At 65.2% G+C, this 52,676-nt stretch carries 65 protein-coding genes and 1 pseudogene (1 of these 66 running past the window's edge); 33 read left to right on the forward strand and 33 right to left on the reverse strand.

Going from position 1 to position 52,676, the window contains the following annotated elements; all coding sequences use genetic code 11:
- Together HAPAU_RS09420 and HAPAU_RS09425 are read left to right on the forward strand one after the other, a co-directional pair.
- Positions 1-648, forward strand: a 648-nt coding sequence (locus HAPAU_RS09420; protein WP_066381993.1) for an NRDE family protein, incomplete at its 5' end; no start/stop codon positions are given.
- Positions 649-693: 45 nt separating this feature from the next.
- Complete coding sequence (locus HAPAU_RS09425; RefSeq protein WP_066381996.1) at positions 694-1,053, forward strand: hypothetical protein; 360 nt, start codon at positions 694-696, stop codon at positions 1,051-1,053.
- 5 nt (positions 1,054-1,058) lie between these two features.
- Here the strand turns inward: HAPAU_RS09425 and HAPAU_RS09430 are convergent, their stop codons facing one another.
- Positions 1,059-1,649 carry an NAD(P)/FAD-dependent oxidoreductase gene (locus HAPAU_RS09430; RefSeq protein WP_066381998.1) on the reverse strand — a complete coding sequence of 197 codons (591 nt, stop codon included), beginning with the start codon at positions 1,647-1,649 and terminating at the stop codon, positions 1,059-1,061.
- A gap of 177 nt (positions 1,650-1,826) precedes the next feature.
- Between HAPAU_RS09430 and HAPAU_RS09435 the strand changes: the two genes are divergently transcribed.
- Positions 1,827-2,711, forward strand: coding sequence for a DMT family transporter (locus HAPAU_RS09435; protein ID WP_066382000.1), 885 nt, complete (start codon positions 1,827-1,829; stop codon positions 2,709-2,711).
- Between the two features lie 56 nt (positions 2,712-2,767).
- On the opposite strand, the pseudogene flaJ reads toward HAPAU_RS09435, so the two are convergent.
- From flaJ to HAPAU_RS09475, 8 genes and pseudogenes are all read right to left on the reverse strand, one after another.
- A pseudogene (gene flaJ, locus HAPAU_RS09440) lies at positions 2,768-4,512 on the reverse strand (archaellar assembly protein FlaJ).
- A complete protein-coding gene (locus HAPAU_RS09445; RefSeq protein ID WP_066382002.1) occupies positions 4,512-6,146 on the reverse strand; it encodes a type II/IV secretion system ATPase subunit in 1,635 nt (544 codons plus the stop codon). The pseudogene flaJ and the gene HAPAU_RS09445 overlap by 1 nt, the downstream one beginning before the upstream one ends.
- 37 nt (positions 6,147-6,183) lie before the next feature.
- Entirely contained in the window at positions 6,184-6,942 is a 759-nt protein-coding gene (locus tag HAPAU_RS09450) for an ATPase domain-containing protein (protein WP_066382003.1), read from the reverse strand.
- Positions 6,939-7,931: a FlaD/FlaE family flagellar protein gene (locus HAPAU_RS09455; RefSeq protein ID WP_066382004.1), complete on the reverse strand. Its 993-nt coding sequence runs from the start codon at positions 7,929-7,931 to the stop codon at positions 6,939-6,941. Before HAPAU_RS09455 ends, HAPAU_RS09450 begins: the two co-directional genes overlap by 4 nt.
- 214 nt (positions 7,932-8,145) lie before the next feature.
- Positions 8,146-8,490: a DUF7500 family protein gene (locus tag HAPAU_RS09460; RefSeq protein ID WP_245634067.1), complete on the reverse strand. Its 345-nt coding sequence runs from the start codon at positions 8,488-8,490 to the stop codon at positions 8,146-8,148.
- A gap of 138 nt (positions 8,491-8,628) precedes the next feature.
- Complete coding sequence (locus HAPAU_RS09465) at positions 8,629-9,000, reverse strand: fla cluster protein flaG (RefSeq protein WP_245634068.1); 372 nt, start codon at positions 8,998-9,000, stop codon at positions 8,629-8,631.
- A complete protein-coding gene (locus HAPAU_RS09470) occupies positions 9,001-9,444 on the reverse strand; it encodes a fla cluster protein flaF (RefSeq protein ID WP_066382005.1) in 444 nt (147 codons plus the stop codon).
- An 84-nt stretch (positions 9,445-9,528) separates the two neighbouring features.
- A complete protein-coding gene (locus tag HAPAU_RS09475) occupies positions 9,529-10,350 on the reverse strand; it encodes an archaellin/type IV pilin N-terminal domain-containing protein (RefSeq protein ID WP_066382010.1) in 822 nt (273 codons plus the stop codon).
- Positions 10,351-10,690: 340 nt separating this feature from the next.
- Here HAPAU_RS09475 and HAPAU_RS09480 point away from each other — a divergent pair, with 340 nt between their 5' ends.
- Positions 10,691-11,029 (forward strand): helix-turn-helix domain-containing protein, encoded by a 339-nt coding sequence (locus tag HAPAU_RS09480; protein ID WP_066382012.1) that lies wholly within the window; start codon positions 10,691-10,693, stop codon positions 11,027-11,029.
- 24 nt (positions 11,030-11,053) lie between these two features.
- Here HAPAU_RS09480 and HAPAU_RS09485 read toward each other — a convergent pair whose 3' ends face one another.
- Together HAPAU_RS09485 and btuC are read right to left on the reverse strand one after the other, a co-directional pair.
- Positions 11,054-12,289, reverse strand: coding sequence for an ATP-binding cassette domain-containing protein (locus HAPAU_RS09485; RefSeq protein ID WP_066382014.1), 1,236 nt, complete (start codon positions 12,287-12,289; stop codon positions 11,054-11,056).
- Positions 12,286-13,371 (reverse strand): vitamin B12 ABC transporter permease BtuC, encoded by a 1,086-nt coding sequence (gene btuC / locus HAPAU_RS09490; protein WP_066382016.1) that lies wholly within the window; start codon positions 13,369-13,371, stop codon positions 12,286-12,288. Before btuC ends, HAPAU_RS09485 begins: the two co-directional genes overlap by 4 nt.
- 58 nt (positions 13,372-13,429) lie before the next feature.
- Here btuC and HAPAU_RS09495 point away from each other — a divergent pair, with 58 nt between their 5' ends.
- The 4 genes from HAPAU_RS09495 to HAPAU_RS09510 are packed head-to-tail and all read left to right on the forward strand — an operon-like array spanning position 13,430 to position 16,084.
- On the forward strand, positions 13,430-14,509 hold the full coding sequence (locus tag HAPAU_RS09495) for a PGF-CTERM-anchored ABC transporter substrate-binding protein (protein ID WP_066382021.1): 1,080 nt from the start codon (positions 13,430-13,432) through the stop codon (positions 14,507-14,509).
- Between the two features lie 39 nt (positions 14,510-14,548).
- The gene (srp19, locus tag HAPAU_RS09500; protein WP_066382023.1) at positions 14,549-14,827 is read left to right on the forward strand and encodes a signal recognition particle subunit SRP19; all 279 of its coding nucleotides are present in this window, start codon (positions 14,549-14,551) and stop codon (positions 14,825-14,827) included.
- 4 nt (positions 14,828-14,831) lie between these two features.
- Entirely contained in the window at positions 14,832-15,059 is a 228-nt protein-coding gene (locus HAPAU_RS09505; RefSeq protein ID WP_066382025.1) for an H/ACA ribonucleoprotein complex subunit GAR1, read from the forward strand.
- 56 nt (positions 15,060-15,115) lie between these two features.
- Positions 15,116-16,084: a presenilin family intramembrane aspartyl protease PSH gene (locus tag HAPAU_RS09510; RefSeq protein WP_066382027.1), complete on the forward strand. Its 969-nt coding sequence runs from the start codon at positions 15,116-15,118 to the stop codon at positions 16,082-16,084.
- Positions 16,085-16,086: 2 nt separating this feature from the next.
- Here the strand turns inward: HAPAU_RS09510 and HAPAU_RS09515 are convergent, their stop codons facing one another.
- The 4 genes from HAPAU_RS09515 to HAPAU_RS09530 all read right to left on the reverse strand — a co-directional run bounded on the left by HAPAU_RS09515 (position 16,087) and on the right by HAPAU_RS09530 (position 19,365).
- Positions 16,087-17,310, reverse strand: coding sequence for an MFS transporter (locus tag HAPAU_RS09515; RefSeq protein WP_066382029.1), 1,224 nt, complete (start codon positions 17,308-17,310; stop codon positions 16,087-16,089).
- A 136-nt stretch (positions 17,311-17,446) separates the two neighbouring features.
- Complete coding sequence (locus HAPAU_RS09520; RefSeq protein ID WP_066382030.1) at positions 17,447-18,442, reverse strand: ornithine cyclodeaminase family protein; 996 nt, start codon at positions 18,440-18,442, stop codon at positions 17,447-17,449.
- A 40-nt stretch (positions 18,443-18,482) separates the two neighbouring features.
- Positions 18,483-18,698 (reverse strand): hypothetical protein, encoded by a 216-nt coding sequence (locus HAPAU_RS09525; protein WP_066382031.1) that lies wholly within the window; start codon positions 18,696-18,698, stop codon positions 18,483-18,485.
- A 226-nt stretch (positions 18,699-18,924) separates the two neighbouring features.
- Positions 18,925-19,365, reverse strand: coding sequence for a DUF3054 domain-containing protein (locus HAPAU_RS09530; RefSeq protein WP_245634069.1), 441 nt, complete (start codon positions 19,363-19,365; stop codon positions 18,925-18,927).
- A 50-nt stretch (positions 19,366-19,415) separates the two neighbouring features.
- Between HAPAU_RS09530 and HAPAU_RS09535 the strand changes: the two genes are divergently transcribed.
- Together HAPAU_RS09535 and HAPAU_RS09540 are read left to right on the forward strand one after the other, a co-directional pair.
- A complete protein-coding gene (locus HAPAU_RS09535) occupies positions 19,416-19,946 on the forward strand; it encodes a GNAT family N-acetyltransferase (RefSeq protein WP_066382040.1) in 531 nt (176 codons plus the stop codon).
- Positions 19,947-19,981: 35 nt separating this feature from the next.
- Positions 19,982-20,443 carry an NUDIX hydrolase gene (locus HAPAU_RS09540; RefSeq protein ID WP_066382042.1) on the forward strand — a complete coding sequence of 154 codons (462 nt, stop codon included), beginning with the start codon at positions 19,982-19,984 and terminating at the stop codon, positions 20,441-20,443.
- Here HAPAU_RS09540 and HAPAU_RS09545 read toward each other — a convergent pair.
- Both HAPAU_RS09545 and HAPAU_RS09550 read right to left on the reverse strand, forming a co-directional pair.
- Positions 20,432-21,487 carry an asparagine synthase C-terminal domain-containing protein gene (locus tag HAPAU_RS09545; protein ID WP_066382044.1) on the reverse strand — a complete coding sequence of 352 codons (1,056 nt, stop codon included), beginning with the start codon at positions 21,485-21,487 and terminating at the stop codon, positions 20,432-20,434. The two genes, HAPAU_RS09540 and HAPAU_RS09545, sit on opposite strands and share 12 nt — an antisense overlap.
- Positions 21,484-22,173: a CehA/McbA family metallohydrolase gene (locus HAPAU_RS09550; RefSeq protein ID WP_066382046.1), complete on the reverse strand. Its 690-nt coding sequence runs from the start codon at positions 22,171-22,173 to the stop codon at positions 21,484-21,486. Before HAPAU_RS09550 ends, HAPAU_RS09545 begins: the two co-directional genes overlap by 4 nt.
- A gap of 103 nt (positions 22,174-22,276) precedes the next feature.
- Between HAPAU_RS09550 and purL the strand changes: the two genes are divergently transcribed.
- Complete coding sequence (purL, locus tag HAPAU_RS09555; RefSeq protein WP_066382048.1) at positions 22,277-24,475, forward strand: phosphoribosylformylglycinamidine synthase subunit PurL; 2,199 nt, start codon at positions 22,277-22,279, stop codon at positions 24,473-24,475.
- Between the two features lie 4 nt (positions 24,476-24,479).
- Here the strand turns inward: purL and dhaM are convergent, their stop codons facing one another.
- The 6 genes from dhaM to HAPAU_RS09585 form a co-directional block, all read right to left on the reverse strand.
- Entirely contained in the window at positions 24,480-24,863 is a 384-nt protein-coding gene (gene dhaM / locus HAPAU_RS09560; protein ID WP_066382050.1) for a dihydroxyacetone kinase phosphoryl donor subunit DhaM, read from the reverse strand.
- Positions 24,863-25,573, reverse strand: a complete 711-nt coding sequence (dhaL, locus tag HAPAU_RS09565) for a dihydroxyacetone kinase subunit DhaL (RefSeq protein ID WP_066382051.1) — start codon at positions 25,571-25,573, stop codon at positions 24,863-24,865. Before dhaL ends, dhaM begins: the two co-directional genes overlap by 1 nt.
- A gap of 99 nt (positions 25,574-25,672) precedes the next feature.
- Complete coding sequence (dhaK, locus tag HAPAU_RS09570; RefSeq protein WP_066382053.1) at positions 25,673-26,680, reverse strand: dihydroxyacetone kinase subunit DhaK; 1,008 nt, start codon at positions 26,678-26,680, stop codon at positions 25,673-25,675.
- Positions 26,681-26,716: 36 nt separating this feature from the next.
- Positions 26,717-27,685, reverse strand: coding sequence for an ornithine cyclodeaminase family protein (locus tag HAPAU_RS09575; protein WP_066382056.1), 969 nt, complete (start codon positions 27,683-27,685; stop codon positions 26,717-26,719).
- 386 nt (positions 27,686-28,071) lie between these two features.
- Positions 28,072-29,217, reverse strand: a complete 1,146-nt coding sequence (locus HAPAU_RS09580; RefSeq protein WP_066382058.1) for a pyridoxal phosphate-dependent aminotransferase — start codon at positions 29,215-29,217, stop codon at positions 28,072-28,074.
- A gap of 81 nt (positions 29,218-29,298) precedes the next feature.
- Positions 29,299-29,787, reverse strand: a complete 489-nt coding sequence (locus HAPAU_RS09585; protein ID WP_066382059.1) for an Lrp/AsnC family transcriptional regulator — start codon at positions 29,785-29,787, stop codon at positions 29,299-29,301.
- Between the two features lie 101 nt (positions 29,788-29,888).
- Between HAPAU_RS09585 and HAPAU_RS09590 the strand changes: the two genes are divergently transcribed.
- The 3 genes from HAPAU_RS09590 (at position 29,889) to HAPAU_RS09600 (ending at position 31,497) form a co-directional block, all read left to right on the forward strand.
- Positions 29,889-30,305, forward strand: a complete 417-nt coding sequence (locus HAPAU_RS09590) for an EamA family transporter (RefSeq protein ID WP_066382060.1) — start codon at positions 29,889-29,891, stop codon at positions 30,303-30,305.
- A gap of 40 nt (positions 30,306-30,345) precedes the next feature.
- On the forward strand, positions 30,346-30,912 hold the full coding sequence (locus HAPAU_RS09595; protein WP_066382061.1) for a thioredoxin family protein: 567 nt from the start codon (positions 30,346-30,348) through the stop codon (positions 30,910-30,912).
- A gap of 129 nt (positions 30,913-31,041) precedes the next feature.
- Complete coding sequence (locus tag HAPAU_RS09600; RefSeq protein WP_084383691.1) at positions 31,042-31,497, forward strand: SRPBCC family protein; 456 nt, start codon at positions 31,042-31,044, stop codon at positions 31,495-31,497.
- A 50-nt stretch (positions 31,498-31,547) separates the two neighbouring features.
- Here the strand turns inward: HAPAU_RS09600 and HAPAU_RS09605 are convergent, their stop codons facing one another.
- Positions 31,548-33,041, reverse strand: coding sequence for a uracil-xanthine permease family protein (locus HAPAU_RS09605; protein ID WP_066382063.1), 1,494 nt, complete (start codon positions 33,039-33,041; stop codon positions 31,548-31,550).
- A gap of 103 nt (positions 33,042-33,144) precedes the next feature.
- On the opposite strand from HAPAU_RS09605, the gene HAPAU_RS21640 reads away from it, so the two are divergent.
- The gene (locus HAPAU_RS21640; protein ID WP_169802640.1) at positions 33,145-33,294 is read left to right on the forward strand and encodes a DUF7557 family protein; all 150 of its coding nucleotides are present in this window, start codon (positions 33,145-33,147) and stop codon (positions 33,292-33,294) included.
- Here the strand turns inward: HAPAU_RS21640 and HAPAU_RS09610 are convergent.
- On the reverse strand, positions 33,291-33,737 hold the full coding sequence (locus HAPAU_RS09610; protein WP_066382065.1) for a DUF5799 family protein: 447 nt from the start codon (positions 33,735-33,737) through the stop codon (positions 33,291-33,293). The genes HAPAU_RS21640 and HAPAU_RS09610 overlap by 4 nt on opposite strands.
- Before the next feature lie 105 nt (positions 33,738-33,842).
- Here HAPAU_RS09610 and HAPAU_RS09615 point away from each other — a divergent pair, with 105 nt between their 5' ends.
- Positions 33,843-34,283: an ester cyclase gene (locus tag HAPAU_RS09615; RefSeq protein ID WP_066382066.1), complete on the forward strand. Its 441-nt coding sequence runs from the start codon at positions 33,843-33,845 to the stop codon at positions 34,281-34,283.
- Positions 34,284-34,316: 33 nt separating this feature from the next.
- On the opposite strand, the gene HAPAU_RS09620 is transcribed toward HAPAU_RS09615, so the two are convergent.
- From HAPAU_RS09620 to HAPAU_RS09630, 3 genes are all read right to left on the reverse strand, one after another.
- Positions 34,317-34,712: an OsmC family protein gene (locus tag HAPAU_RS09620; RefSeq protein WP_066382067.1), complete on the reverse strand. Its 396-nt coding sequence runs from the start codon at positions 34,710-34,712 to the stop codon at positions 34,317-34,319.
- 83 nt (positions 34,713-34,795) lie between these two features.
- Positions 34,796-35,194 (reverse strand): OsmC family protein, encoded by a 399-nt coding sequence (locus tag HAPAU_RS09625; RefSeq protein WP_066382069.1) that lies wholly within the window; start codon positions 35,192-35,194, stop codon positions 34,796-34,798.
- 63 nt (positions 35,195-35,257) lie between these two features.
- Complete coding sequence (locus tag HAPAU_RS09630) at positions 35,258-35,986, reverse strand: metal-dependent hydrolase (protein ID WP_066382070.1); 729 nt, start codon at positions 35,984-35,986, stop codon at positions 35,258-35,260.
- 97 nt (positions 35,987-36,083) lie between these two features.
- On the opposite strand from HAPAU_RS09630, the gene HAPAU_RS09635 reads away from it, so the two are divergent.
- From HAPAU_RS09635 to tpiA, 6 genes are all read left to right on the forward strand, one after another.
- Complete coding sequence (locus tag HAPAU_RS09635; RefSeq protein ID WP_066382072.1) at positions 36,084-36,812, forward strand: fumarylacetoacetate hydrolase family protein; 729 nt, start codon at positions 36,084-36,086, stop codon at positions 36,810-36,812.
- Between the two features lie 87 nt (positions 36,813-36,899).
- Complete coding sequence (hisC, locus tag HAPAU_RS09640; protein WP_066382073.1) at positions 36,900-37,979, forward strand: histidinol-phosphate transaminase; 1,080 nt, start codon at positions 36,900-36,902, stop codon at positions 37,977-37,979.
- Positions 37,976-38,515 (forward strand): adenylate kinase family protein, encoded by a 540-nt coding sequence (locus HAPAU_RS09645; RefSeq protein ID WP_066382074.1) that lies wholly within the window; start codon positions 37,976-37,978, stop codon positions 38,513-38,515. Before hisC ends, HAPAU_RS09645 begins: the two co-directional genes overlap by 4 nt.
- On the forward strand, positions 38,512-39,120 hold the full coding sequence (locus tag HAPAU_RS09650; RefSeq protein ID WP_066382075.1) for a CDP-alcohol phosphatidyltransferase family protein: 609 nt from the start codon (positions 38,512-38,514) through the stop codon (positions 39,118-39,120). Before HAPAU_RS09645 ends, HAPAU_RS09650 begins: the two co-directional genes overlap by 4 nt.
- A gap of 42 nt (positions 39,121-39,162) precedes the next feature.
- The gene (locus tag HAPAU_RS09655) at positions 39,163-39,699 is read left to right on the forward strand and encodes a multiprotein bridging factor aMBF1 (RefSeq protein ID WP_066382077.1); all 537 of its coding nucleotides are present in this window, start codon (positions 39,163-39,165) and stop codon (positions 39,697-39,699) included.
- Positions 39,700-39,738: 39 nt separating this feature from the next.
- A complete protein-coding gene (gene tpiA / locus HAPAU_RS09660) occupies positions 39,739-40,383 on the forward strand; it encodes a triose-phosphate isomerase (RefSeq protein WP_066382078.1) in 645 nt (214 codons plus the stop codon).
- Positions 40,384-40,579: 196 nt separating this feature from the next.
- Here the strand turns inward: tpiA and HAPAU_RS09665 are convergent, their stop codons facing one another.
- From HAPAU_RS09665 to HAPAU_RS09675, 3 genes are all read right to left on the reverse strand, one after another.
- Positions 40,580-40,810 (reverse strand): SelT/SelW/SelH family protein, encoded by a 231-nt coding sequence (locus tag HAPAU_RS09665; RefSeq protein WP_066382080.1) that lies wholly within the window; start codon positions 40,808-40,810, stop codon positions 40,580-40,582.
- Positions 40,811-40,843: 33 nt separating this feature from the next.
- Positions 40,844-42,088, reverse strand: a complete 1,245-nt coding sequence (gene dinB, locus HAPAU_RS09670) for a DNA polymerase IV (protein WP_066382086.1) — start codon at positions 42,086-42,088, stop codon at positions 40,844-40,846.
- A 71-nt stretch (positions 42,089-42,159) separates the two neighbouring features.
- Positions 42,160-43,032 carry a DUF7504 family protein gene (locus HAPAU_RS09675; RefSeq protein WP_066382088.1) on the reverse strand — a complete coding sequence of 291 codons (873 nt, stop codon included), beginning with the start codon at positions 43,030-43,032 and terminating at the stop codon, positions 42,160-42,162.
- 197 nt (positions 43,033-43,229) lie between these two features.
- Here HAPAU_RS09675 and HAPAU_RS09680 point away from each other — a divergent pair, with 197 nt between their 5' ends.
- Genes HAPAU_RS09680 through HAPAU_RS09690 form a run of 3 tightly spaced genes read left to right on the forward strand, consistent with a single transcriptional unit; the run spans position 43,230 to position 46,306 of the window.
- A complete protein-coding gene (locus tag HAPAU_RS09680) occupies positions 43,230-44,390 on the forward strand; it encodes a mechanosensitive ion channel family protein (protein ID WP_066382090.1) in 1,161 nt (386 codons plus the stop codon).
- 39 nt (positions 44,391-44,429) lie between these two features.
- Positions 44,430-45,758 carry an NRAMP family divalent metal transporter gene (locus HAPAU_RS09685; protein WP_211263564.1) on the forward strand — a complete coding sequence of 443 codons (1,329 nt, stop codon included), beginning with the start codon at positions 44,430-44,432 and terminating at the stop codon, positions 45,756-45,758.
- Entirely contained in the window at positions 45,755-46,306 is a 552-nt protein-coding gene (locus tag HAPAU_RS09690; protein WP_066382092.1) for a hypothetical protein, read from the forward strand. Before HAPAU_RS09685 ends, HAPAU_RS09690 begins: the two co-directional genes overlap by 4 nt.
- Positions 46,307-46,626: 320 nt before the next feature.
- Here HAPAU_RS09690 and HAPAU_RS09695 read toward each other — a convergent pair whose 3' ends face one another.
- Entirely contained in the window at positions 46,627-47,940 is a 1,314-nt protein-coding gene (locus tag HAPAU_RS09695; protein ID WP_066382093.1) for an FAD-dependent oxidoreductase, read from the reverse strand.
- Between the two features lie 113 nt (positions 47,941-48,053).
- On the opposite strand from HAPAU_RS09695, the gene HAPAU_RS09700 reads away from it, so the two are divergent.
- From HAPAU_RS09700 to HAPAU_RS09725, 7 genes are all read left to right on the forward strand, one after another.
- Positions 48,054-48,338, forward strand: a complete 285-nt coding sequence (locus HAPAU_RS09700) for a DUF357 domain-containing protein (RefSeq protein WP_066382094.1) — start codon at positions 48,054-48,056, stop codon at positions 48,336-48,338.
- Complete coding sequence (locus HAPAU_RS20910; protein WP_157078445.1) at positions 48,338-48,592, forward strand: hypothetical protein; 255 nt, start codon at positions 48,338-48,340, stop codon at positions 48,590-48,592. Before HAPAU_RS09700 ends, HAPAU_RS20910 begins: the two co-directional genes overlap by 1 nt.
- A 99-nt stretch (positions 48,593-48,691) precedes the next feature.
- Positions 48,692-48,967, forward strand: a complete 276-nt coding sequence (locus tag HAPAU_RS09705; protein ID WP_066382095.1) for a winged helix-turn-helix domain-containing protein — start codon at positions 48,692-48,694, stop codon at positions 48,965-48,967.
- 158 nt (positions 48,968-49,125) lie between these two features.
- The gene (locus HAPAU_RS09710) at positions 49,126-49,425 is read left to right on the forward strand and encodes a hypothetical protein (protein ID WP_066383150.1); all 300 of its coding nucleotides are present in this window, start codon (positions 49,126-49,128) and stop codon (positions 49,423-49,425) included.
- 222 nt (positions 49,426-49,647) lie between these two features.
- On the forward strand, positions 49,648-50,382 hold the full coding sequence (locus tag HAPAU_RS09715; protein WP_066382100.1) for a ferritin-like domain-containing protein: 735 nt from the start codon (positions 49,648-49,650) through the stop codon (positions 50,380-50,382).
- A gap of 173 nt (positions 50,383-50,555) precedes the next feature.
- Positions 50,556-51,554, forward strand: a complete 999-nt coding sequence (locus HAPAU_RS09720; protein WP_157078446.1) for a transcription initiation factor IIB — start codon at positions 50,556-50,558, stop codon at positions 51,552-51,554.
- A 135-nt stretch (positions 51,555-51,689) separates the two neighbouring features.
- Positions 51,690-51,923 (forward strand): UPF0058 family protein, encoded by a 234-nt coding sequence (locus HAPAU_RS09725; RefSeq protein WP_066382102.1) that lies wholly within the window; start codon positions 51,690-51,692, stop codon positions 51,921-51,923.
- 105 nt (positions 51,924-52,028) lie between these two features.
- On the opposite strand, the gene HAPAU_RS09730 is transcribed toward HAPAU_RS09725, so the two are convergent.
- Entirely contained in the window at positions 52,029-52,472 is a 444-nt protein-coding gene (locus HAPAU_RS09730; RefSeq protein WP_066383157.1) for a DUF555 domain-containing protein, read from the reverse strand.
- Positions 52,473-52,557: 85 nt separating this feature from the next.
- Between HAPAU_RS09730 and HAPAU_RS09735 the strand changes: the two genes are divergently transcribed.
- Positions 52,558-52,676 carry the start of a DNA-3-methyladenine glycosylase family protein gene (locus HAPAU_RS09735; RefSeq protein WP_066382103.1) on the forward strand. 775 nt of this gene lie beyond the right edge of the window, so the window shows 119 of its 894 coding nt (coding positions 1-119); its start codon is at positions 52,558-52,560; its stop codon lies beyond the right edge, outside the window.

Consider the following 52,676-nt stretch of genomic DNA (forward strand, 5'->3'; position numbering starts at 1 on the left):
CCCGGAATCTACAGCGAGAACCCCCGAATCGTCGCCCCGTGGGACGAGGAGGCCGGGGGCACGTGGATCGGCTACAACGAGTTCGGTGTGACGGCGGTGATCACGAACCGCTGGCTCGACAGCGAACTGGCCGCCGAGCGCTCGCGTGGCCTGCTCGTCGGCGACGCCCTCGAACGCGAGTCGGCCGAGGACGCCGCCCGGTTCGTCGAGCGCTCAGTGAGGAAATCCGAGTACGACGGGTTCAACCTCGCGTTGATCGACGGAAACGCCGCGATCCTGTTGGAGTGGAACGGCTCCCTTCGCGTGCGGAACCTCGATCCCGGCGTTCACGTCGTCGTCAACGTCGGCGCGGATGACGATTTCGAGATCCCCACCGAACGGGCGGCATTCGGCGAGCAACAGGCAGAAAGCGCCCGCCGGGCACGCGAGGTGCTCCAACCGGAACCCGGTGAGAGTGCGGACGAGTGGCACGAGCGGGCGGCCGCCACGCTTCGGGATCACGAGTACGGCTTTTGCGTGCATGCGGACGAATACGGCACGCGCTCGTCGTCGCTGCTTCGAACGGACGCGGATGGCGTCGAGTACCGGTTTGCCGACGGCCCACCGTGTGAAACCGACCACGAGCGCGTGACGCTGGGGTCTGGCTGAAATAGCAGGCACCGTGTTTATGCCGATTCACATTAGATAGCTGTCATGCTGCTCGATACCGTGATCGTGTTCCTGATCAGTTTGCTGGTCGGGAGTCTAGGGATCTACGTCGGCGTCAGCCTCGCTACTAACGAAGCCATCGGGTTCGGGGGCGCGGCCCTCACCGCATTGTTGGGCGCACTCGCGTGGGGAGTCGTGAGTTTCTTCCTCGGATGGCTCCCGCTCGTCGGCGCACTACTGGCGCTGCTCGCGTGGATCGGTGTGATCAACCTGCGTCACTCGGGCGGTTGGGGGACGGCGGCCCTGATCGGCCTCGTCGCGTGGCTCGTCGCCGGGGCCGTCCTCTACGCGCTCGCAACGGCCGGACTCGTCGCGGCGTCCGCGGTCGGAATCCCGGGCGTCTGAGCGCTTTATTCGCCGTCGTCGACCATCGCGCCGAAGGTCTCCTCGGCGTCGGCTGGGACATCGAAGTCGTGGTAGTGTTCGCCCTTCTCCTTCGAGAGGATATCGAGCGCGGCGGCTGCGCCGTCGCCCGCCGAGATGACTGCCTGCCACTCCTCGGTTCGCCCCATCGCACCGGTCGCGTACGCGTCCTCGACGCTCGTTTCCATGCTCACGTCCACGTCGACGACGCCCTCGTCGGTGAACGCACAGTCGAGGTCCTCGGCGAGGTCCCGATTCGCCCCGGTCGCGAGGATTAGGTAGTCGGCCTCGTACTCGCCGTCGTCGGTGGCGATCGAGAACCCGTCGTTCGAGGTCTCGACGCCGGTGACTTCCTCGCCCTGCTTCCTGTCCGCCCCGAAGTCGTCGACCTGCTGGCGTGCGGTCGCCATAAACGCGCTGCCGTCGACCGAGCCGATCCCGAGGTAGTTGAACAGGTGGGCTTTGTGCATCCACGTCCCGTCGGCGTCGAATACGATGGTACTCAGCCCGTTTTTCGCGGTGAACAGCGCCGCGCTCAGTCCCGCCGGTCCGCCGCCGACGATCGCTACGTCTGCCATATGGCACTAGATGTAATCGAATTGAATAACTCTAGTCTATCCGGATGATTTCACCGATGCTGTCGGAGTCCCGTCGACGGAATGCCCGTCTCCGACTGAAGGGGCTCCACGCTCGAACGCGCGACCGATTGAGATGGACAACGGGCAGTATAAGCGCCCGCCGGTCGATTCCCCGCCGTGTCCCGGGTCTCGCCGCCGCTCGCGCTGGCGTTCTCGATCCTCGCGCTCAGTACGAGCGCGATCCTCGTGCGTTGGAGTACGGCCCCAAGCGTCGTCGTCGCCTTCTACCGCGTTCTGTTTACCCTCCTGTTGCTCGCTCCGGTCGCCCTGTTTCGCTACCGTGCCCATTTCCGCGCGCTCTCAGTGCGGGACGGCGCGGTCGCGGCCGTTACGGGCGTCGCGCTCGCGATCCACTTCGCGGCGTGGTTCGAGAGCCTGAACTGGACGAGCGTCGCCGCGAGCGTCACGCTGGTCCAAACCCAGCCGATCTTCGTCGCACTCGGAGCGTTCTTCCTGCTCAACGAACGGGTTACCGTCCGTACAGTCGGAGGGATCGTCCTCGCGCTCGTCGGCGCAGCGGTGATGTCCGTAAGCGACCTCCTTTTTGGTTCCGCGTTCGCGGGCACCGCCCTCTACGGCAACGCGCTCGCCCTCGTCGGCGGCGTGATGGCCGCCTGCTACGTACTCGCTGGGCGGTCGCTCCGTCAACGGATCGCCCTGCTTCCCTACGTCACCGTCGTCTACGGCGCTTGCACCCTCACGTTGTTCGTGATCGCGCTCGCGAGCGGCGGGGCTCTCACGGGTTATCCGGCCCGCGAGTGGGCCCTCTTCGCGGCGATGGCGATCGGACCGGGCGTGTTCGGTCACACGGTCGTCAACTGGGCGCTCGCACACGTCGAATCGAGCGTCGTCAGCGTCTCGCTTCTCGGCGAGCCGGTCGGCGCAACGCTGCTCGCACTCGTTTTGCTCGCCGAGGTGCCCGGCACGGCGACCGTTCTCGGAGGAACGACCGTTCTCGTCGGCATCTTTCTCACGGCACGCGCCCAGCGACTCGACACCTGAAATTCCGGCCAGTCGCCCGACTTCGGGCCGATTGGTGAGGGTGGTGAAACCACCGATCAGACGTTCAAGAACAGGTCGACGAGTCGCGTGGTCACGACGACGGTGATACAGCCGAGCCACGTCAGTAACATGAAGTGAATGAACGAGTTCGCCTTGTTGCCGCCGTCAACGGTCCGGATCATGATCGCTGACAGTAGCGCGTTGAAGAGGATGACGACCAGCAGCAGGTAACGAATGAGGGCGATGTTGTAGACTTCGGTGTAGATGAGCTGACCCAGTCCGAGCTGATGGGTCGCTGCCATATCGATGTCCATTTCCGAGAGGATCGCGACGACCTCGAGGCCGATGAAGAAGGCGAATGCGGAGGCGGCGGTGATCCCGTAGAGCAGTCCGACGAGCGTCGTCGCCGCCTGCCGGCGCTGTTCGCGCAGTTGGTTGACCTCGCTCATGTTCGTGCTGATCAGTTCGCCGAGCCGACGGGGACTGCCGCCCATCTCCCGGCCGACGAGGTACATCTCGCTGAACTTCTGGATGAGATACGAGCGCGAATCGGTCGCGAAGTAGCGCCACGCCAGCGCGGGGTCGAGTCGCATGTTGAGCCGTTTGTACAGGTCGTCGATCTCGTCGGTGAGCGGCCCGAAGTCCTTGGTCCGGAGCGTCGAGAGCACGTCCGAGGTCGTGCTGCGTTTCGCGCTCTCGCTGGCCCCGAGCGCGCGGATGAAGCTGGGGAATTCCCCGTCGCGGCCCGTAATCAGCTGCTCTTCGTGTCGCAGAACGAGTCCAGGGAGCAACAGCGGTGTCAGCGGGAGCGCGAGATACAGCGGCTCGGGAAGCGAATCGCGCAGAAAGAGGGTTTGAAGGCCGATCGGGCCGACGCCGAACAGACCGAGCGCGGCGAGGACGATCAACAGGACCGACAGCGCGCCGCCGGCGACGAAGCTCACGAGGATGCGGGCCTCGCCGTTCGGGCGGAGTTTCTCGGGGTGATACCAGATCGGGTCGTGGGGCGACATCGTTCGGATGACGAAGTAGAACCCCAGTTGGACGAACATGAACATCATCAGCACGGCCGCGACGGTATAAGTCGGATTCGTCCCCGTCAGGATCGGGAGGACGATCGCGAACACCAGCGCGAACGTCATCGAGAGGATCATCGACATGTAGAGGTCCTTCATCACCTCGATGTTGCCGAGCGTGCTCTCGTAGACGGTGGTGTACTGGCTGATCATCACGTCCTGTTCGGAGATGAGGAAATCCGAGAGGGCCTGTCCGGCACCCAGCGTGTACGCGAGGCGATCGAGAAAGTCCGCAAGCGCGTCGCTCGGAACGACCGCCGCCCGGCGACGGCAGGCGTCGTCGAGGCTCTGGTTCCACATATCGACGATCTGGACGATTCGCCCCATCTCGCGGGCGAGTTCGCCGTATTCGTCCTCGCGGGAGAGGATCCGAAACACCTCTATCCGGTCGATGTTGGTCGTCGAGAGGATCGTCATGTGGGTGATCAGCAGGTGGAACTGATTTTCGATCTCGATCTTTCGCCGGCTCGCGAGCAGTTTCGGGTAGACGAGGGCCGCCCCGAGTGCGAGTAGGCCCAACAGCGGGATCGGGAGACGGACGAACAACGGATACGGGAGGAACAGCCCTGCCAGAAGCGAACAGAGGAACAGGACTCCGGCGGGGAGCAGGACGGTCACCGATAGCGTGCGACCGGCATCTCCATGTAGCGATAGGATCGGACGGTGTCGCTCATCGTCGTCGAGAGCGTCTCGATGAGCCCGTCGTGCCAGTCACTCGCCGCCATTAGCGCCTCGACCGGTGGATGTCGAAGGGGAGTCCATCGACCCCGTCGCGCTGGAACGTGGCGATCGTCTCGTTTACGTCGTGATACCCGGTGATCCCCTCCTCGATCATCCGCTCGAGGATCTCGGCGCGGAACTCCAGATCGGTGTAGATCTCGCGGGTGTCGGCGTATCCCAGTAGGGTGGCGATCTGCTCTTCGAGCACGTAGGAGTTGTTCATCCCCTGAAAGACGATCTCGTCTTCGACGGGGTCCCAGTAGAACACCTGTCGGGTGACGACGCCGTCCATCTCCTTCGAGTAGCCCTCGATCTCCTGAACGCTCGTCACACGCCGAAGAACGTCATCGCCCTGTTTGACACGGTTCTGGAAGATGGCCACGTCGGCGTTGTCCATGAAGGTCTGCGGGATGTTGATCGGATCACCGGTGAAACGCTGGACCATCGAGACGATGTCGCTGGCGTGGAAGGTCAGCATCACCGGGTGACCGGTTTGAGCGGCCTGAAACGCCATGCGTCCCTCCTCGCCACGGACCTCGCCGACGACGATGTAATCCGGCCGCGATCGCAGTGCGGCGGCGACCAGATCGAACATGTCGACGTCCTCGCTGTCGCCGCCGCCCTCCCGAGTCAGGAGCTGTTGCCACGTGTCGTGCGGTGGCACCACCTCGGCGGTGTCTTCGGCGGTGTAGATCTTCGAATCACGGGGAATGAAGGACATGATGGCGTTGAGCGTCGTCGTCTTCCCGCTTGCGGTCTCGCCGACGACGAAGACGGTCTGTTCGTTCTCGAGACAGAGCCACAGGTAGGCGGCGAGTTCGGGCGAGAGCGTTCCCCACTCGGTGATCTGGGCCACCGACAGCGGGATCTCCTCGCCCTGTCGAATGGTGAGACTCGGTCCTTTGATGCTCACGTCGTCGGAGTAGATGAGGTTGAGTCGCGAGCCGTCGGGCAGGGTGGAGTCGACGATCGGATCGGCATCGCTAACCGGGTCGCCGATACGCTCGCCGAGGTTCCGAATCCACTGTTGGAACTGCTCGGGACGACCGAAATCGACGGTCGTCTTCAACATCCCGTAGACCCCGTGGTCGACGTAACACTCGTGTGGGCCGATGACGTGGATGTCCTCGTTTGCGGGGTCCCGGAGGACGGCTTCGAGGGGGCCAAGCCCGACGATGTCGCGGGTGAGTCGATAACGGAGGGTCTCATAGGTCTCGGGGGTGACCTGATAGCGCCCCGTCGAGAGCCGCCGGGAGATGGCGTCCTTCCAATCCGGTGGCTCGTCGTCGGTGTACGTCGTCGCCGCGAGCAACTCCTCGATCCGGTCGCCGTATTCGCCTTCGTTTTCGGGGGCGGCGTGGTCGACGCTTCTTCGCAGTAGCTCGCTTTTGATGTCCTCGTAGAGGTCGAGGTCCGCCTCCGAAAGCGTGGGCTCGACGACGTGGTAGACCGTCTCCTGACCGACGTCGCCGTAGATGTGACAGTAGATCGGACCACCGACGGAATACAGGACGTTCGGGTAGTGTGTCTCGTACTCGCCGTCGGCCCCCTCGATGAGGAGGGGGAATTCGCCGCTGGCCTGCTTCGTTCTCAGCAGGTAATCGCGCAGATGGGGCTGGTCGGCGACGAGTTCGCGCAGCGCCTTCGACGGTTTGACGGTTCCCTGTTCGGTCGTCTCAGGCGACGCTACGGCTCTCGATCACGATGCCGGTGCCCGAGCGCACGGAGTAGCCGATCGTGTCCCCGACTTGCTCGCCCATTCCCGCAAAGCGTTTGACCGATATCTGTCGGCGCACGTCGTTACCGACCTCGATCATCTGGAGCTGCAAGAACACGTCCGCGATCGATCTGAAGGGACCGATCGCCTCCTCGTCGACCGTCGAGGGATCGACGGTGAGGACGATGGTCTTGCCCCGCGAGGTCAGGCTCCGGAAGAACGAAATGATCTCGAGGGCGGCCTGGCGTTCGTCGTTCTGTCTGATGAGTGCCTCGAACGTGGGGTCGTTCCTCAGGATCGCGTCGAACGTATCGAGGACGATCACGTCCCGCTCCCACATGGTTTCGGCCTCCATCAGCCGGGTGAGCAGTTCGCGGCGTTTCCCGTCGGAATTCCCGCCCGAAAACGTCTGCCCGGTATCGAAGTCGGCGTGTAAGAACAACAGCCGCTCGTCGAGCAGGTGCGAGACCATGTCGTACGAAAGCGAGTGCATCTGTTCGACGAACCCGCCGACGGTGAGTTCGGTCGAGAGGAGTGTAACGGTCCGATCGGTCTCACAGAGCCCGTAGCTGAAACGCTGGGAGAGCGCGCTCTTTCCGGCACCGTAATCGCCCTCTATGAGGACGATACTGCCCCGCGGAAGGCCGCCACCGAGCTCCGTGTTGAGACGGTCGTGATCGTCCAACCCGAGCGAGAGGAGGTTCGTGTGTGTACTCATTGTTCTGCCCGCCGCGAGCCGTCGGTCCATCCCTCGAGGACGACGGGTGCCGCCGTGCTGCTCGCCAGTTGGCAGATATACCGGAGACTCTGGGTGTGATCCGCGACCGAAAGCCCCTGTTGGTCCCCCTCGTCCGCTTCGAATCCGGCGATGAACGCCCGGAGCTGGTCGCCCGCGTCCTCGTCGATCCACCTGATCGATTCGTAGTACTCGATCGCCGTCTCGGCCTGTTCGATTCCGCCCGTCTCGACGAGATACTCGAGCCACTCGAGAATGAGGAGATCAGCGACGTAGCCGTCCGCCGGCCCTCGGAGATAGGGCTTCTCGGCGTCGGGAACCTCACTCAGCGTCCGCTCCGTGTGCCGCTGGTCGCTTTCGGCCGCCCGCGGTCCTTCGACCGGGACGATGGCGGAGCCGTCCACCGAGGAATCCGACTCCTCGGCGGTTACTTCCTCGGATTCGTACTCGGCTTTGAGGTCGTCGAAATCGGTCGATCCCGCGTCGTCTCCGGACTCTTCGGGATCGTCGTCGAACGCGGCGGCCTCGTCCGTAGTTTCGTCACCGTCGAACAGCCCGAGCGAGCCGTTGGAGGCGCCGCCACCCGCCCCGTCCTCGTCGTCGGTGAACGGATTGACCCCGCGAGTCACCATCTCGTAGACGTTCAACAGCTTGCGGACGTTCTCTTCGATCTCCTCGTTCTCGCTTCGGATCGTGTTGACCGTCGAGGTGATGCTCTCGAGTTCCGTCTCGACGTCATCGACCCGCTGTTCGAGCTCCTCCGTAGCGTATTCGTCGTCATCACCGGCCATCGAGAGTTCGCCCAACTCCTCTTCGCTACCGCGCCCGTTGCCCGTTTCGCCGAACCCCTCATCGAACGGGTCCTCGGTTGTGCTTCCGCCGTCGGTGGCTGGCTGGTCGCCTCTCGACTCGGTTCGGTGTCGCCTCGCAGACGATCGAACAAGCTCATTCCGACCGCCCCGACTGAACACCGAGTGTCATACCTACCGTTTCAACGATCATACCATTAAAAATATGTAGTTACTATTTAATGTTTCGGCTACAATATTAGTTCTGAGATTGGGGAGAGTCGAGACTATCGAGGAGCTCGGCAATCGAATCCGCCGGAGAGAGGTCGTACCGATCGAGCACGGTTTCGACGGTCGGGCGTGGGCCGATCGCGAGATCCGATTCGGCGACGAGGATCTAGAGGACCCGAGCCGGATCGAGGTCGTCGTCGACCCGTGTCGCATACCACCGAAGGAGGTCCGAGAAGACCACGACGACGTCGTTTGACTGGATCCGGTAGTTCGAGACGTGGCCGTCGATACGCGCCTCGATATCGATGTCGTAACTCGCCGCTGTCGGATCAGGTGAGGGATCGTTGTCGGTCCCCGCCGAACGGCGTGACTGCGTCTCGGGCGGGCTAGCGTCCGTCGAGACGACGTAGCGTCCCGACTCGATCTCTGCGGCGTACTCGCTGTTCGTGATGTCGAGATCCGACGGCGATAGGACACCCTCGTCCTGTGGATCCGGTTGTTCCCCCGGCATGCGGGGACTATTGTCAGGAAGAAATAAATACCTATTGGCCGGAAGGTTCGTGGTAGAAGTCGAACGTCGCTCGGGTGCCGTGGGCGATAACTGTCACCCTGTGGTCGCCGGCACCGAGTTCATTGTCGAGGGTAACGGTCACCTCCGCGACCGCTCCCGGGGACCAGCGCGTCCCCCCCCCGAGACGACGGCGGTCTCCGTCTCGGTCTGGTAGTTCCCGTCGAGTAACACGTCCAGATCCGAGCCGTCGGTGGCGAGCGTGTTTCGGCCAGTGTTTTTCACGAGCAGCGTGATCGTGGTGTCGTTCCCACTGTCGTTGTAGATCGCCCCGCTCGCCGGATCGCTGATCACGACGAGATCGGTGTCGACTTGCCGGGTCAGCTCCTGGCTCTGTTTGTCGACGGAGCTACTCACCTGTTCGACGCCCGTGATCAGCGTCCCGGCGACGCTCGCCGCGACGAGCAGGCTCGCGACGAAGATGATAAGATGGGAGATCGAGACCGATCCCATCTATGATTCCTCCGTGAGCGTGGCCGATCCGACGACGCCGTTTTGGGTGATTATTTTCACTCTGTCTCCGTTCGATTCGATTTCGTATTCGAGTCGGTCGCCCGGGATCCAGAGGTTCGTCCCCTCCCGTAACTCGTCGTTCGTCCCGGTTCGTATCGTCGGGGTTTCGTTTCTGTACTCGCCGTCGACGAGTAGATCCGTGCGGTCGATCGCCAACGTGGTCGAATCGGTGTTCGTGACGGTGACGGTGACCGTCTCGTTGTCCCGTTGGACGTCGTTGATCTCGATGGCCGTGTTCTGTTGATCGAGCAGGTGATCAGCGCGCTCGTCCTGTGCGGTCGTGATCCGGTCGAAGCTGTCGGTCGCGACCGTGAAAGCCGCACTGAACGCTATCAGACAGCCGATGAGGATGACCACCGTGGATCCGCTGACGCTGAAGCCCATTTGAGTGTGTGTTCCGTGTACTGAAAGCCGACACCGCATCGCACCGCCGACCGGTCGACAGGTTGGTTAGTGAGCGATACCCGATTACAGCGCGACGACGTTCCCGGCACTCGTGAGCGAGTCGGGGACCTGAACCGTCACGGTGTGCTGTGCGCCCGATGCCGTCGTGATCGTCAGCTCGACGTCGTCGCCGGCACCGAGTGCAGCGATGTTGAACTTGTTACCACCCAACGCGGTGTGGTCAAGCGTGATCCGATAGCGGTCGCTGTTGTCGGTCATGACGTTATCGCCGCCGCTCTCGGAGGAGATGGCGCTGATCGTGTAGCCGGTATCGCCATCCGGTCCGGCGGTGTCGGTAATGGTCGCACCATCAGTAGCCACAGTAGCAGTTGTCGAACTGTCTGCCACAGTAACATCGACATCACCGTCCGTACTAGTGGCCACATATTCACCGTTGGACAGCTCGAAGGTCGCCACGCCATTCTCGTCCGTTGTAGCGGTGACACCGATCGGATCGACGGTGACCTCCGTACCGGCAGTGCTACCGGATGTAATCTCGACAGTGTACGTCTCGGCGGCACCGATGTTCTCGGCACCACTGGGGCCGAGATACTGGATGTCTAGTTCAGTGAGGTCGATATCGCCCGCACCGGGCGCTCGCTGGACGGTCAGCGAGGTCTTTTCGACCTGATCGTTGTTGACCGAACCGACTTCGCTGAGCACCTGCAAGTTGTCCGAGACCTGTTGGGTGCTCTCGATACCCGTATCCTCTGCTTGCGTCTGGAGGAAGCCGGCCGTGTTGATCAGCACGCCCGCTGCAATGGCTGCAACGAGGACCATCGCGATGAACACGATGAGGGTGCCGATACCGACCTGACCCCTGTCTTCTGTCTGTGTTTCGAACATTGTTGTGTTGGTGGTTCTGCCACGCTGGCGAACCGTATAACATATCGTATTATTTATATTTATAAAATTATCTTTTTAGTCATCAAATATGATGACCGTACCACCGATATTCTCTCTACCCGAACTAACAGTAGTGAGACGGCCGAGAAACATCGAACCACTGTGAACACGTGGGGATTTTGAGGGGTACTAATCGCGTGATACGATATCTCCTATCGTAGTCCGTGACCCGAAGTAGAGAATCATCAACACGGATCGGTCATATAGCCGTTCGCCGAACAGCGGTTCCCTGATCAGTCGCCATCTTTATTATTATTCTATTTCTCATAATATTCAATAAATGTCCCCCGAATCGGTCCTCCTCGTCCTCGGCAACGAGTACAACGCGGCGATCCTCGGCGCCACAGATGAGGCCCGCTCCGCACAGGCGCTCAGCGACGAACTCGACATCCCGATCGCGACCTGCTATCGACGGATCGAGGAGTTAGAGGAGGCAAACCTCCTCGAACTCGAAGGGCGGGTTCTTTCCGATGACCGTCGCCGGGTGAGCGTCTACCGACGTGCTGTCGACCGGGTCGTCGTGGACTTCGAGAACGGGGACTATGAGGTGACGGTCGACGACCGCGGTGACGTGACGAACACACTGGACGAGGTCTGGCGGTCGCTTTCGAGTCCCTGATCGCCCACCAGTGGACCCCCTCGATTACGGGTTGGAATCAATCGCCCGAGCCACGGCGCTCAATACCGCACTCCCGGCGACGACGGCTCCCTGCTCACGAAGCGAGCGATAGACGGCCGCCGCGTCCCCGCCCGCGTAGTTTCGCTCCTCGAAGGGGCGGTCCTCGACGACGACCAGCGCGTCGCTTTCGGCGGCACACTCGAGGTTCGCGAGGTTGCCCGAGCCGACTTCGATATCCCCCGCTACGGTTACGTCGGCCGCGAGGACCCGTTCCGTGATTCGCTGTCGCGTTTCGGCGTCGATCGGCGCGAACGGTTCGACGGTGACGGTATCGAGGCCGAGCAGCCGAGCGGTTTCGAGGTCCGAATCGCCGGTCCCGAGCGCGCCGACCGACACCTCGTATCCCGCTGCCGAGAGCACGTAGAGGACTCGGGAAACGGTCCCACCCCCACCGATGACGTGGACCCGCCCCTCGCGGTCGCCGCCGCGTTCGGGAAGGGCGGTGACGTAGACCGCCCCCGTCACGGGGTGGCGGCTGACGACCGCCCGGGTGTCGAACGCCCTTCCGAGGTTCGACTCGGTGAGCACACGTTCTGGAGCGCCGCTGTCGAGAATTCGGCCCCCCGAGAGCAAGAGGAGGTCGTCACAGTAATGGGCCGCGAGGTTCAGGTCGTGGATCGCCGCGATCACGGTCTTTCCCTCGTCGACGAGGTCGGCCACGAGTTCGAGCGTCCGGATCTGGTGGTTGATGTCGAGGCTCGCGGTCGGTTCGTCGAGCAGCAGTATGGGGGTGTCCTGTGCGAGCGCCCGCGCGAGGACGACTCGCTGGCGCTCGCCGCCGCTTACGGCACCGATCGATCGATCCGCGAACACCTCCGTTTCGGTACGGGAGAGCGCCCGCTCGACGGCTTCCTCGCCCGCTTCGTCCGCGTTCGATCGGAATCGGGACCGATAGGGGGTTCTACCCATCGCGACCACCTCGCGAACGTCGAAGTCAAAGGAGAGGCTCGTGTCCTGGGGGACGGTCGCGACCCGCCTGCTCGCCGCACGCGAGGACAGATCACGAACCGACTCGCCGTCGAGCAGCACGGTTCCGGCGTCGGGTTTCAACACCGCGCCGACGGTACGCAACAGGGTGGATTTCCCGGCGCCGTTCGGACCGACCAGCCCGACGAACCGCCCCTCGTCGACGTGGGCGCTCACCGCGTCGAGGACGGCCATGCCGCCCAGTCGAACGTCCACGTCTCGGATGTCGATCACAGCGCGTGCACCTCCCGCGTGCGAAGCAGGTAGAGGAAAAAGGGGGCACCGAGGGCAGCAGTCACAATACCGACCGGTACCTCGGCGGGCCCCGCTCGCGCCACGGTGTCGGTCGCGACCAGAAACATCGCACCCGCGAGCGCCGAGGTCGGCAGCAGGATCCGGTGATCGGGGCCGACGAGAAGTCGCATCATGTGGGGGACGATCAGCCCGACGAAGCCGATCACACCCGAGACCGCGACCCCGGCGGCGGTGATGACGCTCGCGGCCGCGAGCAGCAGGCGTTTGGTTCGTTCGACCTCGATCCCTAAACTCTGGGCGTCCTCCTCGCCGAGTAAGAGAACGTTGAGGTCGCTCGCGTAGAACACGAGCAGGGCGAAGATGGGGATCACCACCGGCAACGAGAGTCGCACGTCCGTCCACGTACTCGCGTGGAGGTGACCCATCAGCCAGTAGACGACCTGCTCTAAACTCTCGCCGGCGCTCAACTGGAGATACGAGATCATCGCGCCCAGAAAGGTCTGGATGGCGACGCCGGCTAAGAGAAGGGTCGCGACCGGAGTTCGCCCGCCCTCGCTCGCGATCAGGTAGACCGCGAAGGCGGTGACGATCGCACAAACGAAGGCCATCGGGCGAAGCCCGACCGACAGGGGAAGCACGATCGAGGCGACCGCGCCGAGTGCGGCCCCCGAGGAAACGCCGATGATCGAGGGGTCGGCCATCGGGTTCCTGAAAAAGCCCTGCATCACGGTGCCGGCCGCGGCGAGCGCGAACCCGACCGTCGCCGCGAGGATCACTCTGGGCAGGCGGATCCGCATGACGATCGTCTCGTGGGTTTCCGGCACCCGAAAGTCGAAGACTGCTACCCACTCGATTCGGGGGAGCGGGATCGAGAACGGGCCAACCCCTGTAGAAATCGCCGGGCTGATCCCGACCGGGAGCGCCACCGCGTTCAGCAGTACCTTCGCCACCACGACGGGATCGACCCGAACGGGACCGAGCGCCGCGCTGAGGAGGACCACACAGACGAGGAGACAACAGAGCCCCACGGACCACACCCCCGTTTCGAGACGCCGATTCACGATAGCAACTGGATTTGCTTTAGGTAAATACTTATTGAATAAGTGCGCAGTCGGTCGCATGCGAAACGTGTTTTCCGTCGCCGTGGCGCTGTTGGTGCTCACGTCAACGTTGGGGATGGGTGCAGTCGGCACGCACGGCGGCGTCGCGGCCGCACAGCCCGCGTGTGAGTTCCCGGTCAGCGTCACGGACGCGACGGGCAAGGAGATCACCGTCGAGGAGGAACCGGAGCGGATCGTCGCGATGCAGCCAAGCGACGCCCAGATCCTCTGGGAGATCGGTGCCCGGGAGAAGGTCGTCGGGATGCCGGTCGGACAGTACACCGACTATCTGGAGGGCCACGACGAGCCGGCGGACATCACCGCCGACGACGGGATCACCGTCAGCACCGAGCGCGTGATCGACCTCGAACCCGATCTGGTGTTGGCCTCGGCCGTCGCCGAGGAAGAACAGGTCCAACAGCTCCGAGAAGCCGGTCTGACCGTCTATCAGGTCGGGAGCGCCACCTCGATCGAGGACGTAACCGAGAACACCGAGACGGTCGGTCGGCTCACCGGCGAGTGTGCGGGCGCGGCCGAGACCGTCGACTGGATGAACGAGGAACTCGCGACGACCGAGACGGCCGTCGAGGGCGAGGACTCGCCCACCGTGCTGTACGCGATGGGTGACGGCTTTACCGCCGGGCAGGGTACCTTCATCGAGGACGTGATCCGGACGGCGGGCGGCGAGAACCTCGGTTCGAGCGCGGGCGTCGAGTTCTACGGCCAGATCAACGAGGAGGTCGTGATCGCGGAGGACCCCGACTGGATCGTCTACCCCGACACCTTCGAGGAGCCGCCCGTGAGCGAGCAGGTGATCGAGAGCACGACCGCCGGACAGGAAGGCCAGATCGTACAGGTCGACGCCGACCGACTGAACCAGCCCGGCCCACAGGTGATCTACGCGATCCAGAACCTCGCCGAGACGTTCCACCCCGACGCGTACGCGGCCGCTCAGGGCGACGCACCAGCACAGGAAGACGAGGGTGACGACCAGCCGGCCGATGCCACCGACGCCGGCGAAGACCAACCCGGCTTCGGTATCGTCGCCGCGCTGGCTGCCATCGTCGCCGCCGGCCTCCTCTTCTTCCGGCGGCGATAGGTCGCAAGGCGTTTTACCTCCCGGGAAGCGAGAGGTGGTATGGTCGAAAACGTGATCTGGCCCGCCTATCTCGACGCGGAGGTGTCCCGTTCGAAGGGACGCCGGGTCCCACGGGACCTCGCGGTTCCCGAACCGACGGTCGACGAGATCGCCGCCGCCGCCGGGCAGGTGGGCTACGACGCCGTCATCGAGCGCGATCGGACCTATCCCCGCGAGTACGAGCCGCGTGGGCGGGTCCTGATCAAGGACGCCGACGACGCCTCGAAGAACGACCTCGTGCAGGCGCTCGCCGCCTACGTAACGGCCCTGCGGGAATGAGCCAATGAAACGCGTCGGCGAGGTCGTCAGGACGGCACAGGGATTGGCGATCGTCCGGTGTCCCGAGGGGAGTACGCCGGAGATCGGCACCGTCGTGATCGATGAGGACCTCTCGGAAGTCGGCCGGGTCGTCGACGTCTTCGGGCCCGTTTCCAGACCGTACGTCGCGGTCACGCCCGACGATCGGGCGACGCTGCCGAAACTGCTTGGCGGGAAGCTCTACGCCCGGTAACTCCCGGCAGAGCGACGAACGGAAACCCCAAAGGTCCGCGCGCGAAACCGGGAGGTATGAAGCAGCGTCGTCGCGTGTCGATCGCCGTCGCCGGAACGGTCGCGCTCTTTCTTACGATCCAGCTCGGCGCGCTCGCGCTGGTCGAGCCGTTCCAGTCGGCGGGCCTGCAGGCCGTCGAGAACCCCGAGGACCCGACCAATTCGTTCCTGTACATCGGTGCGATCCTCGTCGCCACGGGGCTGATGCTCGCGGCGTTCAAGTTCGATCTCGAATGGCTGATCCGCGGGATGGTCGTCCTCGCGAGCGTCCTCCTCTCGTGGTACGTCCTCGTGGTCGTCGTCCCGCCGGTGCTGTCGGTCGGTGGACTCAACGTTCCGGCCGCCCTCGGCGCGCTCGCTATCGGCGTGGGACTGATCGCCTATCCCGAGTGGTACGTCATCGACGCTGCCGGCGTGGTGATGGGCGCGGGCGCGGCGGGGCTGTTCGGCATCACCTTCGGGATCCTCCCCGCGCTCGTCCTCCTGGCGGTGCTCGCGGTCTACGACGCCATCAGTGTCTACGGTACGAAACACATGCTCTCGCTCGCCGACAGCGTCATGGACATCAAGGTGCCCGTCCTCCTGATCGTGCCCGTCTCACCGGGCTACTCGTTTCTCGACGACGGTGCGGACGGCGACCACAGCGAGCGTGAGGGGGGCGAGGGAACCGACGAACCGGCCGCCGAAAACGGGGACCGGGACGCCTTTTTCATCGGGCTGGGCGACGCCGTGATCCCGACGATCCTGATCGCCAGCGCCGCGTTTTTCGTTTCGACACCCTCACTCGCCGTTCCGGGGCTCGCTCTCACGGTCCCCGCGCTCGGTGGGATGATCGGCATGCTCATCGGGCTTCTCGTCCTGTTGTGGGCGGTGCTTCAGGGGCGCGCTCACGCCGGACTTCCCCTCTTGAACAGTGGGGCCATCGCGGGCTATCTGGTGGGTGCGCTCGCGAGCGGGCTGACGCTCACACAGGCGATCGGGCTGTAGCGTCACGCGCTGAGACGACCCGCGACGGCGATCGCGACGGCGCCGGCCAGCGCGAGGAGGCCGGCAGCGACGAACGCCGGGGAGTAGGTCCCGATAGCGTCGTGGCCCGCGCCGGCGACGTACGGCGAGACGAGCCCCGAGATGCCGAGCGAGACCGACACCAGCCCGAAGACGGCGTTGATGTTCGACCGGCCGAACAGGTCGGCGGTGAGCGGCGCGAGCAGCGCGCCGTTGCCCCCGTAGGCGAGGCCGTAGACGAACGCGAAGGCGAGAAGCGTCGCCGCGGTGTCGAGGGCGGGTAACGTGATCGTCGCGGCCCCCATGGTCGCCGAGCAGACGACGAACGTCGACACCCGACCGACCCGGTCGGCGGCGTGGCCGATCGTCACCCGACCCACGACGCTCGCCCCGCCGATGAGCGCCACGGCGGTGGCGCCGACCGTCCGCGAGAGGCCGAGGTCGACGATGTGAACGACGAGGTGCGAGAGGACGACGTAGAGCGTCGTGTAGATCAGCAACCAGCCGAGGAACTGCGCGAGGAAGGCGGGAGAACGGGCGATCGTTCGCACATCGGTGAGCCGTTCGTGGAGGCCGACGCGCTGACTCGCTTGAAACCCGTCGGCGAACTCGCGGTCGGGGACCTGCTCGGGCGCGGGTTCGTCGCGGACGGCGGCGATGGCGACCACCAGCAACGCCACCGCACAGGCGGCGAGTACCAGCAACGCGGACCGCCAGCCCAACCGAACGATGAGCGCGTCCGCGGCGGGCGCGACGACGACCATTCCCATCCCGAGGCCGGCGGATGCGAGGCCACCCGCGAGCCCCTGGCGGCGGTCGAACCACCGGGGGACGGTCGCGTAGGAGACGACGAACAGGACGCTCATCCCGAGCCCGGTGACGACCCCGTAGGTGAGTACGAGGGCGGGGAGCGACCGGGCCTGGCTGGTCCCGGCCAGTCCGATCCCGAGGACGACGGTCCCGACCGCGAGCATCCGGCGGGTCCCGTACCGATCGACTAGCACGCCGATGACGACCGCGCCGAGGTAGAGCATCAACGACTGGACGCCGAACGCGACCGATGTGACGCCCCGCGAGCGGCCGAATTCCTCGAGGATCGGCTCGAAGAACACGCCGAAGGAGTAGGAGAGACCGAAGACGACGAACGAGCCCAGAAAGCAGGCGGCGACGACGACCCAGCCGTAGTAGACCCGTCCCACGTGCGACATCGACACGAACGACGCGTCCCGACCGGGTTAAATCGTCGCATGGGAGCAAGATAGCCGTCGTCGTGGCGAGGCCGGACCCGCTATCTGACGGGGCGTCGCCACTCACGGACCGTGCGTCCGTTTCGGGATGCGCCGTTCAGCCGTCCATCGCGTCGCTGGCCGGTGCGAACTCGATTTCCGTACCGAGCCCCGCCTCACGGGCGCGCTCGTAGAGCATGTGAGCGGCCGCGACCGTCTCGATACCGGTGCCGCCGCTGTCGAAGACGGTGATCTCCTCGTCGCTCTCGCGGCCCGGAACCGCCCCGACGAGGACCTCGCCGAGTTCGCCGTGGACGTGATCCGGTCCGACGGTCCCGTCCTCGATCGCAGCCAGTAGCGAGCCGGCGTCGCGGTCGGCTCGTGCCCCGAGATCGAGGACGTACTTCGCGCGCGAGACGGTCGTCGCGTCGAGTTCGTGTTTCTCGGCGTCGTACCGCCCCATCGCGGTGACGTGGGTGCCCGGCTCCAGCAAGTCGCCGTCGAATACCGGTTCGGAAGCGTTGGTCGCCGTGATCACGATATCGGCACCCGAGACCGCGTCGGTGCTGGATTCGACCGCCTCGACGTCCAGTCCGAGGTCGTTCGCCATCTCCCGTGCGAATTCTTCCCGGTTCTCGCGGGTCGTCGAGTACACCCGAACCGAATCGAGATCACGGACGGTAGCGACCGCCCGAAGTTGTCCGCGGGCCTGCGTGCCGCTACCGATCAGCCCCAGCGTGCTCGCGTCCTCGCGGGCGAGCGCGTCGACGCCGAGCGCACCCGTCGCACCGGTCTTGAACGGGTTCAGGTACGCGCCGTCGAGGACCGCGAGCGGCTCGCCGCTCTCGGCGTCGAAGAGGGGAGTAACGAACCACGCGTCGCGCTCCACGAAGCCCGCGCCGTAGGTGTAGCCGCCCATCGCGCCCGTCTCGGGAAGGATCGCCATGTATCCCGTCAGCATACCCGGCGGATCGCCGTTGACGAGTTTGGTTCGGGGTTCGGCGGGCGCACCCTCGCCGCGCTGGCGGTAGCCCTCGCGGACGGCCGCGACGTAGTCGCTGGGGTCGGCGAGGTCAACGAGGTCGTCGCTCGTGAGAAACAGTGCGTGAGTCATACGCGGTCGTTCGACGGCCGATAAGGAAACGGTTTGCGGTCTATTCGGTCGACGGCTGGGATGGGGCCGGTGCTGTCGTCTGCTCGGGCGCTGTCGGGTCGTTAACGAACAGCGCGTGACCGATCAGCGCGATGGCGATCGATGCGGCCGCCGGGATCGCCAGTGTCAGCTGAAGACCCAGCAGGGTCAGCGTTCCGCCGATGCCGAGCAGTGCGAGTGGAATGAGCCCGAGGATCAAATCGTAATAAGACGTCATAATCTATCACAATCTATGGACTACATCCTTATAACTGTTTTGTCTATCAGTTGTATAGTCTTCCCGTAACTGTGCGATCATCCTCGAATTACTTTGCAGTCCCAACTACATACGTTATGAGTAGCCATCCGAAATAGCAGCGGTAAAACAGCCGTTTGAGACGGGATTCGGACCGGAGGACGGATCGGTCGATAGACCGTTCGATTCGAGGTATACGACGGTTCGCTTACTCGCGTGTCCGGGTGAGTGCGGTCACGAGCAGTCGCCACGGAAGCAGGGTCGCAAGCCCCGTTCCGACGGTGACGAGGACGAAGGCGGGCGGTGCACCCCCGACCAGCCACGGGGTCGCACGCAGTCCGACACCGATCAGCGCGGCGACGATCCACGCGAAACCCACGGCGAGCGCCGTTTCAACAAGCGACTCCCGGATGCGGGCGGTGTAGACACCGAGCAGCGGGGCGACCAGCAGCCAGCCGAGCAGGAAGGGTACCACCGTCTCGGCCGTATAGAGTGGGGTGGCCAGCGGGTCGGTGCCGTGGACGACCAGTCCGGCCGAGAGCTGGGCGGTGATGATCGCCAGATCGACGACGACCAACACGACCGTTACCGCCGAGCGGTCGAACCGTGTGACAGCGGCCATATCGGGGCGTTCTCCCGGCAGTGCCATGTGTCTCCCGGTTCCACATCGCTCAACACGCCCGGGGGCCAACGGGGTGTATGGAACTCGAACTGCTCGGCTGGCCGCCCGACGGGCCGAAACTCGAACTCGATTATCGTCTCTTCAGCTACGCCGGGAAGTTCGTCATGACCAACACCGGCAAGGCCGTGCTCCGCGAGGCCGGTGAGATCCGGGCCGCGGCCGCGTTCAACGAGGACCGGACCGACCCCGAAACGCTGTGGATCCGGTATATCACGACCCACACCGACCACCGGGGCGCGGGACTCGGACCTCGACTGCTGGCGTTCGTCCGAAACCGGGCGCGAAAGCGGGGATACGACACCGTACGGATCGCCGTCAACAATCCCTTCGCCTACGAGGCGTGCTATCGGGCGGGCTTTTCCTACACCGGCCGGGAGACGGGACTCGCGGAACTCGTCCTCGAAGCGCCGGCCGAACGCACGCGAGCGCGCTATCAGGAGGGTCTCGATGCCTTCCGGGAGCGCGACCTCGGCGACCCGGAGCGAGGGTTCCTTGACCGGAAACACGGTGTCCATCCGCCTGACGGATCGGACCAACGGAACGGATAGAAACCGCCAAACCGCCGCGGGATTCGAAGGGAGGTATGGAGACGACACGCCACTTCGTCGCGACCGTCTACGTCGTCAACGACGGTGCGACCCTGTTGCACGAACACGAGAAGTTGGGGCTGTGGCTCCCGCCGGGCGGCCACATCGACCGGGACGAGCTTCCCCACGAGGCCGCAACGCGGGAGGTCCACGAGGAGACGGGCCTCGACGTGGATCTCCTGCAGGAGCACGACGGGGTGAGCTCCCCGACCGTCGAGTCGCTCCCGGAACCCGCCCACCTGCTGCTCGAAGACATCAACGTTTCGGAGGTGGGCGTTGGCCACCAGCATATCGACTTCGTCTACTACGGGCGGGCCGACTCACGTGATCTCGATCCCGCCGAGGGTGAGCAATCGAGCGAGGCGTGGGAGTGGGTCACGTCCGAGGAACTGGACGCGGGACGGTTCGACTCCGATGTAACTGAGCTGAGTCGTGAGGCGATCGCCCTACTCGAGTAGCGACTCGACGTACTGCGTGACGTGGTCGTCCATCCGGCGCTTGTAGCCCGCCTGCCGGGCGAGTCGGTCGAGTTCGCGGGCGATCAGGCTGCCGTACTGAACTGCTTTCTTCTTCCTCTCGGCGACCTCTCGGGGGACGAACTCGCGGGCCGCACGTCTGAAGACCCGTTTTCGTTCGCCCTCGGTCGCCAGCATCGGCCCGTCGAGGCGGAGCGCGGCCCGCACCACCCGATCGTCGAGCAGCGGTGCGATCGGTTCGACCCCGGCGGCCCTGATCGAAAGGATGTCGCGTTCGAGTTGGTCGGGCAGCGAGGCGATCACCTCGCGGGTCGCACCCCGCACGGAATCTGCAGTGACGCGGTGATCTACTCGGACGACCTTCTCGTAGCCCCCGAACAGCTCGTCCGCGCCCTGACCGACCGCGAGTCGGCCGTAGCCGTCCTCTCTGGCTCGCTCGGCGACGAGAAACAGCGACAGCGCAATTCCCACGTCCATCGCGTTCGTACGGCCCGTCGCGCGCGCTACAACGGGTACTGCCCGCTCGATGTCGGCGTGGGTACACTCGATTTCCGTGAGTGGTCGTCCCATGGCGCTCGCGCTCTCGCGGGCCGCGGCGAGGTCGTGGCTCCCCTCGAAGCCGACGACGTACAGCGGGGCATCCGTGCCACTGGCAACGATCGCCGAGTCGACGCCGCCGGAGAAGGCGACCACTAGGTCCGTAGAATCGAGTGCGAGGCTCGCCTCCAGTGCGTCCGTGACCGCCGCGACCGCCTCGCGTTCGGTTTCGAATACCGGCGGGTCGGGCAGCGAAAAGACGCGCTCGTCGTCGACGTGTCCCGCCGGAAACGAAACCGGCTCGTCGAGGTCGGTCGGCGAGAACGCCCAACCCTCGCCCGAACGCTCGACGAACAGCGGGTAGCGTCCGAGGACGTCCCGGACGAGCCTGCCGTCGCGGAGCCGTCCGGCGAAACCGCGGGTTCCAGGGAGCGGATCCCGATCGGCGATCGCTCGCTCGGCGAGCGCGGGATCGGCCCCGTGGATCATCCGAAAAATGAGGCGACACGGCGTTTCACGCGGCGTTTGGCCCCGCCGCCGGCCTGTCGGAAGCTGATCCGCCACGGGGTGCGTTTGCCGGCGACCGAGGTTCGCCCCCCGCGGACACCCTCGAGGATCGCCTCGACGCTTCGCTCGCCACGCGTCCCGACCCGCGTGACGGCCTGTCCCACCATCTCGTTGATGTGGGCGTCGCTGCCGGCGGTCATCGGCAGACCCCGCGAGCGGGCGAACCGCTCGGCTTTGCGGTTGGCTCTACCAGTGAGGAGCCGCGAGTTGTAGATCTCGATGGCGTCCGCCCGTGCGAGTTCGTCCCGGGAGACCTCCGCACCGACGCCGTGGCGTGAGGACTGAAACGGGTGCGGGACGACGGCGATCCCGCCCGCCTCGTGGATCCGCTCGATGGTTTCCCCGTAGGCCAGACCGGGAGGGATCCGTTCGTCGACCCCGATTCCGAGGACGTGGCCGGCGCTACTGGAGATCTCGATTCCGGGGATCCCGATCAGCCCGTACTCGGGGGCGAGTTCGGCGGCTTCGAGGCTCGCGTCGATCTCGTCGTGGTCGGTGATCGCGATGGCGTCGAGGCCGACCGCGCTGGCCTGTTCGAGGAGGAGGTCCACGGGATCCCGCCCGTCGTGCGAGAGGGCGGAGTGGGCGTGGAGTTCGACCGAGAGCACACCCCGCTTTGGAGGAGGGTGTGCAAAAACGCCCCGATCCGGCGATACGCACGATCGTGGATATAGAAAGCGATTTATCGCCCTCGGCTGAACACGGAAGTGAATGAGTCTCTCCGACTCGGATCGCGAGATCATCACCACTGAACTCGGCCGCGAACCCACGCGCGCGGAGGCCGCGCTGTTCGAGAACCTCTGGAGCGAACACTGCGCGTATCGCTCCTCGCGGCCCCTCTTGGGGGCGTTCGAGAGCGAGGGCGAGCACGTCGTGATCGGGCCGGGCGACGACGCCGCGGTCGTCGCGCTTCCTGACCCCGACGGCGCGAACAGCGAGACGTACATCACGCTGGGTATCGAGAGCCACAATCACCCCTCCTACGTCGACCCCTACGACGGGGCAGCCACCGGCGTCGGCGGCATCGTCCGGGACACCCTCTCGATGGGCGCGTATCCGATCGCGCTGACGGACTCGCTGTACTTCGGCGGGTTCGACCGCGAGCATTCCCGATACCTCCTCGATGGAATCGTCGACGGGATCTCCGACTACGGCAACGCCATCGGCGTGCCGACGGTGGGGGGAAGCCTCGCTTTTCACCCCGACTACGAGGGCAACCCCCTCGTAAACGTCGCCTGCGTCGGTCTGCTCTCGCCGGATCGGCTGATCACCGCGAAAGCCCAGCGGGCGGGCAACGAGCTCGTCCTCGTCGGAAACGCGACTGGCCGCGATGGCCTCGGCGGTGCGAGTTTCGCGAGCGAGGACTTAGCGGAGGACGCCGAAACCGAGGACCGCCCCGCGGTGCAGGTCGGCGACCCCTACGCGGAGAAGCTGCTGATCGAGGCCAACGAGGTACTGGTAGAGGAAGGGCTGATCGAGTCCGCGCGCGATCTCGGTGCGGCGGGACTGGGCGGCGCGTCCTCGGAACTCGTCGCGAAGGGCGGGTTCGGTGCCGACATCGATTTGAACAGCGTACACCAGCGCGAACCGAACATGAACCCGATGGAAATCCTGCTCGGCGAGTCCCAGGAACGGATGTGCTACGAGGTGCGTCCCGAGAACGTCGAGCGAGTGCGAGAGATCGCAGAACGTTTCGATCTCGGCTGTTCGGTTATCGGGGAGGTAACCGAGGGGAACTACACCTGCACCTTCGAGAGGAGCGAGGCGCGACACGCCTCGGATGACTCGAGCGGTGAGAAAAGCGAACCGCGAGGACGTGAGACGGTCGTCGACGTCCCTCCAGAGTTCCTCGCCGACGGCGCGCCGATGAACGACCTCGACCACGTCGAACCCAAACCCGAGCCGGCGAACCGCGACCTGCCCGACGTCGGGTTGGAGGCGGCGTTCGAGTCTGTCGTTTCGAGTCCGAACACCGCGAGCAAGGAGTGGGTCTACCGGCAGTACGACCACGAGGTCGGCGTACGCACGGCCGTGAAACCCGGCGACGACGCCGCCGTGCTTGCGATCCGCGAGACGGGCACGGGACTGGCGGTCTCGGCGGGCGCGGATCCCACCTGGACCGCCGCGAACCCCTACGAGGGCGCGCGGGCGGTCGCCGTCGAGAACGCGACCAACCTCGCGGCGAAGGGGGCGAGTCCGCTTGCCGCTGTGGACTGTCTCAACGGCGCCAATCCCGAGAACCCCGAGGTCTACGGCGAGTTCAGGGGGATCGTCTCGGGGCTCGCCGACGCCTGTTCGGATCTCTCGGTCCCGGTCGTCGGCGGGAACGTCTCGCTGTACAACGATTCGGTCGCGGGCCCAATCCCGCCGACCCCGACGCTCGCGATGGTCGCCAGTCGCGAGGGATACGACGCCCCGCCGACCGGGCTCTCGGGCGAGGGCGAGATCGTACTGGTCGGCCGATCCGAGGGACCGCTGGGCGGCTCGGAACTGCTCGCACAGTCCGGTGGCACCGACCGGTTCCCGACGGTCCCCGATCGCTCGGGAGAACTGATCGAGACGCTCGCGGCGGTCGCCGACCGAGAGGAAACCCTCGCGGTCCACGACGCGAGCCACGGCGGGCTGGCCGTGACGCTCGCGGAGATGGTCTCTCGAGGGGCGGGCGCGAGCGTCACCCTCGATGGCGACCCGATCGGGACCCTGTTCAACGAGCGCGCTGGCCGGGCGCTGGTCGAGACGACCGATCCCGACGGGGTAGCCGCGGCCTTCGAGGGTATCGCTCCGACGACGCGACTGGGAAGGGCGACCGACGACGGCACGCTCACGGTCGAGACGGGCGCGGGCACCATCGACTACGAGTTCGAGGCGATTCGGGACCTCCGGGCGGTCCTCGAGCACGAACTCGACTAGCCCCTTAGGTCTTCGAGACGCCGGCGGCGTTCTCGGCGGCCTCCCGGACCGACTCCAGCGTCGCCTTCGAGCCCGCCGCGGTGGCGGCCGCGTTGAGCGCCCCCTCCAGAACGGGCGCGTCGGCGATGACCGCCTCGACGTCGCCCATCTCGATGGCGAGTTCGGCGTTCATCACCGCGCTTCCCAGATCGACGAGGACGACGACCGGGCCGGACTGGCCGGCCTCCTCGATGGCCGCCCGAATCAGGTCGGCGCTCGTGCCGACGCGGCCGTCCTCGGTGCCCCCGGCGGGGACGATGGACGCGTCCTCGCCGCCCATCTCGGCGGCGATCTCACAGATCCCCTCGGCCGCTTTCGAACTGTGGGAGACGACGACCAGTCCGACCATCACTCCGCCCCCTCGCCGGGCGTCTCCTCGGGCGACTGGTCGGCTTCGGCGTCGGTCTCGACGTCGCCCTCACAGTACTCGCTCGCGACGGCGAGCAGTTCCTCCATGATATAGAGGGTGCTCGTCGCGCCGGGATCGGGGTGGCCGACCGAGCGCCAGCCGAGATAGGAGGCCCGACCCTTGTTAGCGCGGATCGGCGTCGTAAAGCGGACCCCGCGCTCGGCGGCGTCGACCGCCTTCGAAAGCGCCGTTACTGGGGAGAGCTCGTCCTCCTCGATCGACTTCTTGTAGGTGTGGACCGCGGGAGTGAGCGCGTCGACCATGGTCTTGTCGCCGATGCGCGCCCCGCCCCTGTCTTTGACCTTCTTGAGGTACGCCTCGGCGAACGCCACCGACGAGTCGGCGGTGATACCCCCTTCCAGCTCCTGGCTCGCGGTCATAATCGACCCGCCGTAGAGCGGGCCCGACGCCCCGCCGACGGCCGAGACCAGCGTCACCCCGACGGTCTTTACGATCTCGGCCGGGTCGTCCTCGCTGTCCTCGACGGCCGCGAGCGCCTTCCCGAAGCCCCGGTCGAGGTTCGCCCCGTGGTCGGCGTCGCCGATCGCCGAGTCCAAGTCGGTGAGATGCCCTTTCTCCTCGGCGATCCGGTCCGTGACCCGTTCGACTGCCGTGAGCACCGCCTCGCGCTGTGTGTCTGTCTCCGCCATTGGCTGTGGAAGGGCGCGCCGGCGAGAAAGCGTTTGTGTCCCGCTCTCGCTCGAGACGAGGTGGACGAACACGGTGTGGACGAACGCCCGTTAGGGCCGTCAGTCGTCCCGGACGGTCAGCGCGGGCGTCTCGACCGGATGGGAGAGCAACTCCTCGAGTTCGTCGTCGAGTTCGAGGAGGGTGATCGAACAGCCGGCCATGTCTAGCGAGGTCATGTAGTCGCCGACCCACGCGTCCCACGTCTCGATGTCGCGCTCGCCAAGGATCTCTTGCAGCCGGCGATTGACGACGAACAGCTCCATCTGCGGGGTCCCGCCCATGCCGTTGACGATGGTGGCGACCCGCGCACCTGCGTCGAGTTCGAGGTCCTCGAGCACCCGCTCGGTCAGGTGCTCCGTCACCGAATCGGCGTCCATGACCTCCGTGCGCTCGATGCCGGGTTCGCCGTGGATGCCGATTCCGAGTTCGATCTCGTCCTCCGGGAGGTCGAACGTGGGTTCTCCCTTCTCGGGGGTCGTACACGAGGTCAGCGCCATCCCCATCGTTCCCACCCGGTCGACGACCTTCTGGGCGACGCGCTCGACCTCCGCGAGGTCCCCGCCCTGGGCGGCCTTCGCGCCCGCGGCCTTGTGGACGAAGATCGTCCCGCAGACGCCTCGGCGCCCCGAGGTATAGAGCGAGTCCTCGACGGCCACGTCGTCGTCGACGACGACGTATGTGACTTCCACGTCCGACTCCATCTCCGCGAGTTCGATCCCGGTCTCGAAGTTCATCACGTCGCCCTCGTAGTTCTTCACGACACAGAGGACGCCCTCGCCGGCGTCACAGGCCTGAATCATCTCACCCAGTTGGTCGGCCGTCGGGGAGGTGAACACCTCGCCCGCGGCCGCGCCGTCGAGCATCCCGTCGCCGATGTAGCCCGCGTGGGTCGGTTCGTGCCCGCTGCCGCCCCCCGAGACGATCCCCACCTTCCCCTCGACGGGTGCGTCCGCGCGGACCAGTACGTTCGTCCCGTCGAGTCGGGCGAGCGCCTCGGGGTACGCCGCGACCATTCCGTCGAGCATCTCGTCGACGACCGCACCCGGTTCGTTGATCAGTTTCTTCATGTCCACACGTACCATACACCGATTCGCGCATAAACGTTAGCGGAGCGAGGCGGTCGTTCCACGGCCGGTTTCTTCCGCCCGTTCGACCAGATGGCCGGCGGTCGCGGCGTCCAAGACGGCGGAACCGACGCTACAGAGGACCACGATCCCCGCCGGGCGCGAAAAGTCGCCCTCGAACACGTCCGAAAGGGGGACGAGGTCCTCGAGGTCGAGCCCACTGTCGCACAGATCGCCCGTGTGGATCGCCTCCTCGGGGACGTCCGCCAGCACCGCCTCGGCCCGCTCGATCGTTTCGGCGTCCAGTTCGCGCATCCCCTCGTCGTAGGCCCCGACCGCGACGACCAGCGCGTCCGATTCTAGTACATTGCCCGGAAACACTGGCTGTTCGCTCGGAGTCGCCGTCAGGACCACGTCGGAACCGGAGACGGCTCCCTCGGGGGTGGCGACGGCCTCGGCGGGGATCCCCCGGTCCGCGAGATCCGCCGCACACCGCTCTTTCGAATCGCTCGGCGAGTAGATCTTGACCAGATCGACCGCACTTCCGGCGGCGATCGCACGACTCCCCCAGCGTGCCTGCGTGCCCGCGCCGATGACGCCCACTGTGAGCGGGTCATCCACCAGATAGCGGGCGGCCAACCCGCCGATACAGCCCGTTCGGGCGCCCGTAACCCGCGTCCCGTCCATGTACGCCTGTGGTGCTCCCGTCCGGGCGTCGGTGACGGCGATCTGGGCGTTCACCGTCGCCACTCCTCGCTTCGGGTTGCCCGGATGGACGCTCGCGAGTTTCGTCGCGTAGCACTCCTCGCCGTGGACGTAGGCGGGCATCGTCAGCCCAGTGCCGAGCGGTTCGTCCGACTCCAGTCCGATACCGAGGGGGAAATGCGGGCGCTCGGGCCGTTCGACCTCGCCACGACCCTGTGCGAGAAACGCCTTCTCGATGACGGGGAGGAGTTCCTCGAGATCGAGCAGCGCGGCGACATCCGTATCCGAGAGGAGCCGAATCATGCTCGGTTCACGGACGGGGATGGAAAATACGCTATCGGTGTCGTCTTAATCCCCCTTGGTATCCCATAGACACCCTTCAGGCGGGTCGATCCCGAAGGGACCGTATCACCCTCCACTGCACCGACTGTGACTGGACCGCGAGCACGGACGACGGATGCGGTCGCGCGGAGGTCTCGCGACTGGCCATCGAACACTACTGTCGTTCCGGTCATACGATCGTCGCGGACGACCACGCCGACTCCCCACAGGGATCGGGCTACTCGCCGTGTCATGGATCGGACCGGTTCGAGCGTCTGATCGTCGAAACGTCGCCGTGAGGCGCACTCGACGCCGGATATCGGCCGGCAACAGCGTGGTCCTCCGGTACGAAACGGACCAACCGTCGGTCAGGCGAGGAACGCTTCCATCCGGTTCATCGCCTCCTTCAACTGGGGAAGGCCGCTAGCGTAGGAGATCCTGAGATGGCCCTCGCCGGCCCCGCCGAAGACCGAACCGGGAACGACCGCCACGCCCTGCTCTTCGAGGAGGCCCTCCGCGAACGTCCCGTCGTTGCCGGGCACCTCGGGGAAGACGTAGAAGGCGCCCTTGGCCTCGAAACAATCCAGTCCCATCTCCGAAAACCGAGACAGAACGAATCGGCGGCGACGGTTGAACGCCCTCACCATCTCCTCGACGTCCTCCTCACAACTCTCGAGGGCTTCGAGGGCGGCGTGCTGGGCGGTCGTCGGCGCCGACAACATAGAGTACTGGTGGATGCGGTTCATCGCCGAGATCCCCTCTGCGGGTCCGAGCGCGTAGCCCAGTCGAAGCCCGGTCATAGCGTAGGCCTTCGAAAAACCGTTGAACACGATCGTACGCTCGCGCATCCCGTCGAGGGTCGCGATCGAGGTGTGCTCGCCCTCGTAGGTCAGATCGGCGTAGATCTCGTCCGAGAGCACCCGGAGGTCGTGTTCCCGGCAGAACTCGGCGACGGGTTCGAGATGTTCCTCGCGCATCACCGCGCCCGTGGGGTTGTTCGGATAACACAGTATCAGCAGGTCGGCCTCGCTCGCGCCCGCGCGCTGGAGGGCGTCGTACGTCAGGCGGAAGTGCTCTTCCTCGCGGGTGCGCACGGGCAGGGGTTCGCCGTCCGCCAGTAGTACGCCCGGCCGGTAGGAGACATAGGAGGGATCGACCATCGCGACCCGGTCGCCGGGGTCGACCAGTGCCCGCAGCGCCACGTCGACGCCCTCGCTGACGCCCGTGGTCACCAGCACCTCCTCGCCGGGGTCGTAGTCGAGGTCGTAGCGGTCCGCACAGTGGTCCGCGATCGCCTCACGGAGTTCGCGCATGCCCCGATTCGCCGTATACGAGGTCTGTCCGCGCTCCAACGAGGCGATGGCGGCGTCGCGGGCGGCCCACGGCGCGGAGAAGTCGGGTTCGCCCACGCCCAACGAGATGACGTCCTCGCGCTCCTCCGCGAGTTCGAAGAACTTCCGGATCCCCGAGGGCGGGACCCGCCCGACGCGCTCGGAGGTCTTCACGAGGACCACCTCGTGAGGTCCTCGTTAGCAGGGAGCAGCGCCACTGCGCCCGTGTTCACGGGAACCACCTCCTCTTTCTCGACGATCGTCTCATGGCGAGACCGACAGACGGTCGTCGTCGTCGTCGCCGTTCATCTCGATGCCGCCCTCCTTGTAGGTCTCCATCACGAAGTGGGTCACCGTCTGGGTCACCTCGGGGACGGGCGCGACCTTCTCGCTGACGAACCGCGAGATCCTCCGCACCGAGCTCGCCTCGACGATCATCAAAAAGTCGTAGTTCCCGCTGACGAGGTGCAGCGAGGAGACCTCGGGGAACTTCGCGAGGCGCTCGGAGACCTCCGCGTAGCCCGTCTCGCGGTCGAGGGTCACGTTGAGTTCGACGGCGGCGCGGGCGTGGTCCTCGTCGACTTCCTCCCAGTCGACGATCGCCTGATAGCCCCGGATCGTCCCCTCTCCTTCGAGGTCGGCGATGGCCGCCTCGACCTCGCTCTCCGAGAGGCCGGTCTGGCGCGCGAGGTCCGCCGTGTCGGTGCGGGCGTTCGCACAGAGGGCCTCGAGCAGTTCGCGTTTCGGCTCCATACAGGGAGAGCCGACCGCGGGGGAATAAGGCTTCCCTCTAGCCGGATATTCGCCCCTGCCAGGATCGCAACGCATACCGAACCGGCACGGATAGCTCCCGTATGAACTACCTGCTGTGGGCGCTCGTAGCCCTGCTCGCCTACACGTTCGTCGCCCCGTTAATGAGCATCGCGACGACGGAGGTGCCGAGTGACGTCGCGGTCATCGTCTCGAATTCCATGCTCGTGGTCGCCGCCGGTGCGGTGGTCGCCTTCTCGAACGAACCCGTCAGGGAGTACCTCACACATCCGGACGCTCCTTACATGTACGCCGCGGGGATCTGTCTGGCCGTGGGAATCCTCGCCTATTATCGGGCGCTCTCGATGGGGCCGGTCAGCGTCGTCGTCCCGGTCTTCGGGATGTTCATCGTCACGAGTTCGCTCGTCGGGTTCGTCACGCTCGACGAACCGATCACCGCGCGGAAAGTCGCCGGGATCGGCTTCGCCGTTCTGGCGGTCTATTTCACCGCCGTCGAGTGAGCGAGTGAACGCTTTTGTCCCCGTCGGCCCCAGAGACGGTATGGCACTTCAAGCGTCCGACAGCGACCTCGAACGCGGCGACCCGGCCCCCGCGTTCGAGCTTCCCGGAACCGACGGCGAGACGTACTCGGTAGACGACTTCGCGGACCGCGACGCCCTCCTCGTGGTCTTCACCTGCAACCACTGTCCGTACGCGAAGGCGAAGATAGAGCCGCTGAACGACATCGCGGCCGAGTACGACGACGTGGCGGTCGTCGGCATCAACCCCAACGACGCCGAGACGTATCCCGAGGACTCCTTCGAGCGAATGACGGAACTCGTCGAGGCGGGCACCGTCGCCTACGACGCCTACCTGCGCGACGAATCCCAGGAGGTCGCGCGCTCCTACGGCGCGGTCTGCACGCCGGATCCGTTCCTGTTTCGAGCGGAGGAAGGGGAGTTCCGACTGGCCTACCACGGCCGGGTGGACGACGCCCACGACCCCGACGCGGAGCCGACCGAACACGACCTTCGGGAGGCCATCGAATCAGTGCTGGGAGGCGAGGCGGTCACCGTCGAGGAGCGCCCATCGAGGGGCTGTTCGATCAAGTGGCGAGAAGCGGCCTGAAGCGCAACGGGGGTCTGGATCCGGTCGCCCGGGACAGCAGCGTTTATGCTCTCAGCGCGCCATATAGTTCGTCGGATCACCGGATTCGAACGCGACGAGCGTGGGATCGGTCATCCACGGAGAACAGTAATGGTCAGAATCGAGAGAGACGTCTGGATCGACGCAGAGCACAAAGCGGTCTTCGAGTACATGGCATCACCGGAGAACCACCTGAACGTGATGCCGAGCCTCCACAGGATCGAGAACGTCGAGGAGCTACCGAGCGGCGGCCACCGAGGGGAGTTCCGGTTCAAAATGGTCGGCATCCCGATCGAGGGACGCTTCGAGGACATCGAGTTCGTCCCGAACGAACGGCGCGTCTACGAGATGAGCGGCGACGTCGAGGGGAGCATGCACTACACCTTCGAGCCGGCGGACGGCGGAACGCACTTTACCTGCGTGATGGACGTGGCGTTTCCGTCGAGAGTGCTCGATAGGGTTCTCAGACCCGTCGTGAGGAAGTACAACGAACGCGAGGTCGAAACGATGCTCGCGAACCTCAAGACGCTCATGGAAACGGAACGGAAGACGCCCCAACCGGCGTGAGGGCGTCGTTTTTCACCGAGTAACGCCGACGGCACGCGGATCGCGTCGGTTCAATCCGCCGTCTGTCGGAAGCGCTCCCACGCGCTCCGGAACTCGCTTTCGTCCTCGGTGCGCTCGTCCCACTCTTCGAGCCCGCGCTCCCGCCGGGTGCCGGGGATCGTGTTGTCCAACACGAGCGCCACCAGCCCGCCGACGGCCATCCCGGTGCCGCCGATGACGAAGACGGTGTCGGCCACGAGCGGCGACCCGAGAACGGGAGCGACCCCGGCGGCGAGTTCGCGGAAGGCCGCCGCGCTCTCGAAGTTCGCCATGTACTGGGGGATCGCGAGGCCGACGAACAGCGAGAAGCCGACGATGAAGACGTTTCGTTGAGAATCGAGGTCGACGTGTTTCAACGTCGAGATCCCCACCGCGACGATCTGACCGAACATCGCGAGGAAGAGGCCGCCGACGATCGGGTCGGGGATGGTCGCGACGAGTTGGCCGAAATACCCCACGAACCCGACCACGAGCATGATCGCCGCCCCGACCTGCACGACGTAGCGGGAAGCCACTCCGGTCAGACCGATCGCGCCGATGTTCTCCGAATAGGAGGTCGAGCCGCCGGTGCCCATGATCCCCGAAAAGACGTTCATGAGCCCCTCCATACCGATCCCGTGGTTGATGCGCTTCTCGCTGGGTGCGCCCGCACCGGTGAGTCGGGCAACGGCCTGATAGTCCCCGAAGCTCTCGATTACCGAGGCGAGCACCCCGGCGATCATGCCGACCACGAGGGCGAACTCGAAGCGGGGCACGCCCCACTGGAAGGGGTAGATCGGCATCAGGGCAGGGGCCGAAGCGACCTGTCCGAGTGCGACGTAGCCCGGCGAGTCGGGCGTGTAAAACCCCGCCATCGAGAGGACGGCGGCGAACACCCACGCGATGGCGATTCCGAGGATAACCGGAAAGAGTTGAAACGCGCGGGCCCGGGTCTTGAGGTACTGTGAAAAGAGGACGATCAGCCCCACTGTGAGCCCCAACAGGAGCCAGTCCTGATTCGCGGCGGTGATCTGTGGGGCGTCGAACAGCGCCAGCCCGATCAGCGCAATGGTGGGGGCGATCACCACGGGGGAAAGGAACCTGCGAAGGCGGCCGATGAGTCCGAGATAGCCGATGGCGATCTGGACGAACGCCGCGACGATGATCGCCCCCTGCAGGTAGCGCAGGTCGGTCTGCCAGCTCGGTTCGCCCGGGATGGTTCCGACGACGGCGATGATCGCCAGCGCGGGTGCGAGCATGGAGAAGGGTGCGCCCTGGACGATGGGATAACGGTTTCCCAGCGTGGTCTGGGCGAGCGTCGCGACCCCGCTGACGACGAAAAAGGTGCCGACGAACCGGGCGGTGACCCCGGCGGGCATCCCCATCGCTCCCGCGAGGATGAGCGGCACAGCGATGTTCGCCCCGACCATCGTGAGGTAGTGCTGAAACCCCAAAAGGATCGATTCGAAAAGCGGTGGTCTGTCCTCGATACCGTACTCGACGAAGCTGGCCCGGTCCTCTCCCATTGTCCAAACTGCCTGTTTTTCGCGGTCGGGGGGTCAAATGCCTGCTGGTTCGGTCCGGGGCGCGTCGCCAACACTTACAACGACGGACGGCGAAGACGCGAGTATGCCACAGATCGACCTCGAGGACGAAACCGTAGACCGACTCGACATGCTCCGCGAGGAGGACGAATCCTACGACGAACTCGTCAACGAGCTCATCAACATCTACGAGGCGGGCGAGATGAGCCTGCACCACGCCGGCGACGAGTTCTAGCTGGCCGCCTCACAGGTCGACGCCCACTTGCCCTGTTCTTCGAGGCGCTGTTGTAACCGGTCGGCATACTCGGCGACGAGCGCTTCGGCCGCCTGCCGGTCCTCGTCGTTCGCGCCGCCACCGCCGAGGCCGAGCGCACCCTTGATGGAATCGAGAACGCCTCCCGAGGAGCCGCCGCCAGACGCTCCGCCCGCGCCGCCCGCGGCCTGCACCTGTGCGTCGATCCGCTCGAGTTCGGGCATGATCTGGGGGAGTTTCTCGGTGTTGGCGACCAGTTGTGCGCGCTCGGGATCGGCCGGATCACGGATCTCGAACTCGGTCGCGGTCATGATCAGGCCCCACTGCTGGCTCGAAAAACGGGATCGGTTGACCCGCTCGGTGAACTCCCGGTCGACGGCCATCCGGTCGCCGACGATCCGGTCGATCCACGGTTGTTCGCTCATGGCAGTCGATTCGGAGAGCGGGAGTATCAGGGTTTCCCACCCGCGGGCCGCGACAGCGTTATCGCCTCGAAAGTGCTAGATAACAACACCCAAGGAGTGGTCACGATGGTACAGCAACTCAACGTGGAAGAACAGAACAAAGGACTCGTTCGGCGCTTCGTTCGGGAGGTCGTCAACGGGGGCGACTACGACGTGGTCGACGAACTCTTCGCGACGGAGTACGTGCGACACGATCCCAGCCTCCCCGAGGAGAAACGCGGCCCCGAGGGGTTCAAAGAGACCGTCGAGATGTGGCGGACGGCCTTCCCCGACGTCGAGATGACGATCGACGCGATAGTCGCGGAGGGGGATCTGGTCGCCTTCCGCGCGACCGAAACCGGTACCCACGAGGGGACGTTCATGGGGATCGAACCCACCGGAAAGCGCGTCGAACTGACCGGAAACGTCATGCACCGACTCGAGGACGGGAAACTCGTCGAGACGTGGGCGTCGTTCGACATGCTCGGGCTGATGGAGCAGCTCGGCGCGATCGAAATGGCCCGCTGATCGACAACCCGTTTTTCAAGAGACGACGACCCGCTAGAACGCGCCGCCCTCGATGCTGGTGTCGGCGTGAAGCTCCTCTTTGAGCGCGTCGTGGACCTTACAGAGTTCGTTCGCCCGGTCGACGACCTGCTGGCCCGTCTCGTCGTCGAGGTCGGCCTCCACCGCGATCTCGAAGCTAACCGCGGTGAGCTTCCCGTCATCGTTCACCTCGCCGGTGACGGTGTTCTCGATCCTCCCGAGGTCGTCGGCCCCCCGTTGTTGGCCGCCGACGCGCAGCGCCGGGACGTAACACGCGGCGTAGTCCGCGAGCAGCGTCTCGACCGTATCCGGCGTCTCCTCGCCCTCGGCGTCGATCGTGAGTTCGAAATCGCGGACCGAGTTGACCGAGCTAAACCCCTCCTCGCTGGTACTGATTACCTCTTTTGCCATTGCGTTCCGGTAGACGCCCGGCTGTGGCGTAAGTGTTCCTCCCGAAAAACCGACCTCGCCTGCCTGACCCCCGGAGCTCCAACTCAGAACGCGTCGGTTTCGACGCTGATATCGGCTTCGAGTTCCTCGCGCAGCGCCGCGTGGACGTGGCAGATCCCCTCCGCGCGCTCCGTGATCTCCTCGGCCTCGTCGTCCGACAGGTCCTTCTCGACGTAGATGTCGAAGCGGATCGCGCTGACGTCGTCCTCGTCGTTCAGATCGGCTTCGGCGTCGATCTGGAGCTTTCCGAGGTCGTCGTGATCGCGCTGCTGGCCGCCGACGCGGAACGCCGGCAGGAAACACGACGCGTAATCGGCGACGAGGACGTCGTTGGGGTTAGGCCCCTCCTCGTCGGTGGCGTCGATGGTGAGCGAGAAGTCGCCGACCTGGTTGTTGGTCACGAAGCCCTGTTCGCTGACGCTGGTGGTCTCGATGTCCGACATGGCACTCGGATTTCTCACGGACGCTCCTAAAGAATGACGAAACTGCGGTCGAAGCGAGCGGTCCTACTCGTTCAGGTCGAACGTCTCGTCGCCCTCCAGAACGTGGGCCTCGGCGTCGCTACCAGTCGCTTTGATCTCGTTTACGAACTCGTCGGTGTCGATCTCGATGGGCGGAAACGTGTCGTAGTGCATCGGGAAGGCGTGATCGACGTTGAGCCAGTCGGCGGCGATTGCGGCCTGCCACGGCCCCATCGTGAAGTGATCGCCGGTGGGGAGCGCGGCGGCGTCGGGTTCGAGATACGGGCCGATGACCTCGCGCATCTCGGTCATCAGACCGGTGTCGCCGGCGTGATAGAAACTCGTGCTCTCCTCGTCTTCGACCTGCGTAGGCTTGGTGTCGCTGATCACGTAGCCTGCGGGCATCCCTACCGAGTACTCGTAGTCGGTGTCGACGCCGTTGGTGTGGTCCGCGCGGTGCATCGTCACGTAGGCGTCGCCACACTCGACGGTGCCCCCGATGTTCATTCCCATCCCGCCGACGGCGTCCTCGAAACCGAGTTCGTCCTTCGCGTACGCGACGAGTTCGGGGTTCGCCACGAGCGTCGTCTCCGAGAACTCGCCGGCGTCGCCGATGTGGTCGGCGTGGCCGTGGGTCAACAGGACGTAGTCAGGCGTTTCGATATCGGTGGGTTCCAGATCGGTCTTCGGATTGTCGAAGAAGGGATCGATTAGCAGGTCGGTATCCCCTACAGAAACGTACCACGTCGAGTGTCCGTGCCAGGTGAGTTCCATACGGGAGACACAACGGCCGACTGGTTCATAAAAGGTGTCGACGCGGCAGTCCTGCCGCCGAACGAACGCTTTTGGGCGCGCGCTCTGAGGCCCACGTATGCACCGCGTTCGATTCCGCGACCCCGCCGGCTCGGTCCGACAGGGCAACTGGGACGACGAGGAGATCACCTTCGCAAACGACAGCTACGACCCCGAGGAAGTCGATATCCTCCCGCCGTGTGAGCCCACGAAGATCGTCTGTATCGGCCGAAACTACGCCGCCCACGCCGAGGAGCGAAACGAGGATCTGCCAGATCGACCCCTCCTCTTTTTGAAACCACCGAACGCCGTCGCGGGTCACGGCGACACTGTGACCCTGCCCGCCGAGCGGTATATCGAACACGAGTCCGAACTCGCGGTCGTCATCGGCGAGCAGTGTCGCCACGTCGAGGAGAGCGAGGCCGAGGACGTCGTCGCGGGCTACACCTGCTTCGACGACCTGTCGAACCGGGACGACCAGGACGAAGAGCAGAACTGGGTCCGCGGGAAGGCCTTCGATAACGCCGCACCGATGGGGCCCGTGCTGGCGACCCCCGATGAGGTGCCCGACGACGCCCGGATCCAGTTGCGTGTCGACGGCGAGACCCGACAGGACTCGACCCTCGAACACCTCATCTTCTCGATCCCCGAGCTGATCGCCGAGATCACCCAGTACATGACTCTCGAACCGGGGGACGTGATCGCGACGGGCACTCCCGAGGGCGTCGGCCCGCTCGAGGACGGTAACACGGTAGAAATCGAGATCGAGGGGATCGGGACGCTCGAACACGACGTGCGCCAGCCGTAGCGTTCCGAACGCCCGCTCCGTCGCCCTCGCTTCGACGGACGAACGCGTGTAACCACGCTTAATATCGACGCCCGATTTTGAGCGACCATGCACCCACGGGATCTCTCCTCGAACACCGCCTACGAGGCCGGGCGGGGGACGGAGGAGGTCGCCCGCGAGTTGGGGCTCGATCCCGACTCGCTCGTGAAACTCGCCTCCAACGAGAACCCCCTCGGACCGTCTCCGGCCGCAGTCGAGGCCATCCGCGCACACGCCGACCGGGTCCACACCTACCCGAAGGCCTCTCACGCCGACCTCATCGCCGAACTCGCCGCCCTCTGGGAGCTCTCTCCGAACCAAGTCTGGCTCGCAAACGGCGGCGACGGCGCGCTCGATTACCTCGCGCGGGCGACCATCGATCCGGGCGACCGCGTTCTGGTTCCCGAGCCGGGGTTCGCCTACTACGGGATGAGCGCCCGGTTCCACCACGGCGAAGTGACGACGTATCCCGTCTCGAAGGCCGAGGACTTCGAGCAGCGCGCCGAAAAGATCCTCGCCGACTACGACGGCGAGCGGATCGTCTACCTCACCAGCCCGCACAACCCCACCGGCTCCGAGATCGCCCTCTCGGAGGTCGAAGAACTGGCTGACCGAACCGAGGAGGGCACCCTGATCGTGGTCGACGAGGCCTACGGGGAGTTCTCCGATCGGCCGAGCGCCGTCTCGCTGGTCGAAGCCCGCGACGACGTGGCCGTCCTGCGGACCTTCTCGAAGGTCTACGGGCTGGCGGGCCTCCGACTGGGCTACGCGCTGGTGCCCGAGTCGTGGGCCGAGGCCTACACGCGGGTCAACACCCCCTTCGCCGCCAGCGAGATCGCCTGCCGGGCCGGACTGGCCGCCCTCGACGATACCGAGCACGTCGAACGCTCGATCGAGGTCGCCCGCGACGCCCGCGAGCGGATATACGAACGCCTCGATGCCCCGACGTGGGAGAGCGCGGGCAACTTCGTGCTCGCCGAAGTCGGCGACGCGAGCGCGGTCGCGAACCGCCTCCAAGAGCGGGGAGTCATAGTCCGGGACTGTACGAGTTTCGGCCTTCCCGAGTGTATCCGAATTTCCTGCGGGACCGAAGCGGAGACCCGACGGGCGATCACCGAGTGCAACGAGGTCCTCCGGGGGGCGACATGAGAGTCGCCGTCACCGGCACCCCCGGAACCGGAAAGACGAGCGCGACCGATCGCCTCGACGAGTCGGTGCTCCACCTCAACGACGCCGTCGAACGCGAGGGGCTGTATACCGAACGTGACGAGGCCCGCGACAGCCTCGTGGTCGATATGGATGCCCTCCGCGAGTTCGTCGGCGACCGGGAGGGAGTCGTCGAATCGCACCTCGCCCACCACCTGCCCGCCGACCGGGTCGTCGTCTTGCGATGTGGGCCCGAGGAACTCGAACGCCGCCTCCGCGAGCGCGAGGAGGGCGAGGCGAAAGCCGAGGAGAACACTGGATCGACGAAGTCGCCCCAAGCCCTCGCTCGCTACGCCCGCGAGAACGCCGAAAGCGAGGCACTCGACCTGATCCTCTCGGAGGCAGTCGCCGAACACGGAGTGGAGAACGTCTACGAGATCGACACCACCGAGCGTTCGCTCGCCGAGGTCGCCCGCGAGATCGAACGCGTGATCGCAGGTGAACGTGGGCCGAGCGCCGGGGAGGTGACGTTCTCGTGACTCTCGATAAGTATCGCCCGCTCGCGGATCGCGCCCTCGAACCGTTCGTCGAGGGTGCCGATAGGGTGGGGCTATCGCCCAACGGCGTGAGCGTCCTCGCGTTCGCGCTCGCGGGCGTCGCGGCCGGGGCCTTCTACCTCGGCGGGACAAGTCCAGGGTGGTATCTCGTCGGCGCGCTGCTCGTCCTGCTGAACGGTGCGCTCGACTTACTGGATGGGGCGCTCGCGCGCCGCCAGAACGTCGCCTCGACGGCGGGCGACCTGCTCGATCACGTCCTCGACAGGTACGCCGACATCCTGATCATCGCCGGACTCGCGGCCGGGATCGGCGAGTACGCGCTAGGTTTCGTCGCCGTTACTGGGGTTCTCATGACCTCGTATCTCGGAACGCAGGCACAGGCCGTCGGCCTCGACCGGGTCTACGGGGGGATGTTGGGCCGTGCGGACCGCCTCGTTCTCGTGGGCGTCGTCGCGATCCTGACCGGGATAGTTCCGGTGACGATCGGCTGGTTCACGCTCGTGGGCTGGCTCCTCGTGCTGTTCGCGGTCGTGGGTCACATCACCGCCCTCCAACGCTTTTACTACTCGATGGGTGCCCTTGGGTGAGCGTGGCGCACCATTTATACACTCCCGCACGCAAGGGCGGGTATGGTTCAGTGTGAGATGTGTGGCACCGAGACGTCCACACCCAAGACGGTCAAGATCGAGGGCGCTGAACTCGATGTCTGTGATTCCTGTGCGGAGTTCGGGACCGAGGTCCGAACCGAGGAGTCCTCCCAGACCTCGACGAAGTACTCGACCTCCTCGTCGTCGGATACCTCGGAGTCGGACAGCAGCGGCTCGGGCTCCGCGGGCGGGTCGGGCGGCGGAAGCCGACGCCGCCGCGACATGTTCGACGAGATGGACGAGGTCGCCGCCGACTACGACCAGCGGATCCGCGAGGCTCGCGAATCGGCCGGTCTGAGCCAGGAGGACCTCGCGGGCGAGCTCAACGAGAAGGCGAGTCTGATCCGCAAACTCGAACGCGGCGACATGCTCCCGAGCGACTCGGTCCAGAAGAAGCTCGAACGCAAACTCGAGATCTCGCTGTCGGAGGGTATCAGCGACGACGACACCGAGTGGGAGGGTGGCTCCTCGACGGGAAGTTACACGCTTGGGGACGTCGTCACCCGCAAGGACTCCTGATCGGGAAGACTCTTTAGCCGCCCCGCCCGAGGGCGAGCCATGTTCGTTCTGGTCAACTGTAAGGCCTACCCGAGTGACCCCGTCGAGATCGCCGAGGCTGCCCACGAAGTCAGCGAGGACTCGGGGACGCGGATCGCCGTCGCGCCCCAGACCGCCCGACTGGAATCGGTCGCCGAAACCGGCGTCGAGACGTGGGCCCAGCACACCGACGGCAACGAGACGGGCAGTCACACCGGCAGCGCGCTCGCCGAAGCGCTCGCGGCGGCGGGCGCGACCGGCACCATGATCAACCACTCGGAGAAGCGCCTGAAGCTCGCCGATATCGACGCCGGCCTCGAAGCCGCCGAGCGCGCCGACCTCGAAACGGTTGTCTGTGCCAACAACCCCGAACAGGTGAAAGCCGTCGCGGCGCTCGGACCGGATAGCGTGGCCGTCGAGCCGCCGGAGCTGATCGGCTCCGGTACTCCTGTGAGTCAGGCCGACCCCGACATCGTCACCGATGCGGTCGCGGCCGCCGAGGCCGTTGACGATTCGGTGGACGTGCTCTGTGGGGCGGGTATCAGCACGGGCGAGGACCTGACTGCTGCCGAGGAGCTGGGTGCCGAAGGCGTGTTGCTCGCAAGCGGCGTCGCGAAGGCCGACGACCCGCGTGCGGCACTGGAGGACTTGGTCGAACCGCTGTAGAACGAAAATTCTCGAATCTATTGCTGGGCGGTGGCCGGCGCGGAGGCGAGCGCCCGACGTGCCGCTCGCCTCCGCGGGACGGGGAAGGGCAGGCGTTCCCGGAAGCGGCACGCGGTCGCATGCCGCGACTCGGCGGAGCCTGGTCGGACATGAAAAGGGCGAGACGGACCTTGGCAGGTCCGTCGAGGGCTTTCGTTTAGAGCCGTGCGCGCACGTCCCGCGTGATCTGGTCCACGTCATACTCGTCCTCGCTCTTCTCGAAGATCACGTCGCCGTCGATCCGGACCTCGAAGATGCCGTGATCACCGGTAATAAGTGAGAGTTCGTCGATCTCTTCGCCGAAATTGGTGAGCAGGGCGTGCTGGACGGCCTCGGCGCGCTCTAAGAACCCGCACGGAACGCAGTATTCGATCTCGACAGTGGTCATAAACGCTAGAAGGAACGCCCGATGGATAAACCCTCACTCGAACTCCGAAAGCGAGGCCTGCCCCGAGGGTTCGGCAGACTCCGTGGTGTCCCCGGCGGGCGATAAAACCGTCGAATCGCCCGTCTCTCCGTTCGCCCCCGCCCACCCGTCGAGACTCGACTGGGGCGCCGAACCGAACTCCAAGTTCGAGACGCGCACGCCGACCTTCCTAACTCGCTCTCCCTCGAACTCCTCTAAGAGGTCCCGGACGACCCGATCGACGAGTGCGGGGTCGTCGACGGGGCCGGGAAGCGAGCGGGCGCGGGTGTTCACGTCGAAGGGGGGCGTGACGAGCTTGATCCCGATGGTGCGATAGAGGGCGTCCTTCCGGGTTGCGCGTTCGGCGACCGCCTCCGCGAGCGTCAACACGCGCTCTTGAACCTCCTCGTAGTCGGCCGTGACCTCGGTGAACGCCGATTCGCGCGAGAGGCTTTTCGGGCGTCCCTTCGGCCTCACCTCCCGGTCGTCCTCGCCGCGGGCCCGATCGTAGAGGTCCGCGCCGCGCTCGCCGAACTCCGAGATCAGTGTGTAGCGCTCGGCACTCGCGAGGTCGCCCGCCGTCTCGATCCCACGTTCGCGGAGGGTGCGAGCCGTGACGGGACCAACTCCGTGCAGGTCCTCGACGGGGACGGGCGCGAGGAAGTCTCGGACCTCGTCGGGGCGAACCACGACCAGTCCGTCGGGTTTCTCGGCGTCGCTCGCGATCTTCGCGGTGCTCATGTTCGGCGCGACCCCGACGCTTGCGACCACGCCTACCGCTTCGAGGATCCGCTCTTTGATCCCGCGGGCGAAGGCCTCGACCTCGTCCCACGTCGTGCGCTCCGTGAGGTCGAGGTACGCCTCGTCGATGCTCACCTCGCGGACGACTGCCGCGTTAGTGTGCAGGATCTCCCTGACGTCCTCGCTTACGGACTCGTAAAACGGGATATCGACCGGTCGGTAGAACCCCGAACGCTCGATGTCGAGGTCTGGGTCGATCGCGGCCTCCCGTTTTCGAGGCAATCGCTCGAGTGCCTCGGAGATCGCCTGTGCGCTCTCGACGCCGAAAGCGCGGGCCTCGTAGCTCGCGGTCGCGACCGCGCCGTTCGTGGTACCCGGCTCGTATCCCATGCCGACGACGAGCGGTTCGTCTTCGAGGGCGGGCTCACGAAGGCGCTCACAGGACGCGTAGAAGCAGTCCATATCGGCGTGGGCGACGATCCGCTCTCTGGTTCCGATCCCCGGAAGCCGCGCTCCCATTGGCCGATATGGGTGGTGATCAGTGTTAAGCGCCGCGGCTCGGGTCACTGTCGAGGCGGAGCACGGGACCGCTATTCGGGGAGATCGTGCTCCGAAACCAGTTCGAGATACGGGACGAGCGCCTCGATCGCGGACCGTCCCGAGACCCGCGTCTCGACGAGGGAGACCAGTCCCGCGTCCTCTAGCTTCGGGAGGTGAGAATGATGCAGCGAGACTTCGACCCGCTCTGCGTCCGCATCCGGTTCGTGGCGGGCAACCCACTCCGAAAGTTCCGTGATCGTCACCCAACCCGTATGTTCGTGGAGGTAGTGGAGGGCGTACCGTCGACGCGGCGCGCGAAGGACGTCGAAGGCCGTGTCGGGAGTGATCGACGGGGATTCCTCGTTGTGTTCCTCGGTAACAGTGTCGAAGATCGGCTCGAGCGTCCGGACAGTCGCCTCGTCGACCGCTGCCGGATCGAGCGAGAACTGACTGACGGCGTCGGCTCCCGAGAGTCGCCGGGTGAGGACATGCAGGAACTGAAACGCCGTTTCGGTCCCGACACTGGCCAACAGGTCCTCGAGGGAGTGAAAACAGACGAGGGTGCTGCCCGCCGTCCAGTCGTCGAGATAGAGGCTGATCGTCGTGCCCAACTCGGCCAGATCGGCCGGGCTTCGGACGGTAGCGGTGACGTCGTATCCCGTTCGTGAGACCGGATCGACGGAACGATGATCGCCGACGGTACTTCCGACGACGATCGTCCCGAAACCGGCGGGGGATTCCTCGATGCGCTCGCGCCACGCCGTACGGAGTGCCCGATGGCTGTCGCCGTAGGCGACGATCAGGACGTTCCACTCCCGAAGCGAGGCGGCCGGATCGAACGCTCGCTCGACGGTTTCGATCGGAGTTCTCGTCGGGGTGATCGACAGGGCGTTTCGCGCTTCGGTTGTGAGTGTCTGTATCATGGAAAGGGCGGTTGTGAACTGAAATCCGTATTACATCTATATTTGACTCTATGTATAATAAAGTTACTGACATGAACGTCCACATACATGTCTATCGGGGAACCGACCCGCCTATCGCGTTGGGTCGCGATCCGTCGCAACTGCTGGGTGAAGGTTAAAACGTATCAATACCGTGAATCAATGTACCGTTACAATAGATGTATGCAGACCTCGTCGCTGTCTGGAGCGTCCTGTGGACACTTCGGCCCGATCCGATTCCTGAAATTCAGCAGACGTATTTCTCGACTATCGGGATACAACTGCTCACAACGGCGGTACTGGTCGTACTGGTCGTCCTCTCGCTCACGTTCGGCCGGCGGTTGGAATCGATCGTCGAAGACCGCTACGACCGCCACATCGGTGAAGCCAGCCGCATCGTCTGGCTGCTGTTCGTCATCGCCGCCGGTATTTACGTGCTCAGCGTCGTCTGGCACGTCACCTACTTCGTTCGGCTGGTCCTCGAAACACTGGTGATCGGTCGCTGGACGGCCATTCAGCAGCTCATTACGGCTTCGATCGTCCTGGTCGCATACCTGTTGATACGCTTCGTCAACCGGTCAATCGACGAGCTACAGGGAACGTCGTCGCTGACGAAACACCAAAGCGAGGTCGCCTACCACGTCGCGGACATCGGGATCGCGCTGGGGGCGATGACGCTCATCCTCACACTCTGGGGGGTCGATCTCACCAACATCTTCATCGGTGCGGGTGCGATCACCGCGATCGTCGGACTGGCCGCCCGCGAAACGCTCGCGGCGGTACTCGCTGGGTTCATCCTGCTGTTTTCTCGCCCCTTTCGGGTCGGCGACTGGATCGAGGTCCAGAACCACTCGGGGATCGTCAAGGACGTGACGATCTTCAACACGAAGATCCAGACTTTCAGCGACGAACACGTGCTGGTGCCAAACGACATCATCACCGAAAGCGACCTCACGAACCTCTCGCGAAACGATCAGCTCCGGGTCGAGGTCGAGGTCGGTATCGACTACGAGACCGACGTTCACCACGCCCGCGAGGTCGTCGTCGAGGCCGTCGAGGACTTGGACTCGATCCGCTCCTCGCCCGACCCGCACGTGATCGCAAAGCGTTTTGCCGACTCCTCGATCCTGCTCGAGGTGCGCGTCTGGATCGGCGAGCCCACGATGCGACGGCGCTGGAACGCGCGGACAGACGCGATCGAGGCGATCAAGGTCGCATTCGACCGCGAAGGGATCACCATCCCGTACCCCCAGCGCGTGCAGTCCGCACGCGGCGAGCGGTTCCCGGTCGAGGACGTGCAGTCGGATCGGCCGACGACTCCGCAGGTCGAAAGCGAGTGATACCACGCGGTTATATACCCGCGGCGAGAAGCGGAGACGATGATCGAGACGGCACGCGAGTACGGGAACCGGCTGGGCCCGACGTGGCTCGCGGGGGCGATCGCGGCGGGCCCGGCGACGATGGCGAGCCTTTTGAGTGCGGGTGCGGGCTACGGGTATACGCTCCTGTGGGTCGTGATCCTCTCGGCGCTCCTGGGGGCGATCGGCCAGTTGCTGGCCGCGCGCCTCGGCCTCTTCACCGAGCAGGGGATCGTCTCGACGGTCGAGACGCACCTCGGTGAGGGCTGGGCGTGGGTGCTCGTGGTCGACGTGGTGCTCGCGGCCGGTCTCGCCCAACTGGTGATCATGAAGACGGTCGCCGACGTGAGTGCGGCCCTCACCGGGATCGATGCTCGCCTCTGGGGCGTCCTCTGGGCGCTCGTGCTCGCGGTCGGGCTGGCCGGCGGCGGCTACCGCATCGCCGAGGTCGGCGCGAAAGCGCTGGTCTCGTTCGTGGTGGTGCTGTTCGTCGCGACCGCCATCGTCGTGCCGATCGACCCCGGAGCCGCCGCGAGCGGGCTGGTTCCGCGGATCCCCGCGGGCCTCGACGGCGCGCTCGTCGCCGCGGGCGTGCTGGGCGGCGCGGTACATATCACCCTGCTCGTGATGCAGAGCTACACCATGCGGGCACGCGACTGGACCCGCGCCGACCAGGATCTCGCCCGGTTCGATGTCGGTTCCTCGATGCTGCTCGCCTTCGGCGGGTACAGCCTCGCCATCTTCCTCGTCGCCGCGAGCGTCCTCCATACCCCCGCGGTCGACGCCGCCGCGATCACCGCGATCGGGGCGGGGCAGGCGCTCGAACCCGCCGTGGGCACGGCCGCGACGTGGCTGTTCTTGCTGGGACTTCTGGGCGCTGCTGTCTCGACGCTTGGGGGCAACACAGTCGTCCCGCCGTACGCGCTGGCCGACAAGCTGGGCTGGGGACAGTCGGTCGCGGACCCGCGATACCGCGCGCTGGTCGTCTGTGTCGCGCTGGCCTCCTCACTCGGGGCGTTTCTCGGTGGCTCCTTTTTCGCGCTTCTGGTGCTCGTCCTCGCGTTCGGGCTGGTCGGTACGCCCTTCGCGATCGTCCTGATCCTCCTGTTGCTCAACGACCCCGCCGTGGTCGAGGAGCCCCTCTCGCTGCCCGCGAACCTCGCCGGGCTGGCGTTGCTCGGCGTGGCGCTCGTCACCACCGGAACGTTCGTCCGCGAGCAGGCCGCGGCGATCGCCGACCCGCTCTCGGCGTTCGTCGTCGCCTTCGCCGCCGGGATCGGCCTCGCGACCGCACTCCTGCTCGTCCGGTTCGTCCGCACCGCACGGCGACCCGCGACCGTCGAGGTATGACCCTCCCCACGAGCGGCCGACTCCTCGTTACCGGCCCCTCGAACGCCGGCAAGACCCGCCTCACCGCGCGGGCGCTCGCAGCCTGGGTCGAGGAACACGGCCCCGAGGGCGTTGCGATCCTCGAGTTCGCCCCCGAGATCGAGCGCGACGGGGTCCTGCTGGGTGGGCGCCTCGACCGATTCACCGACCTTCCCGACCGGGCGTGGACCGGCGTTCTCGATGCCCACGCGCCCAGAGCCAGAGGCACCACCTCCGTGGAGACGCGCGAACTCGCCCGCGAGAACGCCCGCAACGGGATGGAAATCGTCGAAGCGATGCCGCCCTCCCGCGCGGTGTTCGTCAACGACGCGACGATCCCCTTCCAGCACGAGGTGGGCGACCTGACGGCGTTGCTCGCCGCCTGCGAGGACAGCGAGTTCGTCGCCATGAACGCCTTTTCGGGGAGCGAACTGGGAACCGAGGATCCGATCTCGCGTCGCGAGCGGGCGGCAAGGCGGCGGTTGGTAGAGTGGGTCGACACCCACGAGTGCCTCGAAACGCGGGAGTGAGCGCGGTGGCCTCGCTTCGCTGCCGCCGGCCGCGAAGCGAACGGGGAAGGGCAGGCGTCCCGAGAGCGCCGTCCAACCGAACGGCGCGACTCGACGGTACTTGGCGGTCATAGAAAATCATAGATTTTCTGAATCTCGAAGTGCTGTAAGCACTTCGATGACTCGTCGGAAGACCGCGGTCTTCCGAGACCTCGCAGGAACGCAGTTCCCACGGACCTCACGATGGCGGAGCCATCGCTCAGCCCACAAAGGCCGCAAGCGGCCTTTTGTAGGGAAACGAAACGGGCGAACGAGGGTCGCCAGTCCCGAGTGAGCTTTCGTTAGTCGGATTCGGCGGCCGCCGGCTCGGCGGCGGTACTTGCGCTTCGCTCCTCGTCCTCGAGGAACTCGTCGGCGTCGATGGCCGCCTTACAGCCCATCCCGGCGGCCGTGACCGCCTGCTGGTAGTGGTAATCGACCACGTCCCCCGCGCCGAAAATGCCCGGGACGGCGGTTTTCGTCTGGCCGCCGCCCTTCCCGCCACGGGTCTGCAGGTAGCCCTCGGCGTCCATCTCCACGCCTGTGCCCTCGAGGTACTCCGTGTTCGGCGTGTGGCCGATGGCGATGAAGAAGGCCCCCACGTCTAGATCGTACTTCTCCGTTTCGGGGTCGTCGAGTTTCGCCGTCGGATGGCCCTCAGGGTGGCTCACGAGCGAGACTGTCTCGACGCCGGCCTCGGGCGTGCCGTGGATCTCGGTGACTTCGGTGTTCCGGAGGATCTCGACGGTACCCTCCTCGACCTGCTCTTCGATCCGGTCGATCCAGTAGTCCTCGGCGCGGAACTCCTCGCGTCGGTGGACGAGATAGACCTTTTCGGCGAACTTCGTGAGGAAGTTCGCCTCCTCCATGGCGGCATCACCACCGCCGACGACGACCATCTCCTCGCCGCGGAAGAAGGCGCCATCGCAGGTCGCACACGTCGAGACGCCGTAGCCCATCATCTCGTCCTCGCCCGGCACTCCAAGGGTTCGGGCGCTCGCGCCGCTCGCGGCGATGACGGCGTCGGCGGTGTAGACGCTGCCGTCTTTCATGCGCACCTCGTAGGGCCGTCCCGAGTCGTCGACCGACTCGATGACGCCGTTTACCACGTCGGCGCCGAACTGGGTGGCCTGCTCTTTCATGTTGTTGATCAGCTCCGGTCCCGAGATGCCTTCGGGGAAACCGGGGTAGTTGGCCACGTCAGTCGTGAGGGTGAGTTGGCCGCCGGGCTCGGTGCCCTCGATAACGAGCGGTTCGTTGTTCGAGCGGGCGGCATAAATCGCTGCCGTGAGTCCCGCGATCCCGCTGCCGGCGATCACGAGCCGACGGTGTTCGACCTCGTCCTCGCGTTCGATCCCCAGTTTCTCGTCGAGTTCGCCCGTCTCGTCGAGCGCGCTGGTTTCGTCCCAGCCGCCGATCAGTTCGTCGTCGACGAACACCTCGGGGGCGGTCTGGCGACCCTCGGCGCGCTCGACCATCTCCTCGAACAGCGCCTCGTCCTCCGAGACGTTGTACTCCTCGTAGTCGACGCCCTTGGCGTCGAAGAGGTCCTTCGCCATCTCGCAGTACGGACAGTCGGTCTTGGTGTAGATCTCTACCCGTGGCTGGTCGCTCATATCGGGCCGGTACGGGCGCGCGGTACTTATTCTGCGCCATTCCTACAGGTGTGGCCGCTACGTCGGTCGCCCGTAGCCGAAGCCCTTAGGCCCCATCTCGGCCGACAACGGATATGCCCGCGGACTTAGCCGAAAAAACTGACCGATACGAGAAACTGCTTGCGGAGGCACTCGACGCTGCCGAAACCGCCGGCGACGAAGGAACCCCGCTGGCCGAGGCCGCGAGCGAGTGTTTCGAAATGGCTGAGTCGTACCTCGAGGACGGTCGGCACTTCCGAGAGGAGGACGACCTCGTAAACGCGCTCGCGTCCTTTTCGTACGGCCACGGCTGGCTCGATGCCGGGGCGCGAATCGGCGTGCTGTCGGTCCCTCGGGAGGGGCACCTGTTTACCGTCTGATGACAACCATAGACGGGTTTCGGACCGAGTCCGGAAAACGCCGTTTCGCCGTCAATAGAGCTGCGAGCCAGCGCTCGGCTTGGGTGCACGGACCGCCGTGTCGGGAATCGCGCCGAAACGGACCGACACTGACAGTACGGCTCAACGACCGGGTCCGAGCCACTCCCGCTAACGAGAACGCACCCGACAACGCGGTCGAGAACGCCTCGTTCGCGCTCGGAATCACCGGAGACGCGATTCCGGGCGAACGGTGAGCCGATCCTTCGCTCGCGGACACCGACCGAACGACGGGTCCTGTAAACGATCGGGATGAACCGCTATTCTTACATCGGTAACGGGAGATAGTGCCGACAATGGAGGCCGTTCTCTGGTACGTGCTCACCGGAACCCGCGGGGGGCCGAACCGCGTTCGGCTCCTGCGGGCGGTCGACGAACGGCCACGGAACGCGAACCAGCTCGCGGAGGACCTCGACCTCGATTATACGACGATCCGTCACCACCTCGACGTGCTGATGGACAACGGTATGGTCCAGAAAAGCGGCGGCGACTACGGTGCGGTGTACCTGACGACCGATCAGGTCGACCACCACTGGGAGACTGTCGAGACGATCATCGAACAGGTGGAGTAACTATGGACGAATTTGGGAAAGTGTATATCCGAACGCGGCAGAAAGGGGGATCGTAGATGGGTCCCTGGACAGCAGCCATCGCCACGATCATCGGCGCCCACCCGATCCCGCCCTCCCTCGGAGCCACGACGTGGGCACCGCTACAGACCGATCCGGGGATCTGGCCGACGATCGCCCAGGTCTCGGTCGGTGCGAACGTCCTGTTGTTGGCCGTTCTGGGCGGTATCTGGGCGCGCAACTACTGGCAATTCCGCTCGAAACACACCCTCGGTCTGTTGGTCTTCTCGGTGCTTCTGCTCGCGGAGAACGCCCTCGCGCTCTATTATTATATGGTTGATCCGACGCTCGCCACGTGGTTCGCGACGGCCGTCCCCGCCATTGCCTGGCGTGCGATGATGCTGCTTCACGTCCTCGAGACGGTCGCCCTGCTCTTTCTCGTATGGATCACGTGGGATTGACTTCGCTCGTTTTCGTTCCTCCATAGTAGTTCTCTGTCCAATGAGACGAAGGACGAACTATCCGTTCACTAGAACGGTTTGTGCGTGTCCTCCCGTCGAACGATCGACTCCTCCCGGAACTGGGTGGCTTTTCGTAGAGGGTTCGGACGAATTATGGAAAGAGTTCGGGAAATCCTCTTTTAGTGATTTGTCATCGATGCGACCGCGCAAACGCGCACAACCATGCGACAGAACGAACCCACACACGATGGGACGAGCGCGAACGGGACGAACAGCACCTCACGACGGCGCTTCATGGCGGCCTCGGCACTGGTCGGGGCCGGAGCGTTCGGCCTCGGTGGACCGGTCGGATCGGTCGCGGCCGACGAACACGGCGGTGGGATGGGCAACGAAGAGGGGATGAACGGAAACGGCGGGATGAACGGCGAGTTCGAAGACGACGTCGATATCCTGAACTACGCACGCACCCTCGAGTTCCTCGAAGCCGAGTTCTACCGGCAGGGTCTCGACAACCTCGGCTGCTCGGGCCTGCTGGATGCGGAACTGCTCGCGGACTTCGGCCACCCTATCCGTACGCGCGTCTTCGACGACCTCGAAACCATCCGCGATCACGAGGTCACCCACGCGGAGGTGCTCGGGGGGACCATCGAGGACCTCGGCGGCGACCCGATCGAGAAACCCGAGTTCGACTTCGGCACGGCCGTCGAGGACCCCGACGAGTTCCTCGCCACCGCCGCCGTGCTCGAGGACACCGGCGTCGGCGCTTACGCAGGCGCGGCTCCCTCGATCCAGAACGCGAAGTTGATCCCGCCGGCGCTGAGCATTCACTCGGTCGAGGCGCGCCACGCCTCGTTCCTGCGCGTCCTTGGTGGTGACATCGGCTTCTCCGCGGCGTTCGACGAACCCTTGACCCGCGAGGAGGTCCTCAAGCGTGCGAGTCCCTTCATCGTCGAATAGCCCCGTCTGACGCCCGTTCCCCTCCGTTCTTCACGATCGATCACCAAAAGTATATACGAAACATTTAAGTAGCTTTCGGTGTTACGTAGTGTTAGGAAGCAGCGAGGCCTCCGGGATTTCTTTCAAGGGATACTCCCGCCGGAGCGCACTCTCGCGGTCATACGATCATGCCCATGAAAGAACGAACATTCACTGACGAGTCAGTCACCGAAACCGAACGAGAGGAAACCGAAGAGAGCGAGTCGACGCTCACCTGTCCCGAGTGTGGCGGCCGCCTCGAGACGGACACCGAACACGGCGAGACGGTCTGTGCGGACTGTGGTCTCGTCGTCGAGGAGGACGAGATCGATCGCGGGCCAGAGTGGCGCGCCTTTGACTCCTCCGAGCGCGACCAGAAGAGCCGGGTCGGAGCGCCCACGACGACGATGATGCACGACAAGGGCCTCTCGACGAACATCGGCTGGCAGAACAAGGACGCCTACGGAAACACGCTCTCGAATCGCCAGCGCCAGAAGATGCAGCGGCTTCGCACCTGGAACGAGCGCTTCCGCACGCGCAACTCCAAGGAGCGAAACCTCAAGCAGGCGCTCGGCGAGATCGACCGCATGGCCAGCGCGCTCGGCCTCCCGAAGAACGTCCGGGAGACCGCAAGCGTGATCTACCGCCGCGCGCTCGAGGAGGACCTACTGCCCGGACGAAGCATTGAGGGCGTCGCCACCGCGAGCCTGTATGCCGCGGCCCGCCAGGCCGGCACGCCCCGGAGCCTCGACGAGATCGTACAGGTCTCGCGGATCGACCGGATGGAACTCACCCGCACGTATCGCTACGTGGTCCGCGAGCTGGGACTGGAGGTCCAGCCCGCAGATCCCGAGAGCTACGTCCCCCGGTTCGCGTCGGATCTCGACCTCTCGGACGAGGCCGAACACCGCGCACGCGAGCTGCTCTCGAACGCGAAGCAGGCCGGCATCCACAGCGGGAAGTCCCCCGTTGGGCTCGCCGCCGCGGCGGTCTACGCCGCCGCCCTGCTGACCAACGAGAAGGTCACGCAGGCGGAGGTCAGTGAGGTCGCAAACATCAGTGAAGTGACCATCCGCAACCGCTACAAGGAACTACTTCAGGCGGATGACACGAATCCGACGGGCGGCATGGCGAGCGCCGAACCTGCCGACTGATCGGGCCCGCTACCTCGCAGATACGGGATAATTCGAGGGTGTCCCTCTCGCCGTTCGATAGTGTTAGCCGATCTACGTGTGACAACGAAACTCAGGATACTAATATAACCCTGCAACCGTAACCCATGAGTGCTCATGAAAAAGCAGGAGCTCATCCACCTTCACGGCCTGCTGGCAGAGGTTTCGAACCACTACGAGCAAAACGCGGGTACTCCGGATTTCGAGGCGTACGAATCGCTCGGCGTACGGCCCACCTCGATTCACAAATCGAAGACCGACCACAAGGCCGCCGTGTTCGCTATCGCAACCGGAATCACGTCCGACATCACCGAAGAAACGCAGGAAACGGTCGCCGCACAGGCTGACTGAGGTCAGGCGTTCTCCCGACTCACTTCCGATCTACCAGCGCTGTTGCTGTCGTTTCGCAGGTAGATCCTGTACGAATACCAGTTGGGGATCGCCGTCTCAGCGGTATTATTCGAGCAGGTCGTCGAACTCGGGCAGTATCTCTTCGCCGCCGTCGCCCCGCTCGTCCGTCGAGTCATCCTCGCCGTCCGCACTGTCGGTGTCGTCCTCCTCGTCGGTCTCGATGACTTCGACTTCCAGCACGTCGAGCGGGATGTTACGAAGGCGCTGGCCGATCTCCTTGCGGGCGATCCGCGAAGCGTGTTCCTCGCGCTCGACGTTGAACACCGTCATCTCGAGCTCGAGGGCGACGAGGGCCTCGTCGGCGACGATGAACACCGGTTCGAGTTCCTCGCCGCCCGGCGACGTCCGAGACCCCATCGAGATCTCGACGTAGTTCAGATCGGGATTGAGCATCTCGCCGGTCTTCGAGATGGCGATCCGCACGGCTTCGTCGGGCGTGGAGACGTCGTACACCGGGACGGCAGCCTCGACGACAACTCGACAGTCCATGGTCACTGTGAACATCACGAGCCAGCGGTATGAATGTTGCCCGCGAGTCGAAACCCACAAACGCGCGCGCTGCCGAGAACGGCCGATGGAACGTGGTGCGATCGCGCTCGATTCCTGTCCGGGCGGCCTCGATCTCCGGCTGACCCTCGAAAGCGGCCAATCGTATCTGTGGCGACGCGAGGACGATCGGATGTACGAGGGTGA

The sequence above is a fragment of the Halalkalicoccus paucihalophilus genome, from assembly GCF_001593955.1.
In the GTDB taxonomy this organism is placed as follows: Archaea; Halobacteriota; Halobacteria; order Halobacteriales; family Halalkalicoccaceae; genus Halalkalicoccus; species Halalkalicoccus paucihalophilus.

What these genes read in the sequence shown, in the direction of transcription:
- HAPAU_RS09425 (WP_066381996.1), top strand. Translation starts at nt 694, where the DNA reads ATGCTGCTCGATACCGTGATCGTGTTCCTGATCAGTTTGCTGGTCGGG.
- HAPAU_RS09430 (WP_066381998.1), bottom strand. Translation starts at nt 1,649, where the DNA reads ATGGCAGACGTAGCGATCGTCGGCGGCGGACCGGCGGGACTGAGCGCG.
- HAPAU_RS09450 (WP_066382003.1), bottom strand. Translation starts at nt 6,942, where the DNA reads ATGAGTACACACACGAACCTCCTCTCGCTCGGGTTGGACGATCACGAC.
- HAPAU_RS09460 (WP_245634067.1), bottom strand. Translation starts at nt 8,490, where the DNA reads ATGCCGGGGGAACAACCGGATCCACAGGACGAGGGTGTCCTATCGCCG.
- HAPAU_RS09465 (WP_245634068.1), bottom strand. Translation starts at nt 9,000, where the DNA reads ATGGGATCGGTCTCGATCTCCCATCTTATCATCTTCGTCGCGAGCCTG.
- HAPAU_RS09470 (WP_066382005.1), bottom strand. Translation starts at nt 9,444, where the DNA reads ATGGGCTTCAGCGTCAGCGGATCCACGGTGGTCATCCTCATCGGCTGT.
- HAPAU_RS09475 (WP_066382010.1), bottom strand. Translation starts at nt 10,350, where the DNA reads ATGTTCGAAACACAGACAGAAGACAGGGGTCAGGTCGGTATCGGCACC.
- HAPAU_RS09480 (WP_066382012.1), top strand. Translation starts at nt 10,691, where the DNA reads ATGTCCCCCGAATCGGTCCTCCTCGTCCTCGGCAACGAGTACAACGCG.
- HAPAU_RS09495 (WP_066382021.1), top strand. Translation starts at nt 13,430, where the DNA reads ATGCGAAACGTGTTTTCCGTCGCCGTGGCGCTGTTGGTGCTCACGTCA.
- srp19 (WP_066382023.1), top strand. Translation starts at nt 14,549, where the DNA reads ATGGTCGAAAACGTGATCTGGCCCGCCTATCTCGACGCGGAGGTGTCC.
- HAPAU_RS09505 (WP_066382025.1), top strand. Translation starts at nt 14,832, where the DNA reads ATGAAACGCGTCGGCGAGGTCGTCAGGACGGCACAGGGATTGGCGATC.
- HAPAU_RS09510 (WP_066382027.1), top strand. Translation starts at nt 15,116, where the DNA reads ATGAAGCAGCGTCGTCGCGTGTCGATCGCCGTCGCCGGAACGGTCGCG.
- HAPAU_RS09515 (WP_066382029.1), bottom strand. Translation starts at nt 17,310, where the DNA reads ATGTCGCACGTGGGACGGGTCTACTACGGCTGGGTCGTCGTCGCCGCC.
- HAPAU_RS09520 (WP_066382030.1), bottom strand. Translation starts at nt 18,442, where the DNA reads ATGACTCACGCACTGTTTCTCACGAGCGACGACCTCGTTGACCTCGCC.
- HAPAU_RS09525 (WP_066382031.1), bottom strand. Translation starts at nt 18,698, where the DNA reads ATGACGTCTTATTACGATTTGATCCTCGGGCTCATTCCACTCGCACTG.
- HAPAU_RS09530 (WP_245634069.1), bottom strand. Translation starts at nt 19,365, where the DNA reads ATGGCACTGCCGGGAGAACGCCCCGATATGGCCGCTGTCACACGGTTC.
- HAPAU_RS09535 (WP_066382040.1), top strand. Translation starts at nt 19,416, where the DNA reads ATGGAACTCGAACTGCTCGGCTGGCCGCCCGACGGGCCGAAACTCGAA.
- HAPAU_RS09540 (WP_066382042.1), top strand. Translation starts at nt 19,982, where the DNA reads ATGGAGACGACACGCCACTTCGTCGCGACCGTCTACGTCGTCAACGAC.
- HAPAU_RS09545 (WP_066382044.1), bottom strand. Translation starts at nt 21,487, where the DNA reads ATGATCCACGGGGCCGATCCCGCGCTCGCCGAGCGAGCGATCGCCGAT.
- purL (WP_066382048.1), top strand. Translation starts at nt 22,277, where the DNA reads ATGAGTCTCTCCGACTCGGATCGCGAGATCATCACCACTGAACTCGGC.
- dhaM (WP_066382050.1), bottom strand. Translation starts at nt 24,863, where the DNA reads ATGGTCGGACTGGTCGTCGTCTCCCACAGTTCGAAAGCGGCCGAGGGG.
- dhaL (WP_066382051.1), bottom strand. Translation starts at nt 25,573, where the DNA reads ATGGCGGAGACAGACACACAGCGCGAGGCGGTGCTCACGGCAGTCGAA.
- dhaK (WP_066382053.1), bottom strand. Translation starts at nt 26,680, where the DNA reads ATGAAGAAACTGATCAACGAACCGGGTGCGGTCGTCGACGAGATGCTC.
- HAPAU_RS09575 (WP_066382056.1), bottom strand. Translation starts at nt 27,685, where the DNA reads ATGATTCGGCTCCTCTCGGATACGGATGTCGCCGCGCTGCTCGATCTC.
- HAPAU_RS09585 (WP_066382059.1), bottom strand. Translation starts at nt 29,787, where the DNA reads ATGGAGCCGAAACGCGAACTGCTCGAGGCCCTCTGTGCGAACGCCCGC.
- HAPAU_RS09590 (WP_066382060.1), top strand. Translation starts at nt 29,889, where the DNA reads ATGAACTACCTGCTGTGGGCGCTCGTAGCCCTGCTCGCCTACACGTTC.
- HAPAU_RS09595 (WP_066382061.1), top strand. Translation starts at nt 30,346, where the DNA reads ATGGCACTTCAAGCGTCCGACAGCGACCTCGAACGCGGCGACCCGGCC.
- HAPAU_RS09600 (WP_084383691.1), top strand. Translation starts at nt 31,042, where the DNA reads ATGGTCAGAATCGAGAGAGACGTCTGGATCGACGCAGAGCACAAAGCG.
- HAPAU_RS09605 (WP_066382063.1), bottom strand. Translation starts at nt 33,041, where the DNA reads ATGGGAGAGGACCGGGCCAGCTTCGTCGAGTACGGTATCGAGGACAGA.
- HAPAU_RS21640 (WP_169802640.1), top strand. Translation starts at nt 33,145, where the DNA reads ATGCCACAGATCGACCTCGAGGACGAAACCGTAGACCGACTCGACATG.
- HAPAU_RS09610 (WP_066382065.1), bottom strand. Translation starts at nt 33,737, where the DNA reads ATGAGCGAACAACCGTGGATCGACCGGATCGTCGGCGACCGGATGGCC.
- HAPAU_RS09615 (WP_066382066.1), top strand. Translation starts at nt 33,843, where the DNA reads ATGGTACAGCAACTCAACGTGGAAGAACAGAACAAAGGACTCGTTCGG.
- HAPAU_RS09620 (WP_066382067.1), bottom strand. Translation starts at nt 34,712, where the DNA reads ATGGCAAAAGAGGTAATCAGTACCAGCGAGGAGGGGTTTAGCTCGGTC.
- HAPAU_RS09625 (WP_066382069.1), bottom strand. Translation starts at nt 35,194, where the DNA reads ATGTCGGACATCGAGACCACCAGCGTCAGCGAACAGGGCTTCGTGACC.
- HAPAU_RS09630 (WP_066382070.1), bottom strand. Translation starts at nt 35,986, where the DNA reads ATGGAACTCACCTGGCACGGACACTCGACGTGGTACGTTTCTGTAGGG.
- HAPAU_RS09635 (WP_066382072.1), top strand. Translation starts at nt 36,084, where the DNA reads ATGCACCGCGTTCGATTCCGCGACCCCGCCGGCTCGGTCCGACAGGGC.
- hisC (WP_066382073.1), top strand. Translation starts at nt 36,900, where the DNA reads ATGCACCCACGGGATCTCTCCTCGAACACCGCCTACGAGGCCGGGCGG.
- HAPAU_RS09645 (WP_066382074.1), top strand. Translation starts at nt 37,976, where the DNA reads ATGAGAGTCGCCGTCACCGGCACCCCCGGAACCGGAAAGACGAGCGCG.
- HAPAU_RS09655 (WP_066382077.1), top strand. Translation starts at nt 39,163, where the DNA reads ATGGTTCAGTGTGAGATGTGTGGCACCGAGACGTCCACACCCAAGACG.
- tpiA (WP_066382078.1), top strand. Translation starts at nt 39,739, where the DNA reads ATGTTCGTTCTGGTCAACTGTAAGGCCTACCCGAGTGACCCCGTCGAG.
- HAPAU_RS09665 (WP_066382080.1), bottom strand. Translation starts at nt 40,810, where the DNA reads ATGACCACTGTCGAGATCGAATACTGCGTTCCGTGCGGGTTCTTAGAG.
- dinB (WP_066382086.1), bottom strand. Translation starts at nt 42,088, where the DNA reads ATGGGAGCGCGGCTTCCGGGGATCGGAACCAGAGAGCGGATCGTCGCC.
- HAPAU_RS09675 (WP_066382088.1), bottom strand. Translation starts at nt 43,032, where the DNA reads ATGATACAGACACTCACAACCGAAGCGCGAAACGCCCTGTCGATCACC.
- HAPAU_RS09680 (WP_066382090.1), top strand. Translation starts at nt 43,230, where the DNA reads ATGTATGCAGACCTCGTCGCTGTCTGGAGCGTCCTGTGGACACTTCGG.
- HAPAU_RS09685 (WP_211263564.1), top strand. Translation starts at nt 44,430, where the DNA reads ATGATCGAGACGGCACGCGAGTACGGGAACCGGCTGGGCCCGACGTGG.
- HAPAU_RS09690 (WP_066382092.1), top strand. Translation starts at nt 45,755, where the DNA reads ATGACCCTCCCCACGAGCGGCCGACTCCTCGTTACCGGCCCCTCGAAC.
- HAPAU_RS09695 (WP_066382093.1), bottom strand. Translation starts at nt 47,940, where the DNA reads ATGAGCGACCAGCCACGGGTAGAGATCTACACCAAGACCGACTGTCCG.
- HAPAU_RS09700 (WP_066382094.1), top strand. Translation starts at nt 48,054, where the DNA reads ATGCCCGCGGACTTAGCCGAAAAAACTGACCGATACGAGAAACTGCTT.
- HAPAU_RS20910 (WP_157078445.1), top strand. Translation starts at nt 48,338, where the DNA reads ATGACAACCATAGACGGGTTTCGGACCGAGTCCGGAAAACGCCGTTTC.
- HAPAU_RS09705 (WP_066382095.1), top strand. Translation starts at nt 48,692, where the DNA reads ATGGAGGCCGTTCTCTGGTACGTGCTCACCGGAACCCGCGGGGGGCCG.
- HAPAU_RS09715 (WP_066382100.1), top strand. Translation starts at nt 49,648, where the DNA reads ATGCGACAGAACGAACCCACACACGATGGGACGAGCGCGAACGGGACG.
- HAPAU_RS09720 (WP_157078446.1), top strand. Translation starts at nt 50,556, where the DNA reads ATGAAAGAACGAACATTCACTGACGAGTCAGTCACCGAAACCGAACGA.
- HAPAU_RS09725 (WP_066382102.1), top strand. Translation starts at nt 51,690, where the DNA reads ATGAAAAAGCAGGAGCTCATCCACCTTCACGGCCTGCTGGCAGAGGTT.
- HAPAU_RS09730 (WP_066383157.1), bottom strand. Translation starts at nt 52,472, where the DNA reads ATGGACTGTCGAGTTGTCGTCGAGGCTGCCGTCCCGGTGTACGACGTC.